Below are 56,171 nucleotides of genomic sequence, written 5' to 3' on the forward strand. Positions count from 1 at the left end.
CGACGATCCGGACCACGGCGGACGTGGGACGGAGAGATTTTGATCTTGATGTTGATCGGGTATGCCCGGGTCATGACGACTGAACGTGAAGAGAACGAGCCCAACGAGTACGGTTTCGCGGGCGACCCGAGCCTGCCCGAGCCGGCGGCGGCGCCGCACCTGGCCGAGGGCGAGGGCGAGCGGATCGCGGTGCCGTCGGATGATCTCACCGAGGCGATCGACGAGCTCACCGATCACGAACGGAAGTGACCCGTTCGGGCGTCCCCTACCTGGCCTTTCGCCCGATCACCCGCAGGAGCGAGCCCGGCGCCCGGGGGCCGGGCCCGCGGTTATGGTGGGCATCATGGGGGTCAGCCCGCCGTTTCTGCACGATGACACCGAGCCAGGTGTCTCCATCCGCGTCGATGTCGCCGCCGACGCTGCCGTCTCTCTGCTCACCGTGCGTGGCCCCTGGGACGATCGGCTGCGGCGCAGCACGTCGGTGACGTTGCGCCGGTGCCTGTCCGAGCGTCCGGACGCGCTGATCGTCGACCTGAGCAGGCTGTTCGACCCGCGCAGTGACAGCGTGCCGACGTGGACGACCGCGCGGACGGTCGCGGCGGAGCTGCGGCCACCGGTGCCGCTGGCGCTGTGCGTGCCGCCGGATCTGCCGCTCGCCGACCGGATGCAGGGGCTGGACGCCGGGCGGTTCCTCCCGGTCTACGCGAAGGTGCGCCAGGCGCGGGTGGCCGTCAGCGGCCGGATCCCGGGCGCGCAGCGGCTGGTCACGACGCTGCTGCCGGATCCGGACGCGCCGAGCGCGGCGCGCAACCTGGTCAGCGACGCCTGCCTGGCGTGGGGTCTGGCACGGCTGCTGCATCCGAGCCGGCTGGTCATGTCGGAGCTGGTCACGAACGCGGTCGAGCACGCCGGCACCGCGGTGCGCGTGGTCGTCACGCGGCGCGGCGCCGGGCTGCACCTGTCGGTGGCGGACGGCTCGCCGGTGATGCCACGCCTGCTGAGCCCGGCGCGCCCGAGGCCGGGGCTGCCCCTGGATGAGCGGGGCCGTGGGCTGCGGACCGTGCAGGAGGTCGCCGAGTTGTGGGGCGCCACCCCCGCCGGAACGGGCAAGGTGGTGTGGGCGACGGTCCGGAAGCCCCGGACCGCCGCCTGAGCACTCGAGTCCTGAGGCGTGTCTCGGAAATCAATTCCGAGACAGCCTCAGCTCGCCTCGATGATCATTCCGGCGGCGACGGTACGGTTCGTCGCCTCGTCGATCAGGATGAAGCCCCCGGTGGTGCGGTTGCGCCGGTACTCGTCGGCCAGCAGCGGCACCGTGGTGCGCAGCTTCACCCGGCCGATCTCGTTGAGTGCCAGACCCTGCGCCGCCTCGTCGCGGTGCAGCGTGTTCACGTCCAGCCGGTACTGCAGGCCGCGGACCACGGTGCGGGCCGTCCGGGTGGTGTGCTTGATCGTGTACTTCCCGCCGACACGCAGCGGGGCGCTCTCGTCCATCCAGCAGACCATCGCCTCGATGTCCTGCGCGACGGCCGGCGCGTTGTGCGGGCGGCAGATCATGTCACCGCGCGAGATGTCGATCTCGTCGTTGAGCCGGACCGTCACCGACATCGGCGGGAACGCCTGGTCGACCGGGCCGTCGGCGGTGTCGATCGCGGCGATCGTGCTGGTCAGGCCGGACGGCAGGACCATCACCTCGTCGCCGGGCTTGAGCACGCCGGAGGCGACCTGACCCGCGTAGCCCCGGTAGTCGGTGACCGTGGTCGACTGGGGGCGGATCACAAACTGCACCGGGAAGCGGACGTCGACCAGGTTGCGGTCGGACGCGATGTGCACGTGCTCCAGGTGGTGCAGCAGGGACGGGCCCTCGTACCACGGTGACTTGTCCGAGCGGGACGCGATGTTGTCGCCGTTGAGCGCGGAGATCGGGATGATCGTCAGGTCGGGGGCGTCGAGCTTGGCCGCGAACGAGGTGAACTCGTCGGCGATCCGGGCGTAGACGTCCTTGTCCCAGTCGACCAGGTCCATCTTGTTGATGCAGAGCACCAGGTGCGGCACCCGCAGCAGGCTGGTCAGGAACGCGTGCCGGCGGGACTGCTCGACCAGGCCCTTGCGCGCGTCGACCAGGATCAGCGCCAGGTCGGCGGTGGACGCGCCGGTGACCATGTTCCGCGTGTACTGGATGTGGCCCGGGGTGTCGGCGATGATGAACTTGCGCCGCGGGGTGGCGAAGTACCGGTAGGCCACGTCGATCGTGATGCCCTGCTCCCGCTCGGCGCGCAGGCCGTCGGTGAGCAGCGCCAGATTCGTGTACTCGTCGCCGCGGGACGCGCTGGCCACCTCGACCGCCTCGAGCTGGTCCTCGAAAATGGTCTTGGTGTCGTACAGCAGGCGCCCGATGAGGGTGGACTTGCCGTCGTCCACGCTGCCGGCGGTCGCGAACCGCAGCAGGTCCATGTTGCGCGCGGACGCGGCGCCCGGCTCCAGAACGGCCTGGCTCATCAGAAGTAACCCTCTCGCTTGCGGTCTTCCATCGCGGCCTCGCTGACCTTGTCGTCACCGCGGGTCGCGCCTCGCTCGGTGATCCGGGTCGCGGCGACCTCGTCGATCACCTTCTCCACCGTGTCGGCCTCGGAGAGCACGGCCGCGGTCTGCGAGGCGTCGCCGACCGTCCGGTACCGCACGCGGCGGACCTCGGAGGTCTCGCCGTCGCGCAGCTGGATGAACTCGTTGACCGCGTAGAACATCCCGCTGCGCTCGACGACCTCCCGGTCGTGGGCGTAGTAGATGCTCGGGAGCTCGATCTTCTCCTTGGCGATGTAGTGCCAGACGTCCAGCTCGGTCCAGTTGGAGAGCGGGAAGACCCGGATCGACTCGCCCGGGTGGTGCTTGCCGTTGTAGAGCGACCACAGCTCGGGGCGCTGGTTCTTCGGGTCCCACTGGCCGAACTCGTCGCGGAAGCTGAACATCCGCTCCTTGGCGCGGGCCTTCTCCTCGTCGCGGCGGGCGCCGCCGAAGAGGGCATCGAACCGGTACTTCTCCACCGCGGCGAGCAGCACCGGGGTCTGGATCCGGTTGCGGGTGCCGTCGGGCAGCTCACGGACCAGGCCCGTGTCGATCGCCTCCTGCACGCTGGCGACCACCAGGTTCAGCCCCAGGGTGGCGACGCGCCGGTCCCGATACTCCAGGACCTCGGCGAAGTTGTGCCCGGTGTCGACGTGCATCACCGGGAACGGGATGCGCCCGGGGGCGAACGCCTTCTCCGCGAGGCGGAGCATGACGATCGAGTCCTTGCCGCCGGAGAAGAGCAGCACCGGGCGCTCGAACTCGGCCATGACCTCCCGCATGACGAAGATGCTCTCCGCTTCGAGAGCATCCAGATGCGAGACGCGATAGTCCTTCGTCTGGCTCATAAGTTCAATCCCCAGCTCATTCTGCGATTTTCCACGGCCGTGGCCGGCTCGTCATTCTGGCGGAAGATGCCTGCTGATCGCAGCAAGCAACCGAGGAGCGAGATCTTTGCGACATACGACCAGGTCAGGAAGCTTCGGATCGGCCCGGTTGTAGGCCAGCGGAGTGCCGTCGACGCGGGACGCGTGCAGGCCCGTGGCCAACGCCACAGCGACCGGCGCCGCCGAATCCCACTCGAACTGCCCGCCGGCGTGGACGTAGGCGTCCGCCTCGCCGTTGATCACCGCGGCGATCTTCACCCCGGCCGAGCCCATCGGCACCAGCTCGGCACCCAGCTCCTCGGCGAGCGCGGTGACGAATGCCGGTGGCCGGGTGCGGCTGGCCGCGATCCGGATCGCGCCGCCGGTCGCCGACTCCAGGGGCATCGGCGGGTAGGCCGGCGCGTGGTCGGTCGCGATCGTGCGGTGCTGCGCCGGCATCGCCACCGCGCCCGCGGCCAGGCAGGCCTTGTTCGACGAGTCGGTGGTCCAGAGCGCGACGTGCACCGCCCAGTCGGCGCGACCCTCCTCGGAGAACTCCCGGGTACCGTCGAGCGGGTCGACGATCCACACCCGGGACGCGGAGAGCCGGTCGGGGCGGACCATGCCCGGCTCGCCCTCGCGCCAGGCCACCCGGGCGTGCTCGTCCTCCTCGGAGAGCACCGCGTCGGCCGGCCGCCAGCGGGCCAGCTCGGCGCGGAGCAGGTCGTGCGCTGCCTTGTCACCGGCCGTCTTGAGCGCCTTGGCGTCGGCGAAACCGACCTCGGCGCGGACCCGCAGCAGCTCCTGTCCGGCCCGCTCGGCGAGCCAGCGGGCGAAAGCGGCGTCGATCACCGGGGGCGTGCCGCTGTCGGCACCGTCCCGCTGCCCGGCCACGCGTGCGGACGTCTTCGTCTGCTCGCCCATCGTTGCGCTCCTCACCCGAGTCAATACGCTCCCGACGAGCGCACCACTGCAGTCATCGTCCTCAACAGGATCACCAGATCCAAACTGAGCGACCAGTTCTCGACATAGCGCAGGTCGAGCCGGACCGCCTCCTCCCAGGAGAGGTCCGACCGCCCGGACACCTGCCAGAGGCCGGTCATCCCGGGTTTCACCGCCAGGCGGCGCCGCACGTCGTCCGCGTAGGCGGCGACCTCGGTCGGCAGCGGGGGACGCGGCCCGACCAGCGACATCTGCCCGCAGAGCACGTTCAGCAGCTGCGGGAGCTCGTCGAGCGAGAATCGGCGCAACCACTGACCGACCGGGGTGACCCGGGGGTCGTCACGGATCTTGAAGAGCACACCGTCGTGCTCGTTGAGATGCCTCAGCTCGCTCAACCGGGCCTCGGCGTCCACATACATGCTGCGGAACTTGAAAATCCGGAACTTCTGCCCGTCGCGTCCCACACGCACCTGACGGAAGAGTACCGGCCCGCGTGACGTGAGTCGCACGCAGAGCGCGACCGTCAGCAGCACCGGGGCGAACAGGACCAGCAGCAGGAGCGCTCCCGCACGATCCACCAACTCCTTGACCAGGCGCGATCCGCCGTGCAGCCGCGGATGCTCGACGTGCAGCATGGGCAGCCCGTCGAACGGCCGGATCGTGGTGCGCGCCCCGGCCACGTCGACCAGCGCACTGGCCACCACGAGGTCCACCTCGTCGCGCTCCAGGCGCCAGGCGAGCCGGCGTACCGCGGCGCCGTCCAGCTCCGGGCAGCTGAGCACCACCACGGTGTCCGCGTCGGCCTGCTCCACCGCCGAGGCCACGTCGTCGAACGTGCCGTAGACGGGCAGGTCCACCGCGATCCCGTCGGCGTCCGGCGGCAGGCACGCGCCGACCACCTCCAGGCCGTGGTAACGCTCGCGGCGCAGCTGCCGGGTGATCCCGATGACCGACAGCTCGTGACCGACGACGATCACCCGGCGCAGCGCCTCGCCACGGGCCCGCGCCCAGTGCAGCCGCTTGCGCAGCGCGAACCGCAGGACCAGCACGGAGATCACCGCGGCCGGCAGAGCGGCCAACACATAGGACCTTGCAAGATCGAGTTCCAGCGCGTACGACACCAGGGCCACCCCGGCGATCAGACCGCCCCCGCCGCGGATCACCCGCTGGTACTCGTCCGTGCCGACGAAGAGATACCGGCGCTCGTACGCCCTCGACACCGCCAGCACCGCGAGCAGCACCACCGGCAGCAACGCCGAGATCAGCAGATAGCCCCGGTTGTACGCCGTGACGTCGTCTCCGAACCGCAGCGCGAACCCGGCCGCCCCCGCCGCGATCCCCGCCACCAGATCGGCGAGAACCAGCGAGCGCACGTAGCGCCCCTCCCAGCGCTGCCGCCGGGACATCGCCGCGTGCCGCCCCCGGGGCCGGGTGAACGGGCGGGCCACCGACGATCGGTTGCGCTGCGCCGACCAGTGCCGGTCCACCGCCCGGTTGCGGGCCGGATCGGCGGCGCCCAGCACTGCGAGCGGCGCCCCGTTGCGCCCGATCGGCACGGGGATGCGGACATTACGGCCGGACACGAACCGCAGCGGCGGGTGCTGCGGCCCCTGATTGACGGATGCCCCAGCCGGCCCGCGATCGGGCCGCACCACCGGCAGACTCACCGTGGGCTCGGTCAACGCGTCCGCCCGGCCCTCGGACACGTCCTGAGACATCCTGCGAACCCCCCGTCACGTCGGCGGCGCACCGAAGGCGGGCGCCTGTGGTGACCAACGGACGGACGGCGATGCCGTCACGGTATGACCCGACGGACAAATCGACCCAAACGGTCAGTCAGTTCCGGCCCGGGCCATCAACTTCCGTGGTATTTGTTCTGCGCCCACTCGACACCCTCGAGCACGACCGCCTCCACCACGTCAGCCGCCCGATCCACCAGGAAGTCCAGCTCCTTGCGCTCCACCGAGGAGAAGTCGGAGAGCACGAAATCCGCCGGCTCCTGCCGCCCCGGAGGCCGCCCGATGCCGAAGCGCACGCGCGCATAGTCCTTGCTGGCCAGCGACTTCGACATCGAACGCAGCCCGTTGTGGCCACCCTCACCGCCGCCGCGCTTCACCCGGACCTGGCCGAACGGCACATCAAGCTCATCATGCACCGCGATCACATGCGCCACGGGCACTTTGAAGAACTGCGCCAGCGACACCACCGGCGCGCCCGACAGGTTCATGTACGTCAGCGGCTTCACCAGCACCAGCTTCGGCCCACCGAAGCCCAGACGGCCCTCCGCCATCTCCGCCTGCGCCCGCTTCGCCCGGCCCATCTTCGCCCCGACCCGCGACGCTAGCAGATCAGCCACCATGAAACCCACGTTGTGGCGGTTCGCCGCATACTCCCGGCCCGGATTGCCCAGGCCCACCACCAGCCACGGCGCCTCGTCCGTCACCCTCTCCGCCTCCCGGATACACATCAGGGAAAGTGCCGCCCGGCACTTTCCCTGATGAAAACTGGCTTACCGCGGACCCGCGACGCGCGCGAGCACCCGAGATTACTCCGCCGCAGCCTCGGCGGACTCGGCAGCGGCGGCCTCGTCCTCAGCGGCGGTCGTGGTGTTCTGCGCCGCGTTGACGAACGCCAGCACGGTGTCGCCCTCGACAGCGAGCTCGACACCCTCCGGCAGCTTCACGTCGGCGGCGGTCACCGTCGAACCGGCTTCCTTGCCGTCGACCGAAGCCTCCAGCTCGGCCGGCAGGTTCAGCGCGTCGGCGATCACGGCGACCGTGTTCGACTCGTGCATGATCAGGGTGTTCTTCGCGGCCTCACCGGTCAGCGTCACCGGGACGTCGACCTGGATCTTCTCGCCCTTCTTCACGATCAGAAGGTCGATGTGCTCGTAGGTGTCCTTGATCGGGTCACGCTGGATCGCCTTCGGCAGCGCCAGGGTGGCGGCCGCGTTGCCGGCGATGTCGATCGTGAAAATCTGGTTCAGGCCACCATGACGGATCGCGGCGGCGAACTCACGGGCCGGGAGCGCGATGTGCTGCGGCGCCTCGCCGTGCCCGTACAGCACGGCGGGCACCAGGCCGGCCCGGCGCGTGCGACGGGCACCACCCTTGCCGAACTCGGTGCGGGGCTCGGCGCTGATCTTTACCTCGGACACGGGGAAACTCCTGAAACTCTTCGATGCGGGCTGCGTCTAAGTCTGCGGCTGCGGAATCCAGCAGTGCTTCAGTGCTGATCAACGACGGCGTGAGGCCGTCGCCGGCGCTGCCGGGCAAGGGGGCGCGCTGGGCACAGGCCCGGAGCACCGCGTCGATCACGGAGCCTCGAGCGGACTGCGAACCTCAGCAGACCGCGGGGCACCCTCGCCGTGGCAACCGTACTAGCTTACCTGCCTCGAACCCGCAGGAATCAGCGGGTCCGGCACACCCACGGCGGACCCGGAGAAATCAACCGGAAAACACGGAGAGCGCCCGCCACCGGCAACACCGGCGGACGGGCGCCCTCACCCCTCGTGAATCAGCTCAAGCCACCGAACAGGGTGGTCACCGAACCGTCGTCGAACACCTCACGGATCGCCCGCGCCAGCAGCGGCGCGATCGACAGCACCGTGATCTTGTCCAGCTGCTTCTCCGGCGTCAGCGGCAACGTGTTCGTCACCACCACCTCGGAGATCCGGCTGTTCTTCAACCGCTCGGTCGCCGGGTCCGACAACAGCGCGTGCGTGGAGGCCACGATCACATCGGCCGCACCCTCGTCGAACAGGATGTCCGCCGCCTTCGCGATCGTGCCACCGGTGTCGATCATGTCGTCGACGATCAGGCACACCCGGCCCTCGACCTCACCGACCACCCGGTTCGCGACCACCTGGTTCGGCTTCATCGGGTCACGCGTCTTGTGGATGAACGCCAGCGGGCAACCACCCAGCCGGTCCGTCCACCGCTCCGCGACCCGCACCCGGCCCGAATCCGGCGCGACCACCGTCATCGGCCGGCCCGCGAACTTCTTCTCCACATACTCCGCGAGGATGTCCATCGCGAACAGGTGATCCACCGGGCCGTCGAAGAAGCCCTGGATCTGCGCCGTGTGCAGGTCGACCGTGAGAATCCGGTTCGCCCCCGCGGTCTTGAGCAGATCGGCGACCAGACGGGCCGAGATCGGCTCCCGGCCGCGGTGCTTCTTGTCCTGCCGCGAATACGGATAGAACGGCAGGACCACGGTGATCCGCTTCGCCGACCCACGCTTCAACGCGTCGATCATGATCAGCGTCTCCATGACCCAGCGGTTCACCCCCTCGGTCACCGACTGCACCACGAAGGCATCCGAGCCGCGCACCGACTCCCTGAACCGGACAAAAAGCTCACCATTGGCGAACTCATAGGAATCCGACGGCGTCGGCGCCACACCGAGCACCTGACCGATCTCATCGGCCAGCTCCGGGAAGCCCTGGCCGGAAAAGAGCATCAAACTCTTACGGTTCTCCGCGACGATGCTGCCCATCGGCTCGCTGCTCCCGTGGAATAGGGGGTGGGTTCGAGTGAAGTATCCCTTGCGGCCACGTAACCGCCACGTTTCCAGGGCACCACGTGGGATGCCTCACCCCCGCTGGATCAGTCCTGCTCAGGGGTGATATCCCGAGCCCGCTCCGCAGCCTCCGCCGACACCGTGCCAGGCCGCTTCATCGCCACCCAGCCCTCGATGTTGCGCTGCTGCGCCCGCGTCACCCCGAGGTTGCCCGCAGGAACATCCTTCACCACCGCCGAACCCGCCGCCACGTAAGCACCCGGGCCGACCTCCACCGGCGCGACCAGCACCGAATCCGAGCCCACGAACGCCGCCTCACCGACCACCGTCCGCGACTTCCGCACCCCGTCGTAGTTCGCGAAGATCGTGCCGGCGCCGATGTTCGCCTTCGCACCGATCTGCGCATCGCCCACATACGACAGGTGCGGCACCTTCGCGCCCTCACCCAGCTCGGCGTTCTTCGTCTCCACGAAACCACCGACCTTCGACTTACGCGCCAGCTTCGTACCCGGCCGCAGGTACGAGAACGGCCCCACCGTCGCCTCCGGCCCGATCACCGCACCGACCGCATGCGACCGCAACACCGTCGCACCCGCCGCGACCGACGCGTCCACCAGAGTGGAATCCGGGCCCACCACCGCGCCCGTCGCCACCGACGACGTGCCCAGGATCTGACAATTCTGATCGACCACCGCATCCGGCTCCAGCGTCGCCGTCACGTCGATCCACGTCGTCGCCGGATCCAGCAGCAACACCCCCGACCGCATCCACGCGTCGTTCACCCGATCGCGCATCAGCACCCGCAAGCGCGACAACTCCGCCCGGTCGTTGCAGCCCAGCGTCTCGTACGCGAACTCGGCCACCTCGATCGCGACCGGATGCCCCAGACCCGCCAGAATCCCGAAAACGTCGGTCAGATACTCCTCGCCCTGCGCGTTGTCGGTCGACAGCCTGCCCAGCGCCTCCCGCAACAGAGCCGCGTCGAACGCGTAGATCCCCGAATTGATCTCCCGGATCGACAACTCGTCCGGCGACGCGTCCTTCGCCTCGACGATGCGCTCCAGATTCCCCTTCGCGTCCCGCACCACCCGGCCCAGACCACCGGGAACATCCACCTCGGCGCTCAGCACCGTGGCCGCAGCCCCCGCGCGCTCGTGCGTGGCCAGCAGCGCCTCCACCGTCTCCGGGCGCAGCAGCGGAACGTCACCGCTGAGCACCACCACGGTGCCGGCCAGCTCCGGCGCGGCATCCAGCGCGATGCGCACCGCGTGACCCGTACCGTTCTGCTGCGCCTGCAACACCGGCGTCGCGCCCGGAGCGACCTCGGACACGAACGCGCCGACCTGATCGGCCTTGTGCCCGACAACCACCAGGGTGCGATCAGCCCGGATCTCCGCCGCGACGTGCAGGACGTGCCCGAGGAGGGTGCGCCCGAGAAGCGGCTGGAGCACCTTGGGCGTCGCGGACTTCATCCGCTTGCCCTCACCGGCGGCGAGAACAACGACAGTACGGCTGGGGGCCTGGCTCACGAGGCAACTCCATTGTTTGCGGTGGCGTCTTGCATCTGCGGCGATACGTCAACCGCGGGGCCCTGAGGCCCTATACCACAAAGTTGCTCGGCTGTCAGGACTCGAACCTGAAATGAGACAGTCAAAGTGTCCAGTGTTGCCAATTACACCACAGCCGAATGGCGCCAGTGACAGCCTAGCGCCTGCCGCCGATCTCCGGGAAACCGGACGAAGCCTGTCGGGTGACGGCTTTCACCACCCCTTCCATCCGCCAGTAGAGACTCCGGGACTTAGGCGCGTCGATCACCAGGCAGCCATGGTAGTCATCGCCCACGTTGCCCCGGCGGGTCTTCGGAACGTGCTTCTTGATCGTCGGCCGGCGGAACCTGTCCCGTGGCACCCCGAGGCGCTCGGCCCACCAATCCGCGGCCGCCTCCGCGTCGGCCGTCTCATGGATGCTCAGGCGAAAGCCCAGTTCATCGAGGCTGTAGCCACCCAACTCGAGGAAGCGCAGATGGATCTCGACCAGCCCGGGATCGCTATTGATGAACACCAGGCGATCCGAGCGGCACCACGGCTTCGACTTCGAGCCCTCACACCAATAGTTGATCGCGCCAATCAGAAGGATGTCTCGTTCGGTCAACCGGCCCACCTCGTCGACGGCGGCATCCCACACCTCGTTCTGCCGCCGGTCACGCTCTTCCCTGAACTGGCCCCACCGGCCCGCGATGCGCTTCTTCGCGAGTTCCCGCTTCTCCTGAGCGCGCTCACTGTCTTGGTCCAGCGGGATGTGCCCCGCCCACCTGAACGCCGTCGATTTCGCGACGTCCAGCTGCTCCGCGATGTCCTTGAGCGACCACCCGGCTTCCCGTAGCTCGACCGCCTCCGCCCTCTTGTCGTCCTTCGCGTTGGGCCGCTTGGTCCAGGCCGGCGGCTCCACGCCCCGCAGCCAGTCGGTCAGCGTCCCGTTGCTGACCCCGAACATCTTGATCAGCTGTGACCTGGACAGCCCCGGATCGACGCGGAGCCGCCGCGCCTCGGCTCGCCGGTCCTGCTCGCTGAGATCCCCGTTTATCTGCATGAATAGAACGCTAGTCCCAAAAGTTCTAGAAGTGTAAGAGGCGAAGTGTGCCAACCCTGTACCCGCGACAACTCCCTGGCAGGATGACCGGATGACCGAGGAGAAGCCCCGGATCCGGATGTCCGGCGCCCAGCGCCGCGAGCAGCTGATCACGATCGGCCGTGAGTTGTTCGCCGAGCGCGGCTACGACGCGACGAGCGTCGAGGAGGTCGCGGCCCGGGCGAAGGTGTCGAAGCCGGTCGTCTACGAGCATTTCGGCGGCAAGGAGGGTCTGTACGCGGTGGTCGTCGACCGCGAGGTCCGCGCCCTGCTGGAGCGGATCACGGCGGCGTTGACGGCGGGTCATCCGCGGGAGTTGCTGGAGCAGGCGGCGCTGGCGTTGCTGGATTACATCGAGGAGGAACCGCACGGTTTCCAGGTGTTGTCGGCTCGGCAGGCGCCGACGCTGGCGCCGGCGGGCACGTTCTCGAGTGTGATGAACGATGTGGCGCACCAGGTGGAGCATCTTCTTGGTGGCGAGTTCCGCACGCGTGGCCTGGATCCGCAGTTCGCCGAGCTGTATTCGCAGGCGCTGGTGGGGATGGTGGCGCTGGTGGGTCAGTGGTGGCGGGAGGCGCGCGAGCCGAGGAAGGAGATGGTGGCCGCGCATCTGGTGAACCTGGCGTGGAACGGCTTGTCGAACCTCGAGGTGAGGCCGGGGCTGATCACGCGACAGGTGCGCTGATCACGCCGTACGCGTGGAAGGCAGGGGAAGAGCAGACGACCGCCGAGCCTCTCGCCGAGGCTGGCGGTCGTCGGGGTGATGGGGTTCTCAGGCGGTGCGGCCCTCGCGGACCTGGCGCGGGGCGCCGGCCTTGCTGGGCGCGGCGACCTTGCTGTAGAGGCTGATGGTGATCAGCAGCAGGCCGACGAGGTAGGTGACGATGACGGTGGCCATGCTGGCGCCGAAGAAGTTGGCGTCGGTGCGGATGGTCGCCATCGAGTAGCTGCCGAGGACGAGGAGTCCCCAGCCGAGGTATTTGTCGGCGGCCACGTCGACGTTGCGGCCGACGACGGCGCCGAGGATCACCAGGGCGCCGACGATGACGGTGATGATCGACCAGAGCAGGTTGCTGCCCTGGCCGAGCACGCGGTCGCCGGTGTGGCCGGTGAAGCTCTCGCCTGCCGTGATGCCGAAGCCGATGATGCCGAAGACCACCAGGTACGCACCGGCGACAAAACCGGCCAGGCGGTACATCGGCCGGAGGGGGTGGTTGACCGGAATATGCGCCATGCTGTCCGTCTCCAAGGTCAGATGTTGTCGTTCCGATTCTCGCGTATCCGCGACAAGCGGCGCAGGCACACCCCCCGGATCAGTTTCCGGGCACCTGCTCGGCCAGTTCCAGCCAGGCCATCTCGGTCTCTTCGCGTTCCTGGCGGACGGCCTTGAGCTGGGCTTCCAGCTCAACGATTTTGTCGTAGTCGCTGCCGTGCTCGGCGAGACTCTCGTTGATCTTGGCTTCTTTCTCGGTGAGCTTGTCCATCTGGCGTTCCAGCCGGGACAGGTCTTTCTTGGCCTGGCGGAGCTCCCCCTGGGAGAGGCCCGGCGTGGCCGGGGCCGATTCCTTGCCCGGTGCGGACGGTACGGCCGGCGCGGTGCCGTGGATCCGGTCGAGGTACTCGTCGATGCCGCCGGGCAGGTGGACGAGCCGTCCGTCGCCGAACATTCCGTAGGCCTTGTCGGTGACGCGCTCGACCAGGTAACGGTCGTGGCTGGCGACGATCATGGTGCCGGGCCAGGAGTCGAGCAGGTCTTCCAGGGACGCCAGGGTGTCGGTGTCGAGGTCGTTGGTGGGCTCGTCGAGGAGCAGCACGTTCGGCTCGGTGGCGAGCAGGCGCAGCATCTGCAGCCGGCGTCGTTCGCCACCGGAGAGGTCGCTGACCGGGGTCCAGATGCGCTTGTCGGTGAAGCCGAACACTTCGGCGAGCTGCCCGGCGGACAGTTCCCGGTCGCCGAGCTGGACGCGTTTGGCGACCTCTTCGACGGCTTCGAGCAGGCGCAGGTGCCCGGGCAGCTCCTTGAGCTCCTGGGAGAGGAACGCGGGCCGCACGGTGGAGCCGGTGACGAGGCGGCCGCCGTCGGGTCTGGTGACTCCGGCGAGCATCCGCAGCAGGGTGGTCTTGCCGGCCCCGTTCGCGCCGAGGATGGCGATCCGGTCGCCGGGGCCGACCTGGAAGGTCAGGTCACTGAAGATCGGCTTGGGCCCGGCGTTGAGCGTCACGTTCTCCAGGTCGTAGACCTGTTTGCCGAGCCGGGTGGTGGCCAGCCGCTGGAGGCTGACGGTGTCGCGGACCGGCGGGACGTCGGCGATCAGCTCGTTGGCCGCGTCGATCCGGAACTTGGGCTTGGAGGTACGGGCCGGCGGGCCGCGGCGCAGCCAGGCGATCTCTTTGCGGAGCAGGTTCTGCCGGCGGGCCTCGACGGCGGCGGCGACGCGCTGGCGTTCGGCGCGGGTGAGGATCCAGGCGGCGTACCCACCCTCGTACGTGTGGACCTGCTCGTCCACGACCTCCCAGGTCATGGTGCAGACCGCGTCGAGGAACCAGCGGTCGTGGGTGACCACGACGAGGGCGCCCTTGCGGGTGACCAGGTGCTTGGCGAGCCAGTCGACGCCGGCCACGTCGAGGTGGTTGGTGGGCTCGTCGAGGATCAGCAGGTCGCTCTCGCGGACCAGGAGCGCGGCGAGCGCGACGCGGCGGCGCTCGCCACCGGACATCGGGCCGACCGGCGTGTCCAGGCCGAGGTAGCCCATGCCGAGGCCGTCGAGGACGATCCGCACGCCGGCGTCACCGGCCCACTCGTGCTCGGCGCCCATGCCCTCGGCGAGCCAGGCGGTGCCGAGCACGACATCGCGCACGGTGGCGTCGGCGGCCAGCGCGAGGGTCTGCGGGAGGTTGGCGACGCGCAGGTCACGGCGGTGCGTGACGCGTCCCGAGTCCGGCTCCTCGATTTTCGCGAGCATGCGCAGGAGGGTGGACTTGCCGGCCCCGTTGAGGCCGACGATGCCGACGCGGGCGTCGTCGTCCAGGCCGAGCGAGACGTCGGTGAGCAGTTGACCGGCGGCGCCGTAGCCCTTGTTGACCCGGTCCAGGTTGATGATGTTGGCCACGATGCGAAGAAGTCCTGTCTCGCGGGGGTAACCGCGGGGCTGCGGCGTGGCCCGTCTGGCGCCTCGCCTGCGCTCGCGGCACCCCGCGAGACGGGATCTAGATTACCCGCGCTCCGGGTTGGGGCCCGCGGGCGGTGACCGCCCCGCGGCAGACGCCGGCCGCGGTGAGCGTGTCGGCCAGCTCCTGCGCGTGCGCGGCGTTGGCGGCGAGGAAGACACACGTGGGGCCGGAGCCGGAGACGAGGCCGGTCAGGGCGCCCGCCTCGGCGCCGGCCTTGAGCACGTCGGCGAGTTGCGGGCGCAGGGCGAGCGCGGCCGGTTGCAGGTCGTTGCCGAGGGCGTCGGCGAGCACTTCGGGGTTGCGCTGGCGCAGGGCGCTCATCAGCCGGTCGGCGTTGCCGACCGGGGCCGGTGGCTGGGAGCTGTCGCGCAGGGTGTCGAGCTCGCGGTAGACGGCGGGGGTGGAGAGGCCGCCGTCGGCGACGGCGACGACCCAGTGCCAGGTGGTGGGGCGGGCCAGGATGGGGCTGACCGCCTCGCCGTGGCCGGTGCCCAGGGCGGTGCCGCCGTACAGCAGGAACGGGATGTCGGAGCCGAGCTGGGCGCCGATCTCGGCGAGGTCGTCGCGGGACAGGCCGAGGCCCCAGAGCAGGTCGCAGGCGATCAGGGTGGCGGCGGCGTCGGCGCTGCCCCCGGCGAGACCGCCGGCCAGCGGGATCGTCTTCTTCAGGTGCAGTCGCGCGTACGCCGGGACGCGTGCCCGGGTGGCGAGCGCACGGGCGGCCCTGATGATCAGGTTGGTCTCGTCGAGCTCGAGCTCGCCGGCGCCCTCGCCCTCCATGGTGAGGGTGAGGGTGTCGCCGTGCCGGGCGGTGATCTCGTCGAACAGGCTGATCGCGTGGTAGACGGTGTTCAGCTCGTGGTAGCCGTCGGGGCGCAGCGGGCCGACCCCGAGGTGCAGGTTGATCTTCGCCGGGACGCGGACCCGGACCGGGCCGTTGTGCGGGCGTGGCTCGTCGTCGTCCGGACCCCAGGCCTCGGTCACGGGGCGATGTCCCGGATCGGCAGCGTGATCTCGAACGGCGCGCTCAGCACCAGCTCCTCCGTCGTGTCGGCGACCAGCCGATATTCGCCGTCGACCAGGTCGTAGGCGAACACATGCAGCGGGTCCTGCTCGACACGCCAGTAGTGCGGAATACCCGCGGCGGCGTAAAGACTGGGCTTCACCAGGCGATCGCGCCGCTTGGTGCCCGGCGAGACGATCTCGACGACGACCACCACCTGATCGGGATCGAAGTAGTGATGGTCGAGGTCGACGGGGCTGTGCAGGATCAACGCGTCCGGCTCGAGGGTGGTGCCGGCATCGATCAGGACACCGACCGCCATCTGTGGCTCGAACCCCTTGGGCAGGTTCTGGTCGAGCCAGCCCACCAGCCGCCAGTTGATCTTCTGATGGCCGCCGGCCGGAGAGGGGACCACGACGAGAACTCCGTCCACGAGCTCGACGCGGGGAGCGTCGTCGGGCAGGTTGAGGACATCCTCAACGGTGTAACCGGCACGTTTCTGCTTGACCGGGTCGGGACTCCATTCGGCGTGACCCATCGGCTCCGCGGTCATGAGTCCACCTCCTCGGGCTGTGCGCCGGACGGGCTGAGCTTACCGCCGCCGTCCGGCGTTGTGGCCGCCGCGGCGATCGCGACGAACTGCTCGACGGTCAGCGACTCGCCTCTGGCCTGTGGGCTGATCCCGGCTCGCACGAGGATGTCCTCGGCCCGCGCGGCGCCGCCGGCCCACCCGGCGAGGGCGGCGCGCAGGGTCTTGCGCCGCTGGGCGAAGGCGGCGTCGACGACCGCGAACACCTCGGCGCGGCCGGCGCCGGTGGGCGGCTCGCGACGGGTGAAGGCGACCAGGCCGGAGTCCACGTTGGGCACCGGCCAGAACACCGCGGGCGGGACCTTGCCGGCCGACCGGGCCTCGGCGTACCAGGCCAGTTTGACGGAGGGCACGCCGTACACCTTGGAACCGGGCCCGGCGATGAGCCGGTCGGCGACCTCCTTCTGCACCATGACCAGGCCGCCGCGCAGGGTGGGCAGCTCGGCGAGCAGGTGCAGCACGACCGGGACGGCGACGTTGTAGGGCAGGTTCGCGACCAGCATGGTGGGCGGCGGGTCGAAGCGGTCGCCGGTGACCTTGAGCGCGTCGGCCGGGTGCACGGTGAGGTGCGCGGCGGTGACGGTGGCCGGCAGGGCAGCGGCCAGGATCGGGTCGATCTCGACGGCGTGCACGTGCGCGACGGCGCCGGCCAGGCCCAGGGTGAGTGAGCCGAGGCCGGGGCCGACTTCGAGCGCGACGTCGTCGGGGCGCAGCGCGGCGGCGGCCACGATGCGCCGGATGGTGTTCGGGTCGTGCAGGAAGTTCTGGCCGAGCTTCTTGGTCGGCGCGACGCCGAGGCGCGCGGCCAGTTCCCGGATCTCCGCCGGGCCGAGCAGTCCGTCAGCCATGTGAGCAGCCTAGGCGGCCGACTACTCCCGCCTAGGCCCAGGGGCCGAAGACGCGCTCGCCGTTGGCCGAGATCTGGGCGCACAGCGCGTCGACGTCGGCGCCGCGGGCCGCGGCCAGCGCCCGTACCGTGATGGGGATCAGGTAGGAGGCGTTGGGCCTGCCCCGATGCGGGACCGGTGTCAGGTAGGGCGCGTCGGTCTCCACCATCATCAGTTCGGGCGGGGTGATCGCGGCGGCCTCGCGCAGGTTCGCGGCGCTGGCGAAGGTGACCGTCCCGGCGAAGCTGAGGTGGTAACCGCGCCGGACGCATTCGGCGGCGAACTCCGCGTCGCCGGAGAAGCAGTGCAGCACCACGGTGTCCGGGGCGCCCTCGGAGTCGAGGATGCGCAGCACGTCGGCGTGCGCGTCCCGGTCGTGGATGATCAGCGCCTTGCCGTGCCGCTTGGCGATCTGGATGTGCGCCCGGAAGCTGGTCTCCTGCGCGGCCCGGCCGTCGTCGCCGGTGCGGAACGTGTCCATGCCGGTCTCGCCGATGCCGCGGACCCGGGGGCGGGCGGCGAGCGCCTCGATCCGGCGCAGCGACTCGTCCAGATCGGAGACCCGCGGCGCGTCGTTGGGGTGCAGGGCGACCGCGGCGAGCACGGCGTCGTGGCGGTCGGCCAGGTCGGCGCCCCACTGCGACGACTCGACGTCGACGCCGACCTGCACGATCCGGTCGACACCGTTCTTGGCGGCCGCGGCGATCAGCGCCTGGACCGGGTCGGCGGTCCCGTCGGCGCCGCCGGGCACGCCGGCCTCCTGAATGGTCAGGTCGAGGTGGGTGTGGCTGTCGAAGACCGGCACGGCCAGCGGCTCCGGGGCGGGCGGAAACTCGCCGGCGCGGCGCGCGGCTTTCGCCCGGCGCTTCTCGGACGGGCTATCGGGGGGAGCAGTCGACATGTGAGACATTCTGCACGGACCCTCGTCCGGTAACCGAACGTTCACCTGGGATCCATGACGGTCATTTAACTTCCGCCGGGTGACCGTGACCGGTGAGGACAGCCAGCTGGGCGCCGACCCGCTCGAGCCTCCCCTGATGGCACCGTTGCGCCGCGGGTTGACCTGGCAGGCCGTTCAGTCGATGAGTCAGTCGGCGGTGCACCGGGACGATCCGATCCTGCGCGCCATCCGGGAGACGGCGGCGGTGCGCCGCGGCACCAGGATGACCAAGCTGCTGTCCCCGGCGCAGGTCGCCGGGCATCTGGCCGGCTGGTTGCCGTACGGGTTCTGTTACCGCTCCTGCGACATCGCCCATCTGAGCGAGCCGGAGCAGCTGGCCCTGTTGCGCACCGACGGCGGCGTCGACGGGCGGGTCGCGTTCGCGCTGCGCTGGCGGGCCATCGACCCGGCCGACTACGAGTTGCCGGCCGGTCCGGCGCAGCCCGGCCTGGGCGCGCTGCCGGCCCACTCGCGGATCGGCGCGATGGTGCTCGGCACCGGGTTCACGCCGAGCACCGACGACCTCGTCCCGGAGTACGTCACGGCCGGGTTCGCGGATCTGCCGATGCCGGCGAACGCGCAGCTGGTGGCGCACGTCCCGGGCGGCGAGGAAGTGGTGCTCTACACCTACCAGCCGGAGCAGCACGGCTGGCTGCGGCTGGCCGGCCCGCGCTGGCGGGGCCTGCTCGGCGAGCTGCCCGGGGTGAGCCCGGACCGGGAGTACGTGCCGTGCACCGCGGCCGGCACCGCGAAGCTGATCGGTCAGATCGACGGCAAGGAGTACGAGGCCGTCGCCGACCCGCCGGGCGAGTTCCGGGTCCGGGCGCTGACCCGGGCCGCCCGCTATCCGGTGCGGACGCTGAGCCGGCGCGCCGAGCAGGCGTTGTGGCGCGGGGTGCCGTGCTGGGTGCTGCAGCGCGACGAGACCTGGGCCCGGTTGCGGCTGTTGCGGCCGGAGGCCGAGGCGCTCCACGCGACCGGGGCGCGCTGTTACGAGCGCGGCGTCTACGAGGCCTGGGCGCCGGCCGACGAGCTCGCCGATCACCACATCGCGGAGATCGCGTACCAGCTCTGAGAATGCGGAAAGGGCCGGCGCTCGCCGGCCCTTTCCCCTGTTCGGCTGATTACCTCTTGTTGACCTTGACGTGCAGGCCGCGGTAGCCCTGGTGACCGATCCGGTCGAACGCGTACGCGTCGACGAACAGGTCACCGGTGCCGAGGCCGGTGAGCTTGAACGCCCACTTGCCCTTGACGATCGAGGTCACCACCGGGGTGCACTTGGTGTCGTACTGCTTGTCGCTGTAGACCCGGACCCACTTCTTGTTCTTGGTGAAGCAGTACACCTTGCCGCCGGTCACCCGGGTGACGAAGACGTAGGCGTACGGCTGCAGGCCGGCGCCCTTGTCGGAGGCGGTGCCGCGGACCGTGGTCCAGGACTTCACCCGGTTGGACGCGGACGGCTTCGTGACGGTCAGGACCGGCCGGTACTTGTCGACCAGCACGTTCACGGCGCCGACGGGGAACCAGTCGGTGGTGCCGTTCTTGGTGGTGTAGTTGACGTAGATGCTCCGCTTGCCGAGCACCTTCTTGCCCTTGCTGTCCAGGTAGTAGTAGCCACCGATCGTCTGGTTCTTGCCGGCGATCGGGTTCTCGTACCCGTCACCCCACAGAACGCGGATCTTCGACGTGCCGCTGGGCACCCCGGAGAAGGTGATGGTGAACCGCTGCCCCTGGTACACCGTGTGGGTGTTCAGCGTGGCCTTGCCCGGCGACGTGACGGTGACCGTCTTGGCGGGCGTGGTGAACGACTTGCCGCTGGTGTCGGTGATCTTCTCGACCACCTTGAACGAGCCGGCCTTGGTGTACTTCTTGACAAAGGTGGTCTGGCCGGGGTTCAGCGTCACCGAGGTGCCGTCACCGAAGGTGATGTACCGGGTGAGCGCCGAGTCGGCGTCCTTGTCGTCGGAGTAGTCGGCGTCGTTCTGGATGAAGGTGACGCCCTGCTTCATCAGGACCGAGGTCGCGCTCAGCGCGAAGGTGCCCTTCGGCGGTGCGACGTCGGGGACCGGCGGGTTCGACGGCTGGGTCGACGGCTGGTCCACCGGGCCGGACGGGTTCCCCGAAGGGTTGCCTGACGGGTTGCCTGACGGCTCCCCGGAAGGGTTCCCGGACGGCTCCCCGGAAGGATCGCCCGCCGGGCCCGAGGGGTCTCCGGCCGGGCCGGACGGTTCGCCCACCGGGGTCGTCTCCTCGACCGGCGGGGCCGACGTCTCGGTGGAGCTAGGAGTGGCAGTCGGGTCGGCGTAGGCCGGTGACGCCGCGACAGCGCCGCCCGCGAGCAGCGCGCCACCGACGATGGCCGCGAGCAGCGGCCTGGCCAGACGTGGTTTCAAGGAAGTTCCAGCTCCTTCGAGGGGTACCAGAACCACATGAAGGGCAAGTTGGACGATCTTGGACGTCAGAACGGTCCCAGATCGACGAAACGCCAACGTTCCCCCGTGGCGCGATCAATTTAACCCCTCGCGGGGCTTTGATCAATCCCGTTTCCGGTCGTCGTCGGTGCCGTCGAGCACCCTTCTCGACACATACAAATGGGACTCTTCCCGGCGTCCGCGGCGCTATCCGTCTGGAAGAGGTGACTCACGGCGACATCGACCCTCTTCGTGATCCGGCTCACACCCGGACAGCACGAAAGGCCCGGCCGGAGCCGGGCCTTTCGTTGTCGTGACAGCAGGTCAGGAAGCGCCGCTCAGCCGCTCCAACTCCTCGTCGACCACCGACGGCTCCAGCTTGCGGAAGACCGGCTTCGGCGCGCTCAACGGCGTGCCGGCCACCAGCGGCACCGACTCCCAGCGCGCGCCGACCGTGTAGTCACCCATCAGCACCGGGTATCCCGGGCCGCCGTCCAGGTCCTCGACCTCGACGATCTCCGGCATCGGGGCGTGCACCCCGGTGCCGCCGAGCAGCTCGTGGACCTTCTGCGCGGAGTGCGGCAGGAACGGCGTGAGCAGCGTGTTCGCGTCGCTGACGACCTGCAGCGCCACGTGCAGGATCGTGCCCTGCCGCTCCTTCTGCGACTCGTCCTTCAGCTTCCACGGCGCCTGCTCGGAGAGGTACTTGTTCGCCTCGGCGACCACCCGCATCGCCTCGCCGATCGCCGCCTTCTGCCGGTGCTTGCCGATCAGCTCACCGACCGTGGCGAAGCCGGTCCTGGCCACCTCCAGCAGCGCGAGGTCCTCCGGCGTCGGGTCGACAGCCGGCGGGATCGCGCCGAAGTTCTTCGCGGCCATCGAGATCGAGCGGTTGACCAGGTTGCCCCAGCCGGCGACCAGCTCGTCGTTGTTGCGCCGGACGAACTCGGCCCAGGTGAAGTCGGTGTCGTTGGACTCCGGGCCGGCCGCGGCGATGAAGTACCGCAGGGCGTCGGCGTCGTAGCGCTCCAGGAAGTCCCGCACGTAGATGACCACGCGGTTGGACGAGGAGAACTTCTTGCCCTCCATCGTCAGGTACTCACTGGAGACCACCTCGGTCGGCAGGTTCAGCCTGCCGAGAGAGCCGGCCTGGCCACCCTTGTCGCCCTCACCGGAGTAACCGAGCAGCAGCGCCGGCCAGATCACCGAGTGGAAGACGATGTTGTCCTTGCCCATGAAGTAGTAGCCGAGCGCGTCCTTGCCCTGCGCGTCGGCCGACCACCACTGGCGCCACGCCTCCGGGTCGCCGGTGCGCCGCGCCCACTCGATCGACGCCGACAGGTAGCCGATGACCGCGTCGAACCAGACGTAGATGCGCTTGTCGGTGCGGTCGCGCCAGCCGTCCAGCGGGATCGGCACGCCCCACTCCAGGTCCCGGGTGATCGCCCGGGGCTGCAGGTCGTCGAGCAGGTTGCGGGAGAACTTCAGGACGTTGGGCCGCCAGTTCTCCCGCTGGTCGAGCCAGTTGCCGATCGCCTGGGCGAAAGCGGGCAGGTCGAGGAAGAAGTGCTCGGTCTCGACGAACTTCGGCGTCTCGCCGTTGATCCGGGAGCGCGGGTTGATCAGCTGCTCGGGGTCGAGCTGGTTGGTGCAGTTGTCGCACTGGTCGCCGCGGGCCTTCTCGTAACCGCAGATCGGGCAGGTGCCCTCGATGTAGCGGTCGGGCAGGGTGCGGCCGGTGGACGGGGAGATCGCGCCGAGCGTGGTGCGGGCCACGATGTACCCGTTCTGGTGCAGGCCCTCGAACAGCTCCTGCACCACGGCGTAGTGGTTGCGCGTCGTCGTGCGGGTGAACAGGTCGTAGGTCAGGCCCAGCCCGTGCAGGTCCTCCACGATCACCCGGTTGTACCGGTCGGCGAGCTCGCGGGCGGTGACGCCCTCCGCGTCCGCCTGGACCTGGATCGGGGTGCCGTGCTCGTCGGTGCCCGAAACCATGAGCACGTCGTGGCCGGCCATCCGCATGTACCGGCTGAAAACGTCGGAAGGCACCCCGAAGCCGGAAACATGACCGATGTGGCGCGGGCCGTTGGCGTAGGGCCAGGCGACCGCGGCGAGAACGTGACTCATGACGCCTAGCGTAGTGACCCTCCTCGGTGGCCCGCGAATGGATTGCCGCCCTCCGCGCTCAGCGACCGATTTGTCCCGACACACCCCATCATTGACGGTACGGACGACGACCGCCGTAGTTGACTGGGCCAGTGACCGGAAACACGCCGCAGCAGGGGGAACAACCAGCGCAAACGTCGGCGGGACACCCGTGGGCGCAGGACGATCCGGACTCCGCGTGGTGGCAGGGCGACACCGAACGGCTGCCGAGCTCCCAGGAGTGGGCCGACCTCGCCGCCGACCAGGCCCGCCGGTCCGGCGCCACGGACGCCGCCGAGCATCTCGCCACCGCCGACCAGCTGATGATCATCGACCCGGGGCAGCCGGGCGAGACGGAGCCTGGTCGTCCGGGCGAGAAGGAATCGGGTCGCACCGGCGAGAAGGAGCCGGACGACGTACCGCGGACGCCGGATCGTCCGACGATCGCCCTGGACACCGGGCGGCCGCCGCGCGGGCCCCTGCCACCGCTGCCGGAGAGCGCCTCTCCGGCCACCGCGCACCGGCTGGAACGCGTGGAGAACTCGCCGTTCTGGGAGACCGACGAGGCGCGCATCGCGGCCGAGGCACGCAACGATCCGCGCCCGGGCCGGCGCCGGCGGCAACCGGCGGCCAACCCGGTCACCTCCCTGCTGGCGCTGATCGCGCTGAGCCTGGTGGCGGCGTTCTTCGCCTGGGTCAGCGCCGAGCCGTTCTGGCTCGCCACCGGGCACGGCGATCGGGGGTACGCGACCACGACCCGCTGCCACGGCGACGGCCTCACCCAGCGCTGCACCGGGCGGTTCGCGACCGGCGACGGCAGCTTCACGGTCCGCCGCGTGCGGCTGCTCGGCATCTCCGGGACGGCCCGCGAGCCCGGCGCGGTCACCGGCGCCCGGATGGTCAGCCCGGCCAGCTCGCAGGCCTATGCCACCCCGACCGGCCCGCTGCTGCACCTGCGCTGGGCGCTGGGCTTCCTGATCGTGCTGATCTGCGGGTACGGCATCGCCAGCGCGACCGGGGCACGACGGCTGGAGTCCGCACGCGCCCGTCGCGGGGCGCTGCTGGGCAGCGTGGCCGGCCCGGTGCTGCTGCTGATCGGGTTCCTGATCGCGGCCTACTGAGCGATTGTCACGGCGCGGCGTGCACGAGGGTGTAGACGTCGCGCTTCTTCAGGCCGTACTGGTCGGCGATCGCCTGGATGGCGTCCCGCCGTGACTCGCCGGCGGCCTCTAGCCGTGCCACCGCCGCGCGCAGCTCGTCATCCGCGGGACGCTCCGCGGGGCGGTCCGGCGCACCACCCACCACCAGGGTGATCTCGCCGCGCGGCTCGCCCTCGGTGGCCCAGGTCACCAGTTCCTCGCAGGTGCCGCGGCGGATCTCCTCGTACGTCTTGGTCAGCTCCCGGCAGACCGCGGCCGGGCGGTCCGCGCCGAACGTCGCCACGAGGTCGGTCAGCGTGCCGGCGATCCGGTGCGGCGCCTCGAAGAAGACCAGCGTGCGGGGCTCGCCGGCGAGCTCCTTGAGCCGGGAGCGGCGGTTCGATCCCGTACGCGGGAGGAAGCCCTCGAAGACGAAGCGGTCACTGGGCAGCCCGGAGAGCGCCAGGGCGGTGGTGACCGCGCTCGGCCCGGGCGCCGCGGTGACCGGGAAACCGGCGTCGAGCGCCGCCCGGACCAGGCGGTACCCGGGATCGGAGACGCTGGGCATGCCCCCGTCGGTGATCACCACGACCGTGGCGCCGGTGGCCAGGGCGGCGACCAGGTCCGGCGTACGCCACTCCTCGTTGCCCTCGAAGTAGGAGACGACCCTGCCGCGCACCGTCACCTCGAGGTCCTTGACCAGGCGGCCCAGCCGGCGGGTGTCCTCGGCCGCGATCACGTCCGCGGTGCCGAGCACCTCCCGCAGCCGGGACGACGCGTCGCCGATGTTGCCCAGCGGGGCTCCGGCCAGGACGACCCGGCCAACTCCTACTTCTTCACGAGACACCCGAAAAGTCCATCACACGCCCGGCCCCGGTTTCAAAGCTCGGCAGCCTACGATCGCGGGGTGACGACGGCGACAGCGGAGAAAGACCTGCCCACCGCGGACTCCCCCGCCGGGGCGGAGTCGTCCCGGGGCGTGCGCGTGGTGCCCGATCTCGTCCGGCGGCGCCTGTCGACGCTGGACAACCGGCTCGAACCCTGGTCGTGGCTGGTCACCGTGGTGATCACGGTCGCCGCCGGGATCCTGCGCCTGGCCGGAGTGGACAAGCCGAAGGGCTACATCTTCGACGAGGTGTACTACCCGACCGACGCGTGGGACATGCTCCAGCACGGTGTCGAGTGGGACGAGAAGAACAACGGCCCGGCGTATGTGGTGCATCCCCCGCTGGGCAAGTGGCTGATCGCCCTGGGCGAGAAGATCTTCGGCAACGACGAGCTCGGCTGGCGGTTCACCGCCGCGGTCGCCGGCACCCTGATGATCTTCGTCCTGATCCGGGTCGCCTACCGGATGTTCCGCTCCACGGTGCTGGCCGGGATGGCCGGTCTGCTGATGACCCTGGACGGCTTCCAGCTGGTGCTGTCGCGCACCGCGCTGCTCGACATCTTCATCGGGCTGTTCGTGCTGCTCACGTTCGCCTGCCTGGTCCTCGACCGGGATCACTACCGGCGGCGCTGGCGGGACGCGCTGGCCGCCGGCTTCGACCCGGCGTCCACTCACAAGATCCCGCGGATCGTGCCGTGGTGGCTGCTGGCCGCCGGCGTGTTCTTCGGCCTGGCCTGCGGGGTGAAGTGGAGCGCGCTGTTCTTCGCGCCGTTCTTCGCCGCCCTGGTCGTGGCCTGGCGCTGGCAGGCCCGGCGCTCGGCGCGGGTCCGTGGCCCGTTCGTGGCCGGCATCCTCGGCGACTTCGGTTACCTGATCCTCAGCTTCGTCCTCAGCTTCGTCTTCTACCTGGCCACCTGGATCGGCTGGTTCGTCACCGACGACGGCTACTTCCGGCACGACCGGCAGGCGCACGGGCTGAGCGAGCCGCCGGTCCTGGGCGCGCTGCTGAACCTGATGCACTACCACTCCGAGGCGTACCACTTCCACAGCGGGCTCACCGAGAAGCACACGTACCAGTCCTGGCCGTGGCAGTGGCTGCTGCTCGGGCGGCCGGTCGCCTTCTACTGGAACGGCAGCGGCAACTGCGGGTCGTCCAGCTGCGCCGCCGAGATCCTGCTGCTGGGCACGCCGCTGCTGTGGTGGTCGTTCCTGCCGGCGCTGTTCGCGCTCGTCTGGTTCGGCATCGCCCGGCGCGACTGGCGGGCGTTCGCGATCTTCACCGGGGCGATGGCGAGCCTGCTGCCGTGGTTCTACTTCGCGGTCAAGGACGGCCGGACGATGTTCTCGTTCTACCTGATGCCGGGCCTGCCGTTCCTGATCCTGGCGGTGGTCTACGTCCTGGGGGCGATCATGACGCCGCCCGAGGGCATGGCGACCGGTGCGGCGAGGACCGACAGACAGTTGATCGGCGTGGTGGTGGCGGCCACCTACATGGTGCTGGTGGCGCTCTGCTTCGCGTACTTCTATCCGGTCTTCGTGGGCAAGACGATGCCGTACAACGACTGGTCGGTCCGCATGTGGCTGGGAAGTCGCTGGATCTGACCGCTCTCGCGAAGCTCTGACCCAAGTGAAGCCCGGCGGCCCTCGCCGGGCTTCACCGTTCCCGGCCCTGTCACCGGAGATCCGCCGGGGCCGGGCTTCGTCGCTTTCGAGTGACCTCGGTGGACTTGACCCACTGCTCCGCGCTTCACCGATCTTGCACCTGTTGACTGATCACGACGCGTCTCGCCGGGAAACCGCACCGGATCGCGGGGACCGCCCGGAGTGGACACGGGCCGGAAAAGTAGGGCGCGCCCCGATCGCCTGCCACGGGGGAAGCGGGCGATAGGGGCGCGCAAGATGCAGCTTAACGAGCCTGGATGACCCGCACAACGGGTGCCGCCCACGGATTGGCCGTGCCGATCCCACCATCCCACAGATTCGGACAATATGCCTTTATAGTATTTACCACGCATACCCGCTCATGAATACGATTCAACTCCACCGTCGGGAATGCGACACCAATTAGGTGCCGGAGATGGCGTAACGTATTCGGGCCGTCCGCCGCACCGCAGCTCAGCGGAATCAGCGACAAGCGACCGGCAACGGGTCACATTCAACGGCTCATCATTTCGTCCCTTTTCATCGCATCAGTCGGCCATCCCCCTAATAGGTGACAAGTGCCAAGATCGCGATAAATGTTCTTAAGCTCGCCGCGTGACAACGCAGGATTCCCAACACCCGCAGACCGCCGACCAGCGAATTCCGGACACGGAAGTGATCGCCGTTGCGACGCCGGCCCCGGTGTTCGTCGACTCCACCGGACGACGGAGTCGCATGCTCCGCCGGATGGCGCTGGCGTTCGGCATCCTCGTCGTCTCCTACGGCGGGCTGGTCAGCGTCAGCCTGGCCGGCGGCCCGGTGAACTCGAGCGCCGTGCTGCCGCTGCCCGGATTGGACGACGAGAAGGCCGACCCCGTGCCGCCCCGGCCCAACCCGGCCCCGGCGACGAGCCCGGCGACCGCCGCGGCCCGGCCGCCGGTGGAGTCGACGGTCAACCCGGTCCGGCCGGTAGATCGCCCGGTGGCCCCGGCGGCCGCCGAGCCGGTCAGGTCCACCAAGCCGGCGCCGGCGAAGACCACGAAGGCGCCGGCCGCCAAACCGGCCCCGGCCAAGGTGTCGCCGACGCCGACCGCCACCACGACCAAGCCGACCGAGTCGACGACCACGACCCCGGCCGCCAACCCGACCACCAGCAGCAAGGCGCCCGAGCCGGCGCCGCCCGCACCGCCCGCCCCGCCGGTCACGCGCAACACCACCAAGAGCGAGCCGGCCGCGCTGCCCACACTGGGCCCGACGCTCGCTGACGACCCGGCCGACACGGACACCCCCGCGCCGTCGCCGTCGGGGGCATCGGCGTGAGCCGCAACCGCGGCCGCAGCCGCCGGCGCATCCTGCCCCGTCCCCGGGTGATGCTCGCCTCGCTGCTGCTCGCGCTCTTCGTCGGCGTACTCGTGGTGCAGGCGTACATCAATGCCGAGTTCACCGCCGACCACAAGGAGACCGAGGTCGGCGATCAGGACGGCGTGCCGTTGTCGATCCGCGGCGGGGGGCCGATCATCAACACCACCGGCGGGCAGGAGAGCACCAGCCGGCTGCCGGACCGCACGATCGCGCTCACCTTCGACGACGGCCCCGACCCGGTGTGGACCCCGAAGGTCCTCGAGGTGCTGCGGGAGAACGACGCGCACGGCACGTTCTTCGTCGTCGGCTCGCAGGTCGCCCGGCACCCGGCGCTGGCCAGGGAGATCGTCGCCGACGGCAACGAGCTGGGGCTGCACACGTTCACGCACCCGAACATGCAGCTGCTCGCCCCGTGGCGGCGGCATCTGGAGCTGTCCCAGAACCAGGTGGCCATCGCCCGGGCCACCGGCGTGCACACCAACCTGGCCCGGTTTCCGTACTCGTCGAAGACCGAGGCGATCGACGAGGCGAACTGGAAGGTCGTCAAGGAGGCCGGCCAGGCCGGTTACCTGGTCGTCGTCAACGACCTGGACAGCGAGGACTGGCAACGCCCCGGCGTCGACCAGATCATGCGCAACGCGATGCCCAAGGGCGAGAGCTCCGCGATCATCCTGTTCCACGACGCCGGCGGCGAACGCGCCCAGACGGTCGAGGCGCTGCGCAAGTTCATCCCGATGATGAAGGCGCGTGGCTACCGTTTCACCACCGTCACCGAGGGCCTGAACCTGGGCATCGAGGAGCAGGCCGCGGACGTCCGGGCCGGCCGCGCGCCGGAGAGCGCCACGGTCATCCCGACGCTGCCGGAGAACCCGTCGGCCGCGTCCGGTGACGAGTGGCGCGGCGCCGGGCTGATCTGGACCGTACGCCTGGCCGACGGCCTGGTCGCCGTCGTCGCGGCGCTGTTCGTGCTGGTCGGCGCGCTGACCATCGGGCGGACCGCGCTGTTGCTGCTGCTCGCCACCCGGCACGCCCGGCAGCGGCGCAAGGCGAGCTGGAGCTGGGGGCCACCGGTCACCGATCCGGTGTCGGTGATCGTGCCCGCCTACAACGAGAAGGAGGGCATCGAGGCGGCCGTCAAGTCGCTGGCGCTCGGCGACTACCCGGAGATCGAGGTGGTGGTCGTCGACGACGGCTCCACCGACGGCACCGCCGACATCGTGGAAAGCCTGCGGCTGCGCAACGTACGGGTGGTCCGGGTCCCCAACGGCGGCAAGTCCAACGCCCTCAACACCGGGATCGCGCTCGCCCGGCACGACCTGATCGTGACCGTCGACGGCGACACGATCTTCGAGGAGGACTCGATCCGCCGGCTGGTGCAGCCGTTCGCCGACCCGACCGTCGGCGCGGTCGCCGGCAACGTCAAGGTCGGCAACCGCGCCAGCATGGTCGCGACCTGGCAGCACATCGAGTACGTGATCGGCTTCAACCTGGACCGCCGGCTCTACGAGACGCTGAACTGCATGCCGACCGTGCCCGGCGCGATCGGCGCGTTCCGCCGCGAGGCCCTGGCCAAGGTCGGCGGGATCAGCGACGAGACGCTCGCCGAGGACACCGACGTCACCATGGCCATGTGCCGGGAGGGCTGGCGGGTCGTCTACGAGGAGCACGCCAAGGCGTGGACCGAGGCGCCGACGACCCTCGAGCAGCTCTACCGTCAGCGGTATCGGTGGAGCTACGGCACCATGCAGGCGATGTGGAAGCACCGCCGGGCGATGTTCGACAAGGGCCCGTCCGGGCGCTTCGGCCGGGTCGGCCTGCCGTTCCTCGCGCTGTTCGGGGTGGCGCTGCCGATGCTCGCCCCGGTCGTCGACATCATGCTCGTCTACGGCCTGGTCTTCTGGCAGCTCGAGGAGACCGTGATCGCCTGGCTCGGCATGCTGACGCTGCAACTGTTCACCGCGGCGGTCGCGTTCCGCTTCGACCGGGAGCCGCTCAAGCCGCTCTGGCGGTTGCCGTTGCAGCAGTTCGCGTACCGGCAGCTGATGTACCTGGTCCTGATCCAGTCGGCGACCACCGCCCTGACCGGCGGCCGGCTGCGCTGGCACAAGCTGCACCGGGCCGGGCTGACCCCACGCTCCGAGATCCCGCCACCGATCTCCCAGCGCGTGGCGCCGGCCGTCGAGAGCTGGCCGCCGGCCACCGCCGAGGTGCCACGCCAGCAGCAGGCGAAGGGCCGCGCGGTCGCGCCCCCGACCACTCCGGCGGTGCCGTCCCAGGCGCAGCGGGAGGAGATCCCCCGGTAGATCCCGGACGGACTCGTGCCCCACCGACTGCAGCCGGTGGGGCACGGTCGTGTTCAGGCCCGTCCTTGTTCAGGCTTTCGTTCAGACCACCGTTTTGGTTCAGGCCACGGCCAGGTCGCGCAGCAGTTCGTCCGGTGTCAGATCCGCGTACGGGAACACCACGTGCAGTGACGTCCCGTCGCCGGGCCGGTCGGAGAGCGCCACCGTCGCGTGGTGCGCGTCCAGGATCCGTTTCGCCACGGCCAGCCCGCGGTCGGGGCCGGGCACGTCCGCCGGGTTCGCGATCGCCCCGTAGTACAGGTGCGGGAACAGGTCCGGCCGCATCCCGTCGGGCAGGTCCATGTCGTCGAGCCGCACGGTCGGGCCGGACTCCATCTCGGTGCCGACCCGCACCCGGCCACCCTCGGGCGTGTACTTCACCGCGGCGAACAGCAGATGGGTCAGCACCTGCTCGAGCCGTACCGGGTCGGCGATGATCGGCAGCGACGGCCCGCCGGCCTGGTTCAGGATCCAGATGTGCTTGCTGGCCGCGATCGGGCGGACCGCCTCGACCGCGCGCTGCGTCACCCGGGTCAGGTCGCACTGCCGCATGTGCAGGCTGTCCCCGCCGAGCCCGGCCTCGGCCATCTGGCTCAGGTGGTCGATCAGCTCGCGGAAGCCGCGGCAGTGCGCGGCCGCCGCCCGCCCGACCAGGTCCGCCATCTCGGCGTCGTGATAGCCGGTGTTCCCCAGGTTCTCCAGGTACGTCGACATCAGCCGCAGTGAGGAACGCAACTCCCCGCCGACCAGCCCGGCCAGGTCGTCCTTGCGACGCTCCAGCTCCTGCAGCCGGGCCGTGGTGTTGGCCAGCGCATACGCGTACCGCCGCAACTCCAGTTGGGCGGTCACCTGCCGGGCCAGCGCGCGCAGCGCCTGCTGCTGCTCCATGTCCAGCCGGCGCGGCTCGCGGTCCATCACGCAGAGCGTGCCGAGCGCGAACCCGTCGGTGGTCATCAGCGGCGCCCCGGCGTAGAACCTGATGCCGTCAGAAGCGGTCACCGCCGGGTTGTCGGCGAACCGCAGATCCGCCCGCGCGTCGGGCACCATCAGCAGATCCCGGCCGAGGATCGCATGGGCGCAGAAGGACAGGTCGCGAGCCGTCTCGGCGAGATCCGAGCCGGTCCTGGCCTTGGCCCACTGCCGATCCGCGTCGACCAGGCTGACCATGGACATCGGCGTCTCACAGACGCCGGCGGCCAGCGCGACGATGTCGTCGAAGTCCTTCTCCGGTGGGCTGTCCAGGATGTCGAGCGAGTAGAGCGCGGCCAGGCGCTCGATCTCGTTGTCGGGTAGGGGTGCTTTCATTACGGTCACCTCCGAGACTTGCTTCAGAGGTACCACGCAAAAGTAGCCACCTTCACATTTCGCCCGAATCTCGCACGGAGAGAGTGTGACTTCCCCGCCGTGCAGATGATCAATTCAAGTCACGGCCGTATGCTTCGCGCCCATGAACACCGACGAGTTCGCGTGCGGCACGTGCGGCTCGACACACAGCGGCCCTCCGCTGAGCTTCGCCGCGCCGGCCCCGGACGTCTGGCTCCCGGAGATGGCGCGGGACGAAGGTTGCCTGCTCGACTCCGACCTGTGCGTGATCAGCGGCGAGCGGTTCTTCATCCGCGGCCTGATCGAACTCCCCGTCTGGGACACCGGTGACGTCTTCACCTACAGCATGTGGGTGTCACTGAGCCGCCCGAACTTCACCCGCGCCGTCGACGTCTGGGAACAGCCCGGCCGCGAGACCGAGCCGCCCTACTTCGGCTGGCTCGCCAACGTGATCGACGGCTACGAGCCGACCACGCTGAACCTCAAGACCATGGTCCACACCCGGCCGGTCGGCCAGCCGCCGTACATCGAGCTCGAACCGACCGGCCACCCCCTGGCGATAGAACAACGAGCCGGCATCTTCCGCACCCGCGTCGAGGAGATCGCCAGCTTCCACCTGCACCGCTAGCGGAAACCCCAGAAGATCAACATCAAGATCTTCAGGTCCCATCTCCGCTGTGGTCCGGATCGTCGCTCCCGCGGGGACCCTTGCGGGCTTCGCAGGCCGCTGGCGCGGCCAGAACGCAAAGCCCTCCAGGGCGGCCTCCGTGGCGGGTCGAGCTCACCCCGAAAACCCGTGCCGCCGTCCCGCCCGACGACACCGTTGGCGTGCGTCACCTCCCGCAAGGCCCAGCCGGGTCCCGCCAGGCCGCGCGACGCGGGGTTCCGGCTGGTTCTCATGGGCGTTATTCGTGCCTCATAACGCCCATGAGAACCAGCCGGAGTCGTTACGCGTCCACCCGCCCGAAGCCGTTCCGCCCCGAACCCCGCTACGCCGCCCCGAGCCCCGCTGAGCCCAGCCGTCCGAGCCCCGCTGAACCACGCCGCCCGAACCGTCCGAGCCCCGCCGTCTGCGCCGAGCCCAGTTGCGCCGCCCCCGCCCCGCGCGAGCCCGGCGCGCTGCGCCGAAAACGAAGAATGCCCCCGCCTCGCGTAACCGCGAATTGAGGGCACTTCTTTTGGTGGAGCTGTGGGGATTTGAACCCCAGACCCCCTCGATGCGAACGAGGTGCGCTACCAGACTGCGCCACAGCCCCTGGTCGGTCCTCGGTGAGGCCTTCACCGTGGAACCTCCGAAAGGCTAACAGGTCCCCCACCAACCCCGCGAACCGCCCCTCCCCAAATCCCCTGCCCCGCCACCCCGGCGCCAGCTCTCACCCCGCCAACCCAGCCCCGCCACGTCAGCCCCGCCACCTCAACGCCGCGAAGCCAGCGCCGCGACGTCAGCCCCCGCCACGTCAACGCCGCAAGCCAGCCCCGCGACGCCAGCGCCACGGATGCCAGCCCCGCGACGTCAGCCCCGCGATGCCAGCGCCACGAATGCCAGCACTGCGCGAGGCTCGCACGGGGCTGGGCATGCGCGCGCGTCACGGAAGAGTGCGCGCGCCGCTTCCGTGCCCTCGGCGGGCGTCGCGTCCCGGGGTGACCGTGCCCCGCCACGGAGGCCGCCCTGGAGGGTTTCGCGTTCTGGCCGCGCCAGCGGCCTGCGAAGCCCGCAAGGGTCCCCGCGGGAGCAGCGAAGGGCGACCACGGCGGACCTGGGACAGCAAGAATTTGATCTTGATTGACCGCAGGTCAGGCCGTGTGGTGACGGCCGCCGGCCTCGTAGGGACGGCCCCGCAGCCCGCCGCTCCGGCGATACGACACCGAGCCGCCGTTCGCGGCGACCGGAAGGTCGGACGGCTCCCGGTCCAGGCCCATCGCCGCGCGCCGGACGGCTTCCTTCTGGGCCGCGAGCCGGCGCTGGGCCTCGCGGCGGGCGGCGGCCCGGCGTGCCTGCTCGCGGCGGACCTCGGCCTGCCGCGCGGCCAGCCACGCCGCCTCGCGCGCCTGGACGCGGCGACGCCGGCGGTCGACGATGGCGCGGTTGCGCAGGTGGACCAGGTAGATGCCGAGGAGGGTGCCGGTGACCGCAAAGCTGATCCAGAAGCCGGGGCCGACCGCGAGCACACCGATCAGCTCGATGACGTTGAGCAGCAGCAGCGCGGCGAAGACCCGGCGGCGGCGGACGACCGCGGGGGCGCCACGCCGTTGCGGACGGCGACGCTGCGGGCGGCGGCCGGTGACCAGGCGCAGGCGGCGCTGGGGTTTCGGCTCGGCGGGTTCACCCGTTGGGGCGGGCAGCGTAACCGTGACGCGTCGGCCGGTGTTGATCGGTCGGCGTCCGGGCACAGTGCGTCGACGGCGCTGGCGTTGGAGCACCCGCGCCGTGGACGACGCCCGTTCCGCGGCGAGGCGCTCGGTGGCGTCGTACCGGCGAACCAGCGCCGGGGCGAGGGCGAGCAGCCCGGCCGCGGCGAGGACGGCGAGGAGCACCGAGGTCGGCACCCTCACCCCTTTCGTTCCGCCACGACAGATCAGATGAAAAATGACACGACGAATGCGAGGTTACGGGCGGTAGCGGAGATATTTCGCGCGCCGCGCCGACGGCTCTCCCGCGCCCAAGATCACTTAGCGGCGCGAACCCGTTTCCAGCGCGACAGCAGACCGCCCTCGGCGGCGATCTCCTCGCTGGTCATCGCATACCCCAGGTGGTCGCGCCAGCCACCATCGATGTGCATGTAACGCTGGTGGTACGCCTCCTCGCGGAACCCCAGCTTCTCCACGACCCGGCGGCTCGGCCCGTTCTCCGGGCGGATGTTGACCTCGATGCGGTGCAGCCCGCCGGGGCCGAACGCGTGGTCGACGGCGAGCGCCAGCGCGGTCGGGATCACACCCCGGCCGGCGACGCGGTAGTCCACCCAGTAGCCGGCGTAGGCCGACGCGAACGCCCGCCGCACGATGTTGCCCAGGTTCACGTGCCCGACCAGGCGTTCTCGCCCGCCCTCGAGCAGGCAGACGGCGAACGGCATGCTGTCGCCGCGACGGGCGGCGCGTCTCATGTCGCGGTAGACGTATCCGTAGGCCCGGGTCGAGTTCATCTCCGCCCACGGGCCGGGCGGCGCCGACTCCCAGGGTGCCAGCCAAGCCTGATTCGCGATCCGCACCTCGGACCAGGCGCGCGCGTCAGAGCGCTTGTACGGCCGCAGCAACACCGGCCCGTCCGCCAGCACAGCGGGCCAGCCGGGGGTTGCCCCGAGCATTCATCGCCTCCGGTCGAGCAGCAACACGTCCACGGTCGAGCCGGCGGCCGCCGTGGTGACCCGCTCACCGAGCACCAGGAGTCCGTTGGCCTCGGCCAGACCGGAGAGAGTGTACGGCCCACCGGCGAGCGGCTGCACGGTGTAACCACCACCACGCCGCTCCGCGATGTGCGCCGGCCGGAACTCGCGCAGCCCGCCGGGCGAGGAGACGGTCTCCAGCAGGTGCGCCTTGACGCTCGGGCGGAACACCGGTTCCGACCCGGCCAGCAGCTGGATCGCGGGGCGGGCCAGCACCTCGAAGCCGATCAGCGCCGCGCCGGGCTCGCCGGGCAGGCAGACCACCGGCACCTCCTCGCCGCCGACCGTGCCGAAGCCGAGCACCGTGCCCGGGCAGAGCGCGACATCGGTGAACTCGACGATGCCGCGACCGGTGCCGGGACGTGAGAGGACCCGGCGCAGCATGTCGCCGGGTCCCGTGCCGGTGCCACCGGTCGTGATGATCAGGTCGGCGCGCAGCGTCTGGTCCTCCAGGAGGCCACGCAGCCCTTCCGGGTCGTCGTCACAGATCCCTATTCGGTACGCCATGGCCCCGGCCTCCACGGCGGCCGCCGTCAGCGCATGGGAGTTGGCGTCGACGACCTGCCCCGGCTGGCTCGGCCGGCCCACGTCGACCAGCTCGTCCCCGGTCGCCACGACGACCACCCGCGGACTGGGCCGGACCAGAACGTGCCCGATCCCGGCGGCGGCGAAGGTCGCCACGAGCGGGGGCGTCACGTACGACCCGGCGGTGGCGAGCACCTGGCCGACCGACAGCTCGTCACCGGTCCGCCGCACCCCGGAACCACGTTTCGGGGCGTGCAGGATCTCCACCGCGGCCATGCCCTGATCGGTCCAGTGCACGGGGACGACCACGTCGGCACCGAGTGGCAGCGGCGCACCGGCCGCGACCGAGAAGCAGGTGCCCGCGGTCAGCCGGACCGGACGCCAGCTGGACGCGCCGAGGTCACCGACCACGTTCAGCCGGACCCCACGGGTGGGGTTGTCGAACTGGCCGAACGCCGGGTGCGCACCGAGGCGCCCGGCGCCGGCCAGATCCTCCCAGCGGGCCGCGTATCCGTCGATCGCGGCTTGGTCGAACGCCGGGAACGGGTGCGGCGCGATCACGTCGGCCGCCAGCACGTTCCCGTGCGCCTGGGTGAGGTCGAGGTCGAGCGGAGGCAGCGCCCGTAGCCTGCGCAGCACGCTGCCCAGGTACTCGGCGAGAGGCATCAGCTCGTTGGCGGCCGCCTCGGCATCGGCCGTGGCGGTCATCCCTTCCGACCACCGACGAAGTCGGTGAGCCAGGCCAGGAACTCCTCACCCAGGTCGGGCCGCTTCACCGCCAGCTCCACGACCGTCTGCAGATAGCCGAGCGGCTGACCCGTGTCATACCGGTGACCGCGGTAGACGATGCCGTGCACCGGGGTGCCGTCGGCCAGCAGCGTCGCCATCGCGTCGGTCAGCTGGATCTCGCCGCCGCTGCCGGGCTTGGTCTCGGCGATCGTCTCGAAGATCCTGCCGGGCAGCACATACCGCCCGACCACGGCCAGGTTGCTCGGCGCCTCGCTCGGCGACGGCTTCTCCACCAGGCCGGTCACCTCGACGACGCCCTCACCGAGGTCCGACTCGCGCACCGAGGCGATCCCGTAGCGGGACGTCTCCTCCGGGGCGACCTCGATGAACGCGAGCACGATGCCGCCGGTGCGGGCCTGCAGGTCGAGCATGTCCGGCAGCAGCGGGCTGTCCTCGTCGACGAACTCGTCGCCGAGGAGCACCGCGAACGGGTTGTCGCCCACGTGTGACGCCGCGGTCCCGACGGCGTGACCGAGGCCGAGCGGTTCACCCTGCCGGACGGTGTAGATGTTGGCGAGCTCACTCGTGCGACGGACGGCGGCGAGCCGCTCGGTGTCGCCCTTCTCCTGCAGCCGCTGCTCCACGTCGGGGCGGCGGTCGAAGTGGTCGACCATCGAGGTCTTGCCACGCCCGGTCACCAGCAGCACGTCGGTGATCCCGGCGGCGGCCGCCTCCTCGACGATGTACTGCAGGACCGGCCGGTCGACGACCGGCAACAATTCCTTGGGAACGGCCTTGGTGGCTGGCAGGAAACGCGTTGCCAGGCCGGCCGCTGGGATCACCGCTTTGACCGCGCGCCTGCCCGACCCTTGCGCGTTCGTCGTCATCAGTCACCGCACCTTCGCTGGTTCGTGCCCGGCGTTCTCGCTCGCAAGCATGCCGCGAGACTATCGGCCGAGAGCGCGTCTCGGCTGTTACGGCCCGCTCCCGGCCGGGGTGGGATCGAAATTCCCCTCGGACACTCGGGACGAAACGCTCTCCGCGAGGCGATACGTGTCACGGCCCGCGTTCTTCGCCGCGTACAACGCCTCGTCGGCGGCATCGAGCACCTGCTGTGCCGTCTCGCCGTGCTCGGGGAAGACCGCGATCCCGATCGAGACGCTGATCGAGGTCCGGTCGGCGACGCCGGGACGCCGCTGATCGAGCTGCACCGGACGGTCACGGACCAGCGCGCCGAGGCGTTCGGCGACGATCACCCCGCCGTACGCGTCGGTCTCCGGCAACAGCACCACGAACTCCTCCCCGCCCTGCCGGAACGCCACGTCCACCTCGCGCAGGCCGAGCCTGATCCGCCGGGCGAACTCGCCCAGGACCTGATCGCCCGCCGGATGCCCGAACGTGTCGTTCACCTCTTTGAAGTGATCGAGGTCGAGCACCAGGACGGTGAGCATCCGGCCGAACCGGCTGGCCCGCTCCACCTCCCGGCGCAGTACCTCGCGCAGATAACGGTAGTTCCACAGGCCGGTGAGCGGATCGGTCAGCGACAATCGCTGCGCTTCCTCGTGCACCCGCACGTTGTGCACGGCCACCCCGGCCTGCCCCGCGAAGGTGCGAAGGGTGCGCAGGTCGGAGTCGTCGAAGCCGGGACTTCCGAGCCGGTCGTAGAGCGCGAGCACGCCCAGCGTCCCCGGCCCGGGCTCCTGGTCTTCACCCGTTGGTGGTGCGCAGATCGGCACCGCGACGTACGACTCGCAGGCCGGCTCCTCGGCCACGACGCCCGCCGAGCCGCGCAGCGGGGCACCCGAGGCAGCCACTGCGCTCGCCGAACCGCACGGCGGGGCACCCGAGGCGGCCACGACGCCCGCCGAGCCGCGCAGCGGGGTACCCGAGGCGGCCACTGCGCCGAGCACGCCGCGTCCGATCACCAGGCGGCGTTGCGCCAGCTCAGCGGGCGGAAGGTCCCACTCGCCGGTCAGCCCCGCGCCGCACCGCGCGGCCAGCGTCCCGTCCGCATCGTCGACCAGCAGCACCAGCCCGGCCCGAGCGCCCGTGGCGGTCATCGCGGTACGCAGGATCACCGGCAGGATCCGGTCCAGGTCATGGGTGCTGGACAGGGTGTCGCCGAGGATCGACAGGTGCCGCCGCAACTGATCCCGGCTGGCGGTCAGCGCCTGCACGTAGGACTGCAACTCCCGGGTCATCCGGTTGAACGTCCCGGCCAGCCGGCCCAGCTCGTCCGGCCGCGGGATCGGCACGCGCGTATCCAGGTCACCGTTGGCCACCCGGTCGGCGGCCCACGCGAGGTCACCGAGCGGCCGGGTGGTCGACCGTGCCAGCCACCGCGCCACCACCACCGCGACGGCGGCCGTGACCAGCACGATGAGCGGGATGATCGCGTACCGGAAGGTGGGTTGGCCGGGCATCGCCGTGAGGGTCAGCGGCAGCGGCTGTCCGGGGCCGGCTCCGAGCCGCCGGACAGTGCCGCCGGCCGACCCGCCGGACTCCTGCGGCCCGTCGAGCGCGACAGTGACACCGGCCGCGTCGCCCAAGCGCCGCAGCAGCGCGGTGTCGACCGGTTGTGCAGCCTGCACGCTGACGCCCACCGACCGCACCGACGCGGCCAGCGCGGTGATCTGCGTCCCGTCCCGCCCTGAGGAGTGCGGCGCGGTGGTCTCCGTCCCGTCCCGCGCCGGCGCGGCGGGTGCGGTGGTCTGCGCCCGGTCCCGCGCTGACGCGGCGGGTGCGGTGGTCTGCGCCCCGTCCGGCGCGGCGCAGTCCTGCCAGCCGGCCTGTGCCGCACCGTCTCGCGGGAACACGGTGCCGGGCGGCGCCATTCGCGACGTGGGAACTTCCGGAGAGACGGCCGGTTGCTCACCGCCGAACCGGATGTCGGCGGCCAGACCGCGGGCGATCAACTGATCGGCAACCGTGGCTCGCCCGTCCGGCGGCACCACCGCGACCGCTTCCGCCGCCGCCTGCAACTGGCCGCAGATCGCCCCGACCGCCGTCCGGACGGTCGTCACCGCATGATCGAGACGCTCGTTCGTCCGGTCCCGGCTGACCGCCGCGACGGTCAGCGCGACGAAGACGGACCCGAGTAGGACCGGACCGAGCACGACCACCAGGAAGGCGCTGGTGAGTCGGCCACGTAATGTCACACATCCTCCCGGGACTGGCCCTCTTTGGAGCGATGCTGACATAGTGTGCACCGTTTGCCGCTTTTAGAAAGGGGGTGTTGCATGTCGGATTTAACCGGTGCCGCGGAAAAATCCCCCCAAAACAAGATCGCTCTGCGCGCCCGCCTACTCACGGAACGTCGCTCACTTTCGGCCGCCGAGCGCACCCGGCTCGCCGCCGAACTTCAGGACCGAATCCTCTCCCACGTACGGCGTTGCGCCTTGCACGTCGTCGCCGCCTATGTCCCGTCCGCGTCGGAGCCGGGCGGCCCCGACCTCCCGGACGTGCTCCGGGCCGCGCTGCCCCCGGATGGCCGGCTGCTGCTGCCGGTGCTCCTGCCCGACAACGACCTCGACTGGGCGCCCTACACCGGGTCCCTGGCTCCTGGCCGTCGTGGCCTCCAGGAGCCGACCGGTCCACGCCTCGGCGTCACAGCCCTCCGCACGGCGGACCTGATCCTGGTCCCGGCACTGGCGGTCGGCCGCGACGGGCTGCGGATGGGCCGCGGCGGCGGCTCCTACGACCGTGCGCTCTCCCGCCTCGGCCGGCCCGGCCCGGCGGTCGTCGCCCTTCTGCACGACCACGAGGCTCTCGACGAGGTGCCGGCCGAACCCCATGACCGCCCCGTCCACGGCGTCATCACCCCGTCAGCGGGCTTCTCACCCCGTCCTGCGCCCCTCTGAGGGCGTACTTCGTCACATCCGGCGGCACGCCGGGGCCTCAGACCCGGGCCGGAGTGGACGAATTGACCTCCGATGCCGCAACATTGGCACTCGGAGTTGGCGAGTGCCAGCAGCCGACAGATCCGGAGGAGCCGTGCCTACCTACCAGTACGCCTGCACCGAGTGCGGTGAGCAGCTCGAAGCCGTTCAATCCTTCTCCGACCCGGCGCTCACCGAGTGCCCGAACTGTCACGGCAAGCTCCGTAAGGTGTTCAACTCGGTCGGCATCGTCTTCAAGGGCTCGGGCTTCTACCGCAACGACTCCCGGTCGGGCAACGTGAGCGCCGAGAAGTCCGGCGACGCGCCGGCCAAAAAGGCGGAGAGCACCACGACGTCGTCGAGCTCCTCGTCCGACAGCTCGTCGTCCTCCAGCAGCGGCAGCACGTCCTCGTCGTCGACCTCTTCGTCGTCGACGACCTCGGCGAGCGGCAGCTCGTCCTCCGGGGCGAAGGCCGCCGCGGCCTCCTGACCCACTCGTGTCGCAAAGGGCGTGCCGGATCACGGCACGCCCTTTCGCCCGTACGCCCCATGAACGCTCTTGTGTTGTCAAAAAGCTCGGCCTCGCCGCGCGCTCGCCCAACCTAGCTCGCCCTGACGCCGCGATTCGGGTTATCCACAGCACGCGGTTGTCCACAGGCTGCCCGCAGCCGGACCCGGATCTCGCCTAACCTCGCCCGCCTGGACACGTCCGCGGCAAGGAGGGCAGAGCGATGATCAGATCCCGCGATCGCGGCGAACGCCTGGACCCGGTGCGCCGGCGAGGACCGGGCAGGGGCACCCTGCTGCGGCTCGCCGTCATAGCAGTCCTGCTGGCCACCGCCGCCGCCGTCATCCGGTTACGTCCGGCTGCGACCGCCTGCACGACATCCGTCGCCCCAGCAATCAGCGGGGCCACGGCACCCACTGGGGCCACGGCGAGCAGCGGGGTAACGGCGAGCAGGCCATCCCCGCCCGAGGTCAGCGGCAAGCCGTCGATCCCGGAGGGCACTGTCGGCGTGCCGGTGCGGCTGGCCGATCCGACCGCGCTGGCCCTGGTCCACCCGGGGAACCTGGTCGACCTGCTACGGCTCGGCGACGGGGGTGACAGCACTCCGATCGCCAGCTCCGCGCTGGTCCTCGACGTGACCGGCGCGGATGACCCGACGACCGGCGGGCTGCTGCTGGCGCTCGCCCCGGAGCAGGCCGATCGTGCGGTGGGCGGGTCTGGTCACGGCTTCGCCATCCTGATCCGCCCCGGCTGACGGTCCCGGCTCCCGCCCCACGAGCCAGCGGGCAGCACGGCAGCACGGCAGCAATGAAGGTTCCACGGGTGGCACGAGAGCCAATGACGGCTCCGCGGGTGACACGGGCGCAATGAGCGCGCCGCCGGCGACCACCATCGCCTCGTCGCGGACTCCGACGGCTCCGGCAGGTGGTGCGGGCGCAACGGCGGCCCGGCAGGTGGCACGAAACCGCCGGCGGGCCGAGGCGACCCGTCGGCGTGGGAGCGCTGCCTTCCGCGGAGCGTCAGCCCCAGTGCGGCGGGCGGTCGTCGAGCAGCCGGTCGTCGTTGGAGTGGCCGTGCTCGCCCCAACCGCGCTCGGTGTCGTCCCGAGTCTGGTCGGGCAGCACCGGCGCCTCCTCCGAGTCGAAGTCGACCTCACGCTCGGCATCGTTGTCCCGCTCGGGGCCATCCAGGATGTCCACGCCTAGAAGGGTAAGCCGACATCGCTTCGGCCGTCGTCCCCCTCCGGCTGTACCGTCGGTGAACGTGAGCTCCCCCACCAGTGGCCCGGACGGCGACGCGTACTGGCAGCGGCCCGACCCCGGGGCCGCATCGCTCAGTCGGCCTGCCCAGGATCAGCCTGTCACTCCCGAGGCTCCGGCGTACCCGGGACCGCCGCGCACCGATCCCCCGGCGCCGCACTGGCGGCCGCCGACGATCGCCACCCCGCCCCCGCCGCGTCACATGCCCGTCCAGAACATGGACGCCATCGACGAGGCCGAGGGGTCGGCGCGGACGGTGACCTACGGCGTGGGGCTGGTCGCGGGCGCAGTCGCGCTGATCCTGATCTGCCTGCTCTGCGGTCGCGCGCTGTTCTAAAGAGGGCGCTGCGCCGGCGTGCTCGGCGACCGCGCTTCGCCGTGACGGCCCGGACAGCGCCGCCGGGCCCCTCGACGTGAACGACAACACCGCCAGGCCCTCGGCGTGAACCACAACGCCGCCGAGCTCTCTCAGCGTGAACGACAACGCCGCCGGACCCGTCGGCCCAGCGGCGTCATCGAAGCGGAGAAAGCGCCCTCAGTAGGTGCCCCAGACCGCGGTCGCCCCCGAGTCGCCGGTGCGGTAGATGTAGTAGCCGCTGCCCGCCGCCAGCGCCACGGACAGCACGATGAAGGCCAGGTTGAGCACGACCGGCAGCTTGCGCCCCACCCGGAACGTCAGCGCCACCATGATCAGCGCAAGCACGCCGAGGCCCAGCGAGAACCAGAACGTGTTCGTCCCGAAGTCCATGTGCTGCGCCAGGATCTCCTTGCCCTTCGGGGAGAACGTCGAGATCCGGCTGTCGTAGAGCTTCTCGCCGGACTCCTTGGCGACGAACGTCGAGATGGGCGCGATCACCGCGAGCAGCGCCACGGCCCATGCGAGTTTGGGACGCCAGGGCGTCGCGAGCGCGTAGACGACCGCGCCGAGCGCGAGCAGCGGCACGAAGATGACGGCGGCGTGCAGCACGAGAATATGGACGGGCAAGCCGTTGACCTGGTCGAACACTTTTCCTCCTGGGTCCGGGGTGATCGCTAGCTTAGAGATGTCTGACGACGCAAACATCCCCCCGTCAGGAACTACCGCCGAAATCCGATTCAGGTTCAACCGCCCCACCAGCAGATCTGTGACTTCTCCCAGGTTGGGGAAACCGTCCGGTCGTGCTGTCATGGATGAATGTCCACCGGTGAGGAGCTGCTGCGCGCGCACGGCCTGCGGGTCACGCGCCCGCGGCTCGCCGTGCTCGAGGTGTTGACCGGCGGCGGGCACCTCGAGGTGGACGAGATCGCCCGGCAGGTGCGCGTCCGCCTCGACTCCGTCTCCACCCAGGCCGTCTACGACGTGCTCGGTGTGTTCTCCCGGGCCGGCCTGGCGCGGCGGATCGAGCCGGCCGGCAGCCCGGCACGGTTCGAGGCGCGGGTCGGCGACAACCATCACCACATCGTCTGCCGGGGCTGCGGGGCGATCGCCGACGTCGACTGCGCGGTCGGCGAGCGGCCCTGCCTGTTCCCGAGCGACAGTCACGGCTTCACGCTGGACGAGGCCGAGGTGACGTTCTGGGGCCTTTGTCCCGCCTGCCAGGCCAAGCGGCTCGCCGACACGGCCTGATCCACCCGCCGGGCGCGGCATAATTCACTGATGACGGGCGACGTAGGGCTCTTCGGACCGGAATCGATCACCTGGAAGCTGCATCGGGAGCCGATCCTGATGCTCGGCGGGTTGCGCTCGCTGTACATGCAGGCGCTTCACCCGCGTGCGGTCGCGGCGGTCGGCCAGAATTCGGTCTACCGCTCCGACATGTGGGGCCGGCTGATGCGCACCTCGAACTACGTGGCAACGGTCATCTACGGCAGCACCGCCGAGGTGGACGAGGCCGCCGCCCGGCTGCGGAAGATCCATTCACGCCTGAGCGCGACCGATCCACGTACCGGGGAATCGTTCCGGGTCGACGAGCCCGACCTGCTGCGCTGGGTGCACGTGGCCGAGGTCGAGTCGTTCCTGACCACCGCCCTGCGGGCCGGGGTGCGCCTGACCCCTGACGAGATCGACGCCTACTACACCGAGCAGCTGCGTGCCGCCGCCCTGGTCGGGCTGGACCCGGCCACCGTGCCGGCGACCGCCGCCGAGGTGGAGGCGTATTACGCGGCCATGCGCCCCGAGCTCGGTCTGACCCGGGACGGTGCGGAGGCGGCGTTCTTCCTGACCCTGCCGCCGATCCCGGACACGTGGGGCGGCCGGGCGCTGCGGCTCGGTCTCACGTTCGGGCCGCCCCGATGGGCGTACCTCGGCCTGGCCAGCACCGCGATGGGCCTGCTGCCACAGTGGGCCCGCAAGATGTACGGCGCGCCGGGCTGGCCCAGCACCGACCTGGCGGCCGGCCTCTCCGCCCGTGGCCTGCGCGCCCTGCTCGCCGGGGTCTTGGCCGTCCTTCCCTCGGGATACCGCGTGTCCCCCGCCCACCAGGCCGCCCTGGCCCGCGCCGGCCTCGCCTGACCTACCCGCCCGGGGCCCCCGGCCCCACCCGAGCCGCGCCAGCCCTCACCCGAGCCGCGCCACCCGAGCCTGACCATCCGCCCGCGGGCGCGCCACTCGAGCCCGACACCCGCCCGAGCCGCGCCACCCGAAAGGCCACGCCGGCCCGTCATGAAGCGCCGAGGTGCTCCACCGCCGTCCAAGGCTCCTTGGCCGCGACGGTGGCTCCGGCCGGGCACACCTTCCGGAAGTCGCACCAACCGCACAGCGAACCGGGGTTGACCGGGAACGCCTCATCCGGATCCGTTCCCGCGGCCACCGCCTTCTCCGCGGCCATGATGTCCTGCGCGGTCTCCTCGGCCCGCCGGACCTGCCGGGCCAGCGACTCGTCGGTGTGCTCGTGCACCGCGACCGTTCCGGTCGGCAGGTGGTGCAGCTCGACCCGGTGACACGGCCGCCGGAACACCCGCTGGGCCGCATACGCATACAGCGCGAGCGCCTGCGAGCCGCGCGCGTCGTCCGCATCGAGCCCGCTGCGTCCGGTCTTGTAGTCGACGATCACCGCTTCCGGCCCGTCCGGGCCGGGCCGGGCGTCGATCCGGTCGGCTCGCCCGTTCAGCGCGAGCACCGCCGTCTTGGCGGCGACCACGCGCTCGACGCCGAGCGGCTCCTCCTCCGGGTCGAGGGTCGCGACATACGCCTCCAGCCAGTCGAGCGCCTTCCGGTAGGCCGCCCGCTCCAGCTCGACGTCCCGGTAGCCCTCCCGCACCCAGGTGCTCTTCAGCAGCGTGGGCAGCGCCTCCGGCAGACGGCGCTCCGGCGGCAGGGCATACCAGTTCTTCAGGGCCGTGTGCACGCTCGCGCCGAGCGAGTTGTGCGCCCAGGGCGGCCCCTTGGGCGGGCTGGGGCGGTCGACATACGAGTATCTGTACCGCCTGGGGCAGTCGGTGAACGCGCCGAGCTTGCTCGGCGTGCAGACGAACAGCTTCTCGGGCATCCCGGCGAAGCCGAGTTGCTCGGGGACGGCGGCACGGTTCCTGGTGGGAGGCACGCGTCAATCCTGCCAGCCCCCTCCGACAAAAAAGAAAGTCAGAAGCGCGGCGCGTACAGCTGGACGAAGGCGAAGATGGCGTCCGCGATCAGCTGCACCGCGATGGCCGCCAGCAGCAGACCGGCGATCCGGGTCAGCACCTCGATGCCGGCCGGGCGCAGCAGCCGCACGATCAGCCCGGAGAAGCGCAGGACCAGCCAGACGGTGGCCATCACGGCCAGGACCGCGGCGCCGAGGATGAGGTACTCGTCGAGGCTCCTGGCCCGCTGCACGAAGAGCATGGTGGCGACGATCGCACCCGGGCCGGCCAGCAGCGGGGTGCCGAGTGGGACCAGCGCCACGTTGCTGGTGCCGGCCTGGTCCTGCGGCTCGTCGGTCTTGCCGGTCAGCAACTGCAGCGCGACCAGCACGAGCAGCAGCCCACCGGCCGCCTGCAGAGCCGGGAGCTGCACGTGCAGGTAGTCAAGCAGGGTCTGGCCGGCGACCGCGAACCCGATGATCACGCCGAGGGCGAGCAGGACCGCCTGGGTGCCGGCCCGGTTGCGCGCCTTCGCCGGCATGGCGCCGGTGAGGGCCAGGAAGACCGGCACCATGCCGGGCGGATCGACGATCACCAGCAGAGTCACGAAGAACTCGCCGAACAGCTTGAGATTCACCCGATCAAGGTAGGGCGCGGTTTCCGTTCGCGCAGGCTGGTGCGTCGATCGTCACCCGAGAACGGGTACTCCGGTCGCGGCGGCCACGATCTTGTCGTACACCTCGGGGGCAGTCTGGAACGCTCCCAGTCGCACCGTCTTGTGCGTACCGTGAAAATCGGACGACCCGGTGACGACGAGCCCCAGCCTCCCGGCCAGCGCCCGAATCTCCTCCCGCTCCGCAGGTGAGTGATCCTCATGGTCGGCTTCCAGGCCGAACAGTCCCGCGTCGGCGAGTTCGACGATCAGCTCATCCGGAACCACGCGCCCGCGCTTGGTCGCCCGGGGATGAGCAAAGACGGTCACGCCACCTGCCGCACGCACCGCGGCAACAGCATCGAAAACATCAAGATCCGATTTGGGTACGGAGTACCGCGCGCCGAGCCAAGCCGACGCGAACGCCTCGTCGGTGCTGGTCACCAGCCCCGCCCTGATCAGCGCCTGCGCGATGTGCGGCCGGCCGACCGAGCCGCCCGCCGCATACTCGAACACCTCGTCCCAGGTGATCGGCACCCCGTCGGCGCGCAGCAACTCCACGATCCGCTCGGCCCGCTGCTCCCGATCGGTGCGCAGCGCCAGCATGGACGCGGTCAGCGCCGGGTCGTCCGGGTCGAAAAGGTACGCGAGCAGGTGCAACGAGATCCCCGGCTGCACGCCGTGCCACCGGCAGGACAGCTCGGCCCCGCGCACCAACCGCATCCCCGCGGGACGGGCCGCGGCCGCGGCGGCCCAGCCCCCGGTCGTGTCGTGGTCCGTGATCGCCATGACGTCCAGCTCGGCGGCCGCCCCCGCCACGACCAGCTCGGCCGGGGTCAGGGTCCCGTCGCTGGCGGTGGAGTGGCAGTGCAGATCGATCCGGCGACTCAGGCGTCGTCTCCCTCGTCGTCCTTGCCGAGCCGCGCCTCGACTGCCTGCGGCTCATACATCTCCTCGACCACGCGGAGGTAGAGCTCGTTCGGGTTCGGCAGGTGCTTGACCTCGCGCAACGCCTGGTCCTGACCGGCGGACTCCAGCACGAACGTGCCGTAGCTCAGCATGCGGCCCAGGGCGGACTGCTCATACTTCATGTCCGTGACCCGCAGCAGCGGCATCATCGCCACCTTGCGCGTGACGATGCCGTTGACCACCATCACCCGCTTGTTGGTGAGGATGAACCGGTCGAAGTACCAGTCGAAGACCTTCCAGGCCACCCAGCTGATCACGCCGAGCCAGATCAGCACGGCGACGGTGACCATGCCGTTCACGTTCTGCCGGGTCAGAAAGCCCGCCAGATAGCCGAGCAGCAGGGTCGCGCCGGCGCCGATGCTGAGCGGCAGCGACAGGTGGATCCAGTGCCGCTTCCACTCGCCCCGATAACGCTCGGTCGGGAAGAGATAGCGGGCGACCAGTGTGGTCGGCTCGTCCTCCAGAGGCAGGAAGCGCCGCGGACCGCTGCTGCGGTCGAGCCCTTCCAGTTCCTCCTCGGTGAAGACCGGCGACTCGTACTGATCAGGGTCGTCATACTCGTCGCCGCGGCGTGCACGGCTCGCGAACCGGTCATCGTCCGGATAGGTCTCGGCATGTGTCCGACCAGGATCGGTGTCCTCGAACGCGGGGTCCCGAAACCTGAAGGCCTCATCGTCGTCCGGAGAGCGCTGGGCGCCCTCGCCTCGCGGGTCGCGCGGCTCACCAGGATCCATGTACGAATGCTACGCGACGAGGTCGGTGAAGAAGGTGCCGAAGCCTCGCGCGATGTCCGCGATCGTGCCCCCGAGTGACTCGAAGACGGCAGCCGCCGATCTCGGGTTGAAGGCGATGAAGAAGATCAAGAACGCAATACCAAGCCAGGTGAGGACCTTCTTGATCATGGCGGGCCTTCTCCTCTGGTACGGGTGACAAACAGCGCCGCGGCAGTACTGACGGTATCAGCTTCGTAGCCCCGTGTGAACAAAGTGCCCGGAAAGCCGATTGCCAGTCAGACACGACCGTGCAGGTAAGGCGAGGGTGCTCCGAACACGAGCTCGGGCGGCACACCCTCGGAGAGGTCGTCCAGGACGACATGCTCCGCGAGAAGATAGCCCGCACTCGCGGGCCACGCTACCGCATAGAGCCAGATTCCCTTTGCCTCACTCACGTATGCGCTGCGATCTTCCGGAGACTCGACACACCACAGTGGAGTGGGGTGTCCGCCCACTTTGATCTTGGCATGCGGGCCGGCGCACGGGCCATGGTCGGCGAGCGTCCCGGAGAGCAGATGCCCGGGGTCGGTGCCCGGAATCCCGGCGAAGCGGTTGCCCAGCCCGACGCCCGGCTGCTCGGCGATGAACAGCAGGTCCGCGGGGCCGCCGCCGAGCGGCTCCGGGCCGCTGCAGGCGAGCGCGGTGGCGCGCACCCCGGACCGGTCGTCGCCGGCCCAGCCCACTCCGGTGACCGTCCAGCCGGAGGGCAACGGCCAAGGCCCCCAGAGCGGCATCCGCTCACGTGCCGACGCCGACTCCCGCAGCACCGACCCGACGATCTCGGCACTGATGTGCTCGGCGACGTGGAACGGCTGAACGTCGCCACAGTTGTCGCAGCGCCAGTTGCTGTGCATCAGGTCCGGCTTGCGGACCTGATCAGCACATCTGGGGCAACTCACCGTGACACCCACACTCCATACCGTGCGGGTCCGGGAAGCCGCCGTCAAGCGGATCGGCGGAACGGGCCGGAACGTCAGGCCGGCGGCGGAGCGGCGTGCGCCCGGATCCACGCATGCATCGCGATCCCACTGGCCACACCTGCGTTGATCGACCGCGTGGAGCCGTACTGAGCAATGGAGAACAGCTGTGAACAGGCGCTTCGCGCCACGTCGGAGAGGCCGGGCCCCTCCTGGCCGAAGAGCAGCACGCATCGCCGGGGCAGCGTGACGGTCTCCATCGGGCGCGAGCCGGGCAGATTGTCGATGCCGATCACCGGGATCTCCGCGGCGGCCGCCCAGGCGACGAACCCCTCGATCGTGGGGTGATGCCGCACGTGCTGATAACGATCGGTGACCATCGCGCCGCGCCGGTTCCACTTGCGCAGCCCGACGATGTGCACCTCGGCGGCGAGGAACGCGTTGGCGTTGCGGACCACGGTGCCGATGTTGAGGTCGTGCTGCCAGTTCTCGATCGCGACGTGGAAATCGTGACGGCGGGTGTCCAGGTCCGCGATCACCGCTTCGCGACTCCAGTACCGGTAGCGGTCCACCACGTTGCGCCGGTCACCGTTCGCCAGCAGCTCGGGATCGTACTGCTCCCCGGTCGGCCATTCGCCTGCCCACGGGCCCACGCCTACCTCGGTGGATTGGTCCTCGCCCACGGTCATGGGGCGTTAGGCTACTCATCCGGCCGGCGGGATTCCCACACGGCCGGGATGCGCTGCACGGGATGCTCTGCTCGAGAGATCGCTCGGAGAAGTATCGCGAGGGAACTGTCGCGCCGGCTCAACCGGCGGGAGACGCAATGAGCGGCGGGGCCCTCCCCGGCACCCGCCGCCCACGCTCTGTTGGGAAAGAGTTTGCCTTACCGTCCGTATCCATGTGAAGGAATCTCGGATGTGATGCAGCTCACAAATAGGTTTGTTAACAGTTTCCTGGAGCCGATGGGCGCGTTCCCACAGGCGACGCACAGGCAGCACAAATGCCCCACATGGCGTGATCATGGATAGATCGTGCAGGCGAGCAGTGTCGTCAACCTGACACCGCCCGCCTACTATCAGTTACGATGGTGGCTCGAGGTCGCCCGCTGACCCGCAGAAGGTGCCGTAGGACACGTGTCACGGCTCTCCCGGCGGGAATGGTTAAGAGGTGCCTGGAGTTTCACCCGACGAAAGCGATTCCCGCAGACGGAGGCATCAATGGCGACGGTTGCGCTGACCACAGCGAACTTCGACGAGGTCACCAGCACGGACGGCATCGTCCTGGTCGACTTCTGGGCCAGCTGGTGCGGGCCCTGCGTGCGCTTCGCGCCGACCTACGAGCGGTCCTCGGAGAAGCACCCGGAGATCACCTTCGGCAAGGTCGACACCGAGGCCGAGCAGGCGCTCGCCGCAAAGTTCGACATCCGGTCGATCCCGACCATCATGGCGGTCCGCGACGGCATCGTGGTCTTCGCCCAGCCCGGCGCACTCCCTGAGTCCGCCCTGGAGAGCCTGATCGAGAAGGTCGAGCAGCTCGACATGGACGAGGTCCGCGAGCAGGTCGCGGCGCACAAGAAGGGCCACGAGCCCTCGGCCGCCACGAGTGGCGCCGCTAGCTGACCAGCAGAAACACCCGCTAGACGCGAGGCCTGTGGACCGGTTCGGTCCACGGGCCTCATGCTTTTCGCAAAGGTACGCCGTACGTGTCCACAGTCTCCCGGAAGCGGTGGACACGATCTCGTACGTGTGTTCGAATAGCCGCCATGCGATGGTCCCACCTGTCGGCTCGCGCCGACGACGGCTCGCTCCCGGACAGGGCTGCGCCCGCGGCTCCACCCCTGCCGCTGGCGTTGCCCGGCGCGACCGTCCGCACGTTCGACACCCCGGGGTTCGCCGGCATGACGTTCTACGAGATCCGCGCGAAATCGCTGATCAACCGGGTGCCCGGCGCTTCCCGCGTGCCGTTCGAGTGGACCGTCAATCCCTATCGTGGCTGCTCCCACGCCTGTACGTATTGCTTGTCCGGCGACACGCCGATCCTGATGGCCGACGGGTCGACCCGGCGCCTCGCGGAGATCCGCCCGGGCGACTCGGTGATGGGCACGATGGGAGCGGGCCCGCACCGGCGATATGTGCCGACCACCGTGCTCGACCACTGGGCCACCAGCAAGCCGTCCTTTCGGGTCACCCTCTCCGACGGCACCCGTCTGGTCTCCAGCGGTGACCACCGGTTCCTCACCGACCGCGGCTGGCGCTACGTCAGCCCCGGCGAGCCGCACCAGCCGGCCCTCGCGATCGGCGACCTGATGTTCGGGGTCGGCCACTTCGCCGAGCCGCCCAAAGAGTCCCCGGACTATCAGGCCGGTTTCCTCTGCGGCCTGCTCCGCGGTGACGCCGCCAGCCGGGCAGGCCGCGAGGGGGACGCCTGGGTCCGCGCCGACGGCTATCTCGACGACATCTCCCTCCCGGACGCTTTGCGCTGGCCCGAGCTGCCCTCCGGCGAGTGGTTCAAGGGGTTCCTGGCCGGCGCGTTCGGCGCGGTCGGCCGGGCCGAACGACTCGCCATCGCCTTCGAGAGCACCGACCGCATCTACCTACGGTGGGTCACCGAGGCCCTCACCCACCTGGGTCTGACCAGCCGCACCCCGGTGCCCTGCCGCGCCGAGCGGCCCGGCCGGGTGGAGACCGGACGCGACCTGTGGTCCGCGCTGCGTTTTCGGCACCTCACCGGCGCGTTGGACGCCGCGCTCGACGCCTCCGGCGTCGGGGTTCGCGCCGACCGCCGGCTCGCCGTCGCCGACATCGAGGATCTCGGCCTCACCCTGCCGCTGTTCGACATCTCCACCGGCACCGGCGACTTCATCGCCGACGGTGTGGTCAGCCACAACTGCTTCGCCCGCGGCACCCACAAGTATCTGGACCTCGACCCCGGCCACGACTTCGACTCCCGCATCGTGGTGAAGGTGAACGCCGGCGAGTTGATCCGCCGCGAGCTCGCCGACTCCCGCTGGTCCGGCGCCCCGATCGCGATGGGCACGAATGTCGACGTCTACCAGCGGGCCGAGGGGCGCTACCGGTTGATGCCGGAGATCCTGACCGCGTTGCGCGACCACGCGAACCCGTTCTCCATCCTCACCAAGGGCACGCTGATCCTGCGCGACCTGGAGCTGCTCCAGCAGGCCGCCGAGGTGACGCAGGTGGCACTGGCCTTCTCGGTCGGCTTCGTCGACGAGCGGGTCTGGCGTTCCGCCGAGCCCGGCACGCCCAGCCCGCAACGCCGCCTCGATGCTGTCCGGCGCCTCACCGACGCCGGCTTCCCGGTCGGTGTCCTGCTCGCGCCGATCCTGCCCGGCCTGACCGACACCGAGGAGTCAATCGACGAGACCGTCGCGGCCATCGCCGCGGCCGGCGCCACCGGCGTCACCCCGATCCCGCTGCACCTGCGACCCGGCGCCCGGGAGTGGTATGCGGCTTGGCTCTCCCACGAGCACCCACACCTGGTCCCCCGCTATCGCACGTTGTTCGCGAACGGGTCCTACTCGCCGCGCACCTACCAGGACGAGTTGACCGCCAGGGTCCGGATGGCCGCTCGCCGTCACGGTCTCCACCGTCCTACGCCGGTCCAGTTCCGGACCGTGCCCACCCCGGAGGCCGGCACGCCCCAGTCCGATCAACTCACTCTCCTGTGAGCCCGGCGGTGCCCTTGCCGCCTCACCCGCCAGCCACTGCTTGGGCTGCGGGCCGGCTCGCCGAGGTCGCTGAGGGAACGGTTTGCCCGGCTCGACGCGGCCGGCTCACTACTGGTCGGCGGTGCGCCGCTGATCGGGGCACGCCGCTGATCGGAGCGCGTCGCTGGTCGGGGCACGCCGCTGATCGGAGCACGTCGCTGATCGCGGTGCGCCGCTGATCGGAGCACGTCGCTGATCGCGGTGCGCCGCTGATCGGGGCACCTCGGGCGGGGAGTGAGGAAGAGATCAGCTGCGGGGCGGCGGCGGAGAGGCGTGGATAGAGTCGGAGGTATGCGTAGTGCTCGGCAGATCTTGGCGGAAGCGAACGTCATCGCGGTGGTCGGCGCCTCACGGGACCCGTTCAAGCCGGCGCATACGGTGCCTCTGCAGATCATGCGGCACGGGTGGCGGATCATCCCGGTGAACCCGTTCGTCGACGAGGTGTTCGGGGTGAAGACCGTTCCCACGCTGGCCGACCTGGACGAGCCGGTCGACCTGGTGAACATCTTCCGCCCGGCCCGGGACGCCGTCGACGTGGTCCGTCAAGCCGTGGCGATCGGAGCGCCCGCCGTCTGGCTGCAGAGCGGGATTGTCTCGGCCGAGGCGCGGCGGATCGCGGAGGAGGCCGGCATCGACTACGTCGAGGATCGGTGCCTCGCCGTCGAACGCGCCGTCAACAGCCTCACCAAACTGTCCTGAGCATCGCGCCGCGAAAACAACCGTGAACACCAGCCCGGCCGAGCTCGGCTGGCGCTGAGGGCTGTATCCGCCCTCGGAACCAACCGTCAGCACCAGCCGACGACACCCAGCTGGCCCTGAGGGTTACAACCGGCCACGGAAGGAACCGTCAGCGCCAGCCGGCGAGGTTCGGCTGGCGGTGACGGCTGGAATCAGGGCCTTGGGCAGCCTTGAGCGCCAGCCGGGCGGGCTCGAGCGGCGGGCTCGGACCGGCGGGCGGGCTCGGACGAGCCGGCGGGCTCGGACGAGCCGGCGGGCTCGGACAGGCCCGCGGGCTCGGGCGGGCGGGTTAGCGGAACTGGGCCTCGCGGACGCTGTTGCCGCCGTCGACGACCAGCATCTGGCCGGTGATGTACGACGCGGCGGGCGAGCACAGGAACGCCACCGCCGCGGCCACCTCGTCGGGTGTGCCGGGGCGCCCTATCGGCGTACCCAAACCTTGCTTGATCTCTGTCACCGTGGAGGCGGCAGTGTAGATCGTGCCCGGGGCGACACAGTTCACGTTGACCCCGTCGGCGACCAGCTCCATGGCGAGCGCCCTGGTCAGCCCGACGACACCGGCCTTCGCCGCGGCGTAGGCGGCCTCGGTCGGCAACGCGTTGACCGGCCCCGCCGTGGCGGACAGGTTGACGATCCGCCCCCAGCCACGTTCGGACATGCCGCCGACGAAGGCCCGGCTGCACAGGAACGCGGTGCTCAGGTTCCGGTCGATCTCCGCCTTCCACTCGTCGAGGGTGAGCTGGGCGACCGGGCGGAGCACCTCGGGGCTGGCCCGGCTCGCCAGTCCGGCGTTGTTGACCAGCACCTCGACGTCGCCGAGCTGGTCGGTGATGGCGTCGGCGAGCGCACCCACCTCGGCCTCGTCGGTCAGGTCGGCGACGAAGCCGGTGACGCCCAGCTCGGACGCCCGTTCGTGGATGCGCCGGGTGGTGGACACGATCGCCACCCGAGCGCCCAGGTCACGCAGCCGCCGGGCGGTCGCGTACCCGATGCCGTCGGGGCTGCCCGCGCCGGTGACCAGCGCAACCTTTCCGTCCAGACGCATTGTCACAGCGGCCTCCGCACTCGCTTCCTCGAACTCCGCCTCGACCACCTCGGGCGTGATCTCGACCGGGCGGTCCGGGTCGGTGCCAGGCACACCGGACCGGGGTGGCCGGCCGTCGGCCGGACGGGTGGCGTCACGCCGTGAGGGGCTGCCGCCGGTGGAGCGGGCGTCGAAGACCATGCGGCGATCCTGCCTGCTCCCGTCAACCGGGGCAAACATCCGCGTCACCGTGGCGCACCCGGCGCCCCGGCCGCGCGGAAGGCCCGGCCTGCACCCTCAGTATTCCGGAGACGTTTTTCCGACACGCCGGAAATTCAGTCGTCGTGCTCGGGCATGACCACCCACGCGTCGGTGAGCGGTGTGGCCGGGCCCTGCTCGACGAAGATCAGCGGCGCGTCACTGCCGTAGTGGGCGTGCATCTCCTCGCGGGCTTTCGCCAGGTCACGGGTGCCGATTTCCAGGCCGGCGCCGTCGTGGCGACTGCCGACCGTGACGATGCGGACACCCCGGACCGTCCAGAACGAGAGGTCCGCGACGACCCGGTCGTGCCAGTCGCCGAGTTCCGCGACGGCGTGCGCGGCGTCCCGCACGACGACGCAGTTGCTGTCGGCGGTCTCCCGGATGAAGTCGTCGAACTCGGTGGAGACCGTCGGCACGCGGTAGACGATGGCGCGGACCCGTTGCTGGTCCACCTCGATCCCGGCGAAACTGTCCCGGAACCGCAGGCGGCCGCCCTGCTCGATCCGCTCCATGGCGGCGCCGAGCGACGCCGGCGTGACCGGCATCCGGAAGCCGCCCCGCTCGATGAATTCGGGCGCGCGGCTGAACTCGCACCCCGCTGTCCGCCAGCCGCCCGCCGTTCCGGATGGCTCCGGCTGGTCAGCGCTTTCGAACTCGCCACAGCCACTGATCATGAGCACTCCGGCGAGGAGCAGCCGGCCGAGCCGTACCCGATGCATCGCATCCCTCCTCATTACCGCGCCCGTCGCGGCCGCGCCACCCTGCCGCGCACAGGCCGGCCCAAGGTGCAACGACCGGCCGGGGTCTGCCGGTCACGGCCGGAAGCCCGCAAAGACCCACAAACCAGGCAGTAGGGATGACGGTCCGGCTCCAGGTCCGGTCACGGGCCGTTTTCTCACGATCAGACCCATTGGGGGGGTACGGCGTGAGCCCGTCAGTCGGCGAGCGTCGGCGCGACCTGGCGGCGGTTCGAGCGGGCGGCACCGAGCACGACGACGGCCACCCCGGCCAGGAGCAGGGCCAGCCCGGGGAGCGCGCCGGGGCGTGGCGACTGGCCCAGCCACAGCCAGGCCAGCAGCGCGGCGCCCGGGACCTCGAGCAGGATCAGGACGCTGACCGTGGTCGCCGTGGTGTGCTGGAGCGCGTAGTTGAACATCGAGTGCCCGAGCAACTGCGCGCCCGCGACCAGCCCGAGGATGGCTGCCCAGGATCTGCCGTCGTACCCACCCAATCGAATGCCACCGACGAGACAGACGACCAGCAGGAGCACCGCACAAACCCCATAGCAGATCCAGGTGTACGTCGTCGTGCTGAGCGCCGAGCGCGCCTGCTCACCCAGCGCCGTGTACGCCGCGGCGAAGATCGCGCCGAGCACCGCGAGCACGTCGGCGAGGACGGCCTGACCGGAGACACCCACGTCTGCCCCGGTCGCCCAGGCTGCGCCGGCCACCGCGAGCACGATGCCGGTCCACCCGGCCGCTGACGGCCGCCGCCCCTGCCAGGCCGCGATCAGCCCCTGCCACACCGGCTGGGTCGCGACCAGCGCGGTCGAGGTCGCCACCGTGCCCAGCTGGACGCTCGGCATCCAGGTGGCGAAGTGCGCGGCCAGCGCCACCCCGGCGAGCAGGCAGAAGACTCCGGCCCGGCGCCTGGAGCCGCTGATCGCGTCGCGGACCTCGGCACGGCGCGGGCCGAGCGCGACCGGCGTGAGCGCCACCGCGGCGAGCCCGTTGCGCCAGAACGCGATCGCCAGCGCCGGGGCCGCCGCGAACGCGATCAGCGGCGCCGACGAGGACACCGCGAGCACCGCCACGACCAGGGCCAGCACTGTCAGCGGAGCGAGCGGTTGCCCTGATGAGCGCATATTCATCACCGGCCGTCATTTCTTGCACGCTGCAGCAGCGAGGTTTGCCACTGTCGGTTGGCGGAC

At 70.4% G+C, this 56,171-nt stretch carries 54 protein-coding genes, 2 tRNA genes and 1 pseudogene; 18 read left to right on the plus strand and 39 right to left on the minus strand.

The features are described from left to right. Positions 1–72: 72 nt before the first annotated feature. Positions 73–249 (plus strand): hypothetical protein, encoded by a 177-nt coding sequence (locus tag Acy02nite_RS21120; RefSeq protein WP_203743093.1) that lies wholly within the window; start codon positions 73–75, stop codon positions 247–249. Positions 250–343: 94 nt separating this feature from the next. Beyond that, the gene (locus Acy02nite_RS21125) at positions 344–1,153 is read left to right on the plus strand and encodes an ATP-binding protein (RefSeq protein WP_203743095.1); all 810 of its coding nucleotides are present in this window, start codon (positions 344–346) and stop codon (positions 1,151–1,153) included. Between the two features lie 47 nt (positions 1,154–1,200). Here the strand turns inward: Acy02nite_RS21125 and cysN are convergent, their stop codons facing one another. From cysN to Acy02nite_RS21175, 10 genes are all read right to left on the minus strand, one after another. Then, on the minus strand, positions 1,201–2,499 hold the full coding sequence (gene cysN, locus Acy02nite_RS21130) for a sulfate adenylyltransferase subunit CysN (protein WP_203743098.1): 1,299 nt from the start codon (positions 2,497–2,499) through the stop codon (positions 1,201–1,203). Continuing rightward, positions 2,499–3,410: a sulfate adenylyltransferase subunit CysD gene (gene cysD, locus Acy02nite_RS21135; RefSeq protein WP_203743100.1), complete on the minus strand. Its 912-nt coding sequence runs from the start codon at positions 3,408–3,410 to the stop codon at positions 2,499–2,501. Before cysD ends, cysN begins: the two co-directional genes overlap by 1 nt. 51 nt (positions 3,411–3,461) lie before the next feature. After that, positions 3,462–4,352, minus strand: coding sequence for a 3'(2'),5'-bisphosphate nucleotidase CysQ (locus tag Acy02nite_RS21140; RefSeq protein WP_203743102.1), 891 nt, complete (start codon positions 4,350–4,352; stop codon positions 3,462–3,464). A gap of 20 nt (positions 4,353–4,372) precedes the next feature. Beyond that, positions 4,373–6,088: a sugar transferase gene (locus Acy02nite_RS21145; RefSeq protein WP_203743104.1), complete on the minus strand. Its 1,716-nt coding sequence runs from the start codon at positions 6,086–6,088 to the stop codon at positions 4,373–4,375. A 137-nt stretch (positions 6,089–6,225) separates the two neighbouring features. Continuing rightward, positions 6,226–6,837, minus strand: a complete 612-nt coding sequence (gene pth, locus Acy02nite_RS21150; RefSeq protein ID WP_203743106.1) for an aminoacyl-tRNA hydrolase — start codon at positions 6,835–6,837, stop codon at positions 6,226–6,228. Between the two features lie 78 nt (positions 6,838–6,915). Beyond that, positions 6,916–7,527, minus strand: coding sequence for a 50S ribosomal protein L25/general stress protein Ctc (locus tag Acy02nite_RS21155; protein WP_203743108.1), 612 nt, complete (start codon positions 7,525–7,527; stop codon positions 6,916–6,918). A gap of 359 nt (positions 7,528–7,886) precedes the next feature. Further along, positions 7,887–8,867, minus strand: a complete 981-nt coding sequence (locus Acy02nite_RS21160; protein WP_203743110.1) for a ribose-phosphate diphosphokinase — start codon at positions 8,865–8,867, stop codon at positions 7,887–7,889. Positions 8,868–8,977: 110 nt separating this feature from the next. Beyond that, positions 8,978–10,420, minus strand: a complete 1,443-nt coding sequence (gene glmU / locus Acy02nite_RS21165; protein ID WP_203743112.1) for a bifunctional UDP-N-acetylglucosamine diphosphorylase/glucosamine-1-phosphate N-acetyltransferase GlmU — start codon at positions 10,418–10,420, stop codon at positions 8,978–8,980. 86 nt (positions 10,421–10,506) lie between these two features. Then, positions 10,507–10,578, minus strand: a tRNA-Gln gene (locus Acy02nite_RS21170). A gap of 17 nt (positions 10,579–10,595) precedes the next feature. Then, on the minus strand, positions 10,596–11,480 hold the full coding sequence (locus tag Acy02nite_RS21175) for a helix-turn-helix domain-containing protein (RefSeq protein WP_203743114.1): 885 nt from the start codon (positions 11,478–11,480) through the stop codon (positions 10,596–10,598). A 91-nt stretch (positions 11,481–11,571) separates the two neighbouring features. Here Acy02nite_RS21175 and Acy02nite_RS21180 point away from each other — a divergent pair, with 91 nt between their 5' ends. Next, a complete protein-coding gene (locus Acy02nite_RS21180; protein WP_239175056.1) occupies positions 11,572–12,204 on the plus strand; it encodes a TetR/AcrR family transcriptional regulator in 633 nt (210 codons plus the stop codon). Positions 12,205–12,291: 87 nt separating this feature from the next. Here Acy02nite_RS21180 and Acy02nite_RS21185 read toward each other — a convergent pair whose 3' ends face one another. The 6 genes from Acy02nite_RS21185 to Acy02nite_RS21210 all read right to left on the minus strand — a co-directional run bounded on the left by Acy02nite_RS21185 (position 12,292) and on the right by Acy02nite_RS21210 (position 18,079). Then, positions 12,292–12,768 (minus strand): DUF4383 domain-containing protein, encoded by a 477-nt coding sequence (locus Acy02nite_RS21185; protein WP_239175058.1) that lies wholly within the window; start codon positions 12,766–12,768, stop codon positions 12,292–12,294. 64 nt (positions 12,769–12,832) lie between these two features. Beyond that, positions 12,833–14,629: an ABC-F family ATP-binding cassette domain-containing protein gene (locus Acy02nite_RS21190; RefSeq protein ID WP_203743116.1), complete on the minus strand. Its 1,797-nt coding sequence runs from the start codon at positions 14,627–14,629 to the stop codon at positions 12,833–12,835. 97 nt (positions 14,630–14,726) lie between these two features. Beyond that, positions 14,727–15,674, minus strand: coding sequence for a 4-(cytidine 5'-diphospho)-2-C-methyl-D-erythritol kinase (locus tag Acy02nite_RS21195; RefSeq protein ID WP_203743118.1), 948 nt, complete (start codon positions 15,672–15,674; stop codon positions 14,727–14,729). Beyond that, positions 15,671–16,246, minus strand: a complete 576-nt coding sequence (locus Acy02nite_RS21200) for a Uma2 family endonuclease (protein ID WP_203743120.1) — start codon at positions 16,244–16,246, stop codon at positions 15,671–15,673. The genes Acy02nite_RS21195 and Acy02nite_RS21200 overlap by 4 nt, the downstream gene beginning before the upstream one ends. Further along, positions 16,243–17,130 (minus strand): 16S rRNA (adenine(1518)-N(6)/adenine(1519)-N(6))-dimethyltransferase RsmA, encoded by an 888-nt coding sequence (rsmA, locus tag Acy02nite_RS21205; protein ID WP_203743122.1) that lies wholly within the window; start codon positions 17,128–17,130, stop codon positions 16,243–16,245. Before rsmA ends, Acy02nite_RS21200 begins: the two co-directional genes overlap by 4 nt. Positions 17,131–17,161: 31 nt before the next feature. After that, positions 17,162–18,079 (minus strand): TatD family hydrolase, encoded by a 918-nt coding sequence (locus Acy02nite_RS21210; RefSeq protein ID WP_203743124.1) that lies wholly within the window; start codon positions 18,077–18,079, stop codon positions 17,162–17,164. 70 nt (positions 18,080–18,149) lie between these two features. Here Acy02nite_RS21210 and Acy02nite_RS21215 point away from each other — a divergent pair, with 70 nt between their 5' ends. Further along, positions 18,150–19,184 (plus strand): hypothetical protein, encoded by a 1,035-nt coding sequence (locus Acy02nite_RS21215; protein WP_203743126.1) that lies wholly within the window; start codon positions 18,150–18,152, stop codon positions 19,182–19,184. Between the two features lie 49 nt (positions 19,185–19,233). Here the strand turns inward: Acy02nite_RS21215 and Acy02nite_RS21220 are convergent, their stop codons facing one another. Together Acy02nite_RS21220 and metG are read right to left on the minus strand one after the other, a co-directional pair. Beyond that, a complete protein-coding gene (locus Acy02nite_RS21220) occupies positions 19,234–20,502 on the minus strand; it encodes a hypothetical protein (RefSeq protein WP_203743128.1) in 1,269 nt (422 codons plus the stop codon). Positions 20,503–20,844: 342 nt separating this feature from the next. Next, positions 20,845–22,647 carry a methionine--tRNA ligase gene (metG, locus tag Acy02nite_RS21225; RefSeq protein WP_203743130.1) on the minus strand — a complete coding sequence of 601 codons (1,803 nt, stop codon included), beginning with the start codon at positions 22,645–22,647 and terminating at the stop codon, positions 20,845–20,847. Positions 22,648–22,778: 131 nt separating this feature from the next. Here metG and Acy02nite_RS21230 point away from each other — a divergent pair, with 131 nt between their 5' ends. Beyond that, complete coding sequence (locus Acy02nite_RS21230; RefSeq protein WP_203743132.1) at positions 22,779–23,786, plus strand: sulfite exporter TauE/SafE family protein; 1,008 nt, start codon at positions 22,779–22,781, stop codon at positions 23,784–23,786. Between the two features lie 7 nt (positions 23,787–23,793). On the opposite strand, the gene rsmI is transcribed toward Acy02nite_RS21230, so the two are convergent. After that, entirely contained in the window at positions 23,794–24,651 is an 858-nt protein-coding gene (gene rsmI / locus Acy02nite_RS21235) for a 16S rRNA (cytidine(1402)-2'-O)-methyltransferase (protein WP_203743134.1), read from the minus strand. A gap of 60 nt (positions 24,652–24,711) precedes the next feature. On the opposite strand from rsmI, the gene Acy02nite_RS21240 reads away from it, so the two are divergent. From Acy02nite_RS21240 to Acy02nite_RS21250, 3 genes are all read left to right on the plus strand, one after another. Further along, positions 24,712–26,292, plus strand: a complete 1,581-nt coding sequence (locus Acy02nite_RS21240) for a dolichyl-phosphate-mannose--protein mannosyltransferase (protein ID WP_203743136.1) — start codon at positions 24,712–24,714, stop codon at positions 26,290–26,292. Between the two features lie 654 nt (positions 26,293–26,946). Beyond that, the gene (locus Acy02nite_RS21245; protein WP_203743138.1) at positions 26,947–27,651 is read left to right on the plus strand and encodes a hypothetical protein; all 705 of its coding nucleotides are present in this window, start codon (positions 26,947–26,949) and stop codon (positions 27,649–27,651) included. Beyond that, a complete protein-coding gene (locus Acy02nite_RS21250; protein ID WP_425548163.1) occupies positions 27,648–29,996 on the plus strand; it encodes a bifunctional polysaccharide deacetylase/glycosyltransferase family 2 protein in 2,349 nt (782 codons plus the stop codon). Before Acy02nite_RS21245 ends, Acy02nite_RS21250 begins: the two co-directional genes overlap by 4 nt. Positions 29,997–30,095: 99 nt before the next feature. On the opposite strand, the gene Acy02nite_RS21255 is transcribed toward Acy02nite_RS21250, so the two are convergent. Further along, the gene (locus Acy02nite_RS21255; RefSeq protein ID WP_203743140.1) at positions 30,096–31,340 is read right to left on the minus strand and encodes a GAF domain-containing sensor histidine kinase; all 1,245 of its coding nucleotides are present in this window, start codon (positions 31,338–31,340) and stop codon (positions 30,096–30,098) included. 142 nt (positions 31,341–31,482) lie between these two features. On the opposite strand from Acy02nite_RS21255, the gene Acy02nite_RS21260 reads away from it, so the two are divergent. Beyond that, the gene (locus tag Acy02nite_RS21260) at positions 31,483–31,986 is read left to right on the plus strand and encodes a DUF2199 domain-containing protein (protein ID WP_203743142.1); all 504 of its coding nucleotides are present in this window, start codon (positions 31,483–31,485) and stop codon (positions 31,984–31,986) included. A gap of 551 nt (positions 31,987–32,537) precedes the next feature. On the opposite strand, the gene Acy02nite_RS21265 is transcribed toward Acy02nite_RS21260, so the two are convergent. From Acy02nite_RS21265 to Acy02nite_RS21290, 6 genes are all read right to left on the minus strand, one after another. Next, positions 32,538–32,614: transfer RNA gene (locus tag Acy02nite_RS21265), tRNA-Ala, on the minus strand. Between the two features lie 538 nt (positions 32,615–33,152). Then, positions 33,153–33,911 (minus strand): divisome protein SepX/GlpR, encoded by a 759-nt coding sequence (gene sepX / locus Acy02nite_RS21270; protein ID WP_203743144.1) that lies wholly within the window; start codon positions 33,909–33,911, stop codon positions 33,153–33,155. Between the two features lie 113 nt (positions 33,912–34,024). After that, on the minus strand, positions 34,025–34,660 hold the full coding sequence (locus Acy02nite_RS21275; RefSeq protein ID WP_203743146.1) for a GNAT family N-acetyltransferase: 636 nt from the start codon (positions 34,658–34,660) through the stop codon (positions 34,025–34,027). Beyond that, on the minus strand, positions 34,661–35,971 hold the full coding sequence (locus tag Acy02nite_RS21280) for a molybdopterin molybdotransferase MoeA (protein WP_203743148.1): 1,311 nt from the start codon (positions 35,969–35,971) through the stop codon (positions 34,661–34,663). Beyond that, complete coding sequence (locus Acy02nite_RS21285; RefSeq protein ID WP_203743150.1) at positions 35,968–36,879, minus strand: UTP--glucose-1-phosphate uridylyltransferase; 912 nt, start codon at positions 36,877–36,879, stop codon at positions 35,968–35,970. Before Acy02nite_RS21285 ends, Acy02nite_RS21280 begins: the two co-directional genes overlap by 4 nt. A gap of 87 nt (positions 36,880–36,966) precedes the next feature. Further along, complete coding sequence (locus Acy02nite_RS21290) at positions 36,967–39,150, minus strand: diguanylate cyclase (RefSeq protein WP_239175060.1); 2,184 nt, start codon at positions 39,148–39,150, stop codon at positions 36,967–36,969. Positions 39,151–39,231: 81 nt separating this feature from the next. On the opposite strand from Acy02nite_RS21290, the gene Acy02nite_RS21295 reads away from it, so the two are divergent. Further along, positions 39,232–39,852 (plus strand): 5-formyltetrahydrofolate cyclo-ligase, encoded by a 621-nt coding sequence (locus tag Acy02nite_RS21295; RefSeq protein ID WP_203743154.1) that lies wholly within the window; start codon positions 39,232–39,234, stop codon positions 39,850–39,852. Beyond that, a pseudogene (locus Acy02nite_RS46585) lies at positions 39,785–40,078 on the plus strand (FmdB family zinc ribbon protein); the annotation flags it as partial. The gene Acy02nite_RS21295 and the pseudogene Acy02nite_RS46585, both read left to right, overlap by 68 nt. A 62-nt stretch (positions 40,079–40,140) precedes the next feature. On the opposite strand, the gene Acy02nite_RS46590 reads toward Acy02nite_RS46585, so the two are convergent. After that, positions 40,141–40,365 (minus strand): hypothetical protein, encoded by a 225-nt coding sequence (locus tag Acy02nite_RS46590; protein WP_239175087.1) that lies wholly within the window; start codon positions 40,363–40,365, stop codon positions 40,141–40,143. A gap of 236 nt (positions 40,366–40,601) precedes the next feature. Here Acy02nite_RS46590 and Acy02nite_RS21305 point away from each other — a divergent pair, with 236 nt between their 5' ends. Continuing rightward, complete coding sequence (locus Acy02nite_RS21305; RefSeq protein ID WP_203743158.1) at positions 40,602–41,132, plus strand: hypothetical protein; 531 nt, start codon at positions 40,602–40,604, stop codon at positions 41,130–41,132. A gap of 265 nt (positions 41,133–41,397) precedes the next feature. Here Acy02nite_RS21305 and Acy02nite_RS21310 read toward each other — a convergent pair whose 3' ends face one another. Continuing rightward, entirely contained in the window at positions 41,398–41,577 is a 180-nt protein-coding gene (locus tag Acy02nite_RS21310; RefSeq protein ID WP_203743160.1) for a hypothetical protein, read from the minus strand. A gap of 64 nt (positions 41,578–41,641) precedes the next feature. On the opposite strand from Acy02nite_RS21310, the gene Acy02nite_RS21315 reads away from it, so the two are divergent. Continuing rightward, complete coding sequence (locus Acy02nite_RS21315; RefSeq protein WP_239175062.1) at positions 41,642–41,974, plus strand: translation initiation factor 2; 333 nt, start codon at positions 41,642–41,644, stop codon at positions 41,972–41,974. A gap of 198 nt (positions 41,975–42,172) precedes the next feature. Here Acy02nite_RS21315 and Acy02nite_RS21320 read toward each other — a convergent pair whose 3' ends face one another. Continuing rightward, on the minus strand, positions 42,173–42,643 hold the full coding sequence (locus Acy02nite_RS21320; protein WP_203743164.1) for a DUF2231 domain-containing protein: 471 nt from the start codon (positions 42,641–42,643) through the stop codon (positions 42,173–42,175). A 168-nt stretch (positions 42,644–42,811) separates the two neighbouring features. On the opposite strand from Acy02nite_RS21320, the gene Acy02nite_RS21325 reads away from it, so the two are divergent. Both Acy02nite_RS21325 and Acy02nite_RS21330 read left to right on the plus strand, forming a co-directional pair. Further along, complete coding sequence (locus Acy02nite_RS21325) at positions 42,812–43,243, plus strand: Fur family transcriptional regulator (RefSeq protein WP_203743166.1); 432 nt, start codon at positions 42,812–42,814, stop codon at positions 43,241–43,243. Between the two features lie 30 nt (positions 43,244–43,273). Then, positions 43,274–44,128 (plus strand): oxygenase MpaB family protein, encoded by an 855-nt coding sequence (locus Acy02nite_RS21330; protein WP_203743168.1) that lies wholly within the window; start codon positions 43,274–43,276, stop codon positions 44,126–44,128. Positions 44,129–44,276: 148 nt separating this feature from the next. On the opposite strand, the gene Acy02nite_RS21335 is transcribed toward Acy02nite_RS21330, so the two are convergent. The 7 genes from Acy02nite_RS21335 to Acy02nite_RS21365 form a co-directional block, all read right to left on the minus strand. Continuing rightward, complete coding sequence (locus tag Acy02nite_RS21335; RefSeq protein WP_239175080.1) at positions 44,277–45,104, minus strand: RecB family exonuclease; 828 nt, start codon at positions 45,102–45,104, stop codon at positions 44,277–44,279. Positions 45,105–45,196: 92 nt separating this feature from the next. Then, complete coding sequence (locus Acy02nite_RS21340; RefSeq protein WP_203743172.1) at positions 45,197–45,814, minus strand: MarC family protein; 618 nt, start codon at positions 45,812–45,814, stop codon at positions 45,197–45,199. Between the two features lie 51 nt (positions 45,815–45,865). Then, entirely contained in the window at positions 45,866–46,720 is an 855-nt protein-coding gene (locus Acy02nite_RS21345) for a PHP domain-containing protein (protein WP_203743438.1), read from the minus strand. Then, entirely contained in the window at positions 46,717–47,532 is an 816-nt protein-coding gene (locus tag Acy02nite_RS21350) for a PH domain-containing protein (RefSeq protein ID WP_203743174.1), read from the minus strand. Before Acy02nite_RS21350 ends, Acy02nite_RS21345 begins: the two co-directional genes overlap by 4 nt. Before the next feature lie 9 nt (positions 47,533–47,541). Continuing rightward, positions 47,542–47,700, minus strand: coding sequence for a hypothetical protein (locus Acy02nite_RS21355; RefSeq protein ID WP_014447648.1), 159 nt, complete (start codon positions 47,698–47,700; stop codon positions 47,542–47,544). A gap of 107 nt (positions 47,701–47,807) precedes the next feature. Further along, positions 47,808–48,470: a DUF6758 family protein gene (locus Acy02nite_RS21360; protein WP_307872289.1), complete on the minus strand. Its 663-nt coding sequence runs from the start codon at positions 48,468–48,470 to the stop codon at positions 47,808–47,810. Between the two features lie 74 nt (positions 48,471–48,544). Further along, entirely contained in the window at positions 48,545–49,177 is a 633-nt protein-coding gene (locus Acy02nite_RS21365) for a TrmH family RNA methyltransferase (RefSeq protein ID WP_203743176.1), read from the minus strand. Positions 49,178–49,708: 531 nt separating this feature from the next. Between Acy02nite_RS21365 and trxA the strand changes: the two genes are divergently transcribed. The 3 genes from trxA to Acy02nite_RS21380 all read left to right on the plus strand — a co-directional run bounded on the left by trxA (position 49,709) and on the right by Acy02nite_RS21380 (position 52,917). Then, the gene (gene trxA / locus Acy02nite_RS21370; protein ID WP_203743178.1) at positions 49,709–50,110 is read left to right on the plus strand and encodes a thioredoxin; all 402 of its coding nucleotides are present in this window, start codon (positions 49,709–49,711) and stop codon (positions 50,108–50,110) included. A 143-nt stretch (positions 50,111–50,253) separates the two neighbouring features. Beyond that, positions 50,254–52,179, plus strand: coding sequence for an intein-containing Rv2578c family radical SAM protein (locus tag Acy02nite_RS21375; protein ID WP_203743179.1), 1,926 nt, complete (start codon positions 50,254–50,256; stop codon positions 52,177–52,179). 330 nt (positions 52,180–52,509) lie between these two features. Further along, positions 52,510–52,917: a CoA-binding protein gene (locus tag Acy02nite_RS21380; protein ID WP_203743181.1), complete on the plus strand. Its 408-nt coding sequence runs from the start codon at positions 52,510–52,512 to the stop codon at positions 52,915–52,917. 328 nt (positions 52,918–53,245) lie between these two features. Here Acy02nite_RS21380 and Acy02nite_RS21385 read toward each other — a convergent pair whose 3' ends face one another. The 3 genes from Acy02nite_RS21385 to Acy02nite_RS21395 all read right to left on the minus strand — a co-directional run bounded on the left by Acy02nite_RS21385 (position 53,246) and on the right by Acy02nite_RS21395 (position 56,111). Next, positions 53,246–54,001 (minus strand): SDR family NAD(P)-dependent oxidoreductase, encoded by a 756-nt coding sequence (locus Acy02nite_RS21385; protein ID WP_425548165.1) that lies wholly within the window; start codon positions 53,999–54,001, stop codon positions 53,246–53,248. 314 nt (positions 54,002–54,315) lie between these two features. Then, complete coding sequence (locus Acy02nite_RS21390) at positions 54,316–54,960, minus strand: hypothetical protein (RefSeq protein ID WP_203743185.1); 645 nt, start codon at positions 54,958–54,960, stop codon at positions 54,316–54,318. A 215-nt stretch (positions 54,961–55,175) separates the two neighbouring features. Beyond that, on the minus strand, positions 55,176–56,111 hold the full coding sequence (locus Acy02nite_RS21395; RefSeq protein WP_203743187.1) for a DMT family transporter: 936 nt from the start codon (positions 56,109–56,111) through the stop codon (positions 55,176–55,178). Positions 56,112–56,171: the final 60 nt, after the last annotated feature.

This window comes from Actinoplanes cyaneus, assembly GCF_016862095.1.
In the GTDB taxonomy this organism is placed as follows: domain Bacteria; phylum Actinomycetota; class Actinomycetes; order Mycobacteriales; family Micromonosporaceae; genus Actinoplanes; species Actinoplanes cyaneus.

Bases quoted from the DNA above. Each gene is read 5' to 3' on its own strand.
- Acy02nite_RS21175 (WP_203743114.1), bottom strand. From the start codon at position 11,480: ATGCAGATAAACGGGGATCTCAGCGAGCAGGACCGGCGAGCCGAGGCG.
- Acy02nite_RS21305 (WP_203743158.1), top strand. From the start codon at position 40,602: ATGATCAGATCCCGCGATCGCGGCGAACGCCTGGACCCGGTGCGCCGG.
- pth (WP_203743106.1), bottom strand. From the start codon at position 6,837: ATGTGTATCCGGGAGGCGGAGAGGGTGACGGACGAGGCGCCGTGGCTG.
- Acy02nite_RS21380 (WP_203743181.1), top strand. From the start codon at position 52,510: ATGCGTAGTGCTCGGCAGATCTTGGCGGAAGCGAACGTCATCGCGGTG.
- rsmA (WP_203743122.1), bottom strand. From the start codon at position 17,130: ATGGCTGACGGACTGCTCGGCCCGGCGGAGATCCGGGAACTGGCCGCG.
- Acy02nite_RS21210 (WP_203743124.1), bottom strand. From the start codon at position 18,079: ATGTCTCACATGTCGACTGCTCCCCCCGATAGCCCGTCCGAGAAGCGC.
- Acy02nite_RS21125 (WP_203743095.1), top strand. From the start codon at position 344: ATGGGGGTCAGCCCGCCGTTTCTGCACGATGACACCGAGCCAGGTGTC.
- Acy02nite_RS21200 (WP_203743120.1), bottom strand. From the start codon at position 16,246: ATGACCGCGGAGCCGATGGGTCACGCCGAATGGAGTCCCGACCCGGTC.
- Acy02nite_RS21145 (WP_203743104.1), bottom strand. From the start codon at position 6,088: ATGTCTCAGGACGTGTCCGAGGGCCGGGCGGACGCGTTGACCGAGCCC.
- Acy02nite_RS21295 (WP_203743154.1), top strand. From the start codon at position 39,232: ATGTCGGATTTAACCGGTGCCGCGGAAAAATCCCCCCAAAACAAGATC.
- Acy02nite_RS21160 (WP_203743110.1), bottom strand. From the start codon at position 8,867: ATGGGCAGCATCGTCGCGGAGAACCGTAAGAGTTTGATGCTCTTTTCC.
- Acy02nite_RS21255 (WP_203743140.1), bottom strand. From the start codon at position 31,340: ATGAAAGCACCCCTACCCGACAACGAGATCGAGCGCCTGGCCGCGCTC.
- Acy02nite_RS21350 (WP_203743174.1), bottom strand. From the start codon at position 47,532: ATGGATCCTGGTGAGCCGCGCGACCCGCGAGGCGAGGGCGCCCAGCGC.
- Acy02nite_RS21280 (WP_203743148.1), bottom strand. From the start codon at position 35,971: ATGACCGCCACGGCCGATGCCGAGGCGGCCGCCAACGAGCTGATGCCT.
- Acy02nite_RS21375 (WP_203743179.1), top strand. From the start codon at position 50,254: ATGCGATGGTCCCACCTGTCGGCTCGCGCCGACGACGGCTCGCTCCCG.
- Acy02nite_RS21385 (WP_425548165.1), bottom strand. From the start codon at position 54,001: ATGCGTCTGGACGGAAAGGTTGCGCTGGTCACCGGCGCGGGCAGCCCC.
- Acy02nite_RS21275 (WP_203743146.1), bottom strand. From the start codon at position 34,660: ATGCTCGGGGCAACCCCCGGCTGGCCCGCTGTGCTGGCGGACGGGCCG.
- Acy02nite_RS21365 (WP_203743176.1), bottom strand. From the start codon at position 49,177: ATGACCGTGGGCGAGGACCAATCCACCGAGGTAGGCGTGGGCCCGTGG.
- cysN (WP_203743098.1), bottom strand. From the start codon at position 2,499: ATGAGCCAGGCCGTTCTGGAGCCGGGCGCCGCGTCCGCGCGCAACATG.
- Acy02nite_RS21395 (WP_203743187.1), bottom strand. From the start codon at position 56,111: ATGAATATGCGCTCATCAGGGCAACCGCTCGCTCCGCTGACAGTGCTG.
- trxA (WP_203743178.1), top strand. From the start codon at position 49,709: ATGGCGACGGTTGCGCTGACCACAGCGAACTTCGACGAGGTCACCAGC.
- Acy02nite_RS21260 (WP_203743142.1), top strand. From the start codon at position 31,483: ATGAACACCGACGAGTTCGCGTGCGGCACGTGCGGCTCGACACACAGC.
- cysD (WP_203743100.1), bottom strand. From the start codon at position 3,410: ATGAGCCAGACGAAGGACTATCGCGTCTCGCATCTGGATGCTCTCGAA.
- Acy02nite_RS21285 (WP_203743150.1), bottom strand. From the start codon at position 36,879: ATGACGACGAACGCGCAAGGGTCGGGCAGGCGCGCGGTCAAAGCGGTG.
- Acy02nite_RS21120 (WP_203743093.1), top strand. From the start codon at position 73: ATGACGACTGAACGTGAAGAGAACGAGCCCAACGAGTACGGTTTCGCG.
- Acy02nite_RS21325 (WP_203743166.1), top strand. From the start codon at position 42,812: ATGTCCACCGGTGAGGAGCTGCTGCGCGCGCACGGCCTGCGGGTCACG.
- metG (WP_203743130.1), bottom strand. From the start codon at position 22,647: ATGAGTCACGTTCTCGCCGCGGTCGCCTGGCCCTACGCCAACGGCCCG.
- Acy02nite_RS21140 (WP_203743102.1), bottom strand. From the start codon at position 4,352: ATGGGCGAGCAGACGAAGACGTCCGCACGCGTGGCCGGGCAGCGGGAC.
- Acy02nite_RS21180 (WP_239175056.1), top strand. From the start codon at position 11,572: ATGACCGAGGAGAAGCCCCGGATCCGGATGTCCGGCGCCCAGCGCCGC.
- Acy02nite_RS21390 (WP_203743185.1), bottom strand. From the start codon at position 54,960: ATGCATCGGGTACGGCTCGGCCGGCTGCTCCTCGCCGGAGTGCTCATG.
- Acy02nite_RS21330 (WP_203743168.1), top strand. From the start codon at position 43,274: ATGACGGGCGACGTAGGGCTCTTCGGACCGGAATCGATCACCTGGAAG.
- Acy02nite_RS21355 (WP_014447648.1), bottom strand. From the start codon at position 47,700: ATGATCAAGAAGGTCCTCACCTGGCTTGGTATTGCGTTCTTGATCTTC.
- Acy02nite_RS21335 (WP_239175080.1), bottom strand. From the start codon at position 45,104: ATGCCCGAGAAGCTGTTCGTCTGCACGCCGAGCAAGCTCGGCGCGTTC.